Raw genomic sequence first — 57671 nt, 5'->3', positions numbered from 1 at the left:
TTTCAAGGTTGAAGATACGAAGTGAACCACCACCGATTTCAGTACCGTTCAATACCATATCGTAAGCAACAGAAAGTGCAGCACCTGGGTTGTTCTTCACTTCTTCAACGCTTGATTTTGGCAGCGTGAATGGGTGGTGAACAGACGTCCATTTACCGTCATCAGTTTCTTCGAACATTGGGAAGTCAACAACCCAAAGTGGCGCCCACTCGCAAGTTGCAAGTTTCATGTCGTGACCGACTTTAATACGTAAAGCACCCATCGCATCATTTACGATTTTTGCTTTGTCCGCACCAAAGAATACGATGTCGCCATTTTCAGCACCAACACGTTTCAATAGATCAAGTACGATAGGCTCGATAAATTTAACGATTGGAGATTGAAGACCTTCAATACCTTTTTCAAGCTCGTTGACTTTGATGTAAGCCAAACCTTTCGCGCCATAAATGCCAACGAATTTAGTATATTCGTCGATTTGGCTACGTGGAAGCGCGCCAGCACCGGGTACGCGAAGCGCAACAATACGGCCTTTAGGATCTTTAGCAGGACCTGCGAATACTTTGAACTCAACGTCTTGCATCATGTCTGCAACGTCAACCAATTTCAAAGGAATACGCATATCTGGTTTGTCAGATGCATAGTCACGCATTGCGTCTGCATAAGTCATGCGAGGGAATTTGTCGAATTCAACGTTTAGAAGTTCTTTGAACATCTTCACCGTTAAACGTTCCATTAAATCCATAATGTCATCGTCACTCATGAACGATGTTTCAACGTCGATTTGTGTGAATTCAGGCTGACGGTCAGCACGTAAGTCTTCATCACGGAAACATTTAGCAATTTGGTAGTAACGATCAATACCGCCAACCATCAACAACTGTTTGAACAATTGCGGAGATTGTGGAAGCGCGTAGAAGCTACCGTTAGAAACACGACTTGGTACTAAATAGTCACGCGCACCTTCAGGAGTAGCACGAGTCAAAATCGGTGTTTCAACGTCTAGGAAACCATTTTCTTCGAAGTAGTTACGAATCAGGTTGGTTAATTTAGAACGGAAACGTAAACGATCTAACATTTCTGGACGACGAATATCGAGGAAACGATATTTCAAACGTACTTCTTCAGAAATATTGGTATTTTCGTCATTCAATGGGAATGGAGGAGTTTCAGACGCAGCAAGAACTTCAATTTCTTTGCCTAAAACTTCGATTTGACCACTCACGATATTCGCGTTTTCAGTACCTTCGTAACGACGACGCACACGGCCTGTAATTTTTAATACGAATTCTGAACGTGATTTATCAGCAGTCGCGAAAGCTTCAGGAGTATCAGGGTCAATCACTACTTGAACAAGGCCATCACGGTCGCGCATGTCAAGGAAGATTACACCACCGTGGTCACGGCGACGGTGAACCCAACCGCATAATGTAACGGTTTGGTCGATTTGGGCTTCAGTAAGTGAGCCGCAGTAATGAGTTCGCATCATAGCGTTAGAAATCCAACTATATGGGTTAAGGTCAGCGAATGCGTAAACAGCGCACCGCTTTTATTCGAATAGGGGATTATGCCTCTTTTTGGCTGTTTTGTCACAAGGACTTATTGCTAAAACTGCCAAATTTACAGCAAATTTTCGGTCAATGATGGGCTTAAGCCGATGACGTTGAAAAAATATTGGTGCTCTTGTTTAAGATCAGAAATATCAGACTACCGAAGCTAAACGTGGCTAAAAATGCACGGAAAAAATAATTAATGGCTTTGCCGACATAGGCATACAAGTCATGCACAAATGCATCTGAATAAATACTGTCAGCAAAATAAAAATAACTTGCGATGCCCGCAGCTAAAGACAGGGCCGCTAAACCATATACATAGACTTTGATGGATGTGGGGACGTTTGCAGTACTTCGATAGTGAAGATGATGACGATAAATCATCCATGCCAAAACGGGGAGTGCCAAGCCAGATAATCCAATTTGCAACACGCGATGTAGGGGATATGAATGACCAAAAAATTGAATCGGCAGACTTAACAGATCCTTAAAAGCAAAGGTACGAAAGTCAACATGGGTCAAGCCATCCCAAACAATATGCGTCGATGTTCCAACGATGAGTGCGAGGATAAGGCTGAGGATAAACCCACAACATTGATTAAGACTCTGTAGATTCAGCGGCTTATTTAAACCAAAAAAAGCAAATAACATCGGGCGATAGAGCACATACCACAGCACACAAAACAGCAAACCTAGGATTAAGTTTGGAAAAATTAACCCCGACCATTGATGGGATCCATTGTAGTCAGCATTAGTAAATAAACGGAATAAATCCGGCACCATGCTACCAATTGCGAGTGCTGCAATAGGCAGGCGGTTTCCGCTTAACTTGGAAATAGGCGGTGCGAGTACAGCATGGGATATGGTAAAAGGCATTGAACTAAAATAAATATATGAATAAATACAATGTAGTATCGGTGAGTGTATATGATTTGGGCAGATTAGAATGTTTTTTATTGCAAAACGAATGAAATGTTATATTATAACATTATTCAAAAATATCCTGATTTGAGTCTCTTCAACATGTCTTTTCATAAGAATTTAATAACTGTTTCGATTTTTGCAGTGATTGCACCCAACCTTTATGCCGATGACCCAGAACAACAGGTACAAAAGCTCGAAGCCATTAATGTTCAGGTCCATCCCTTAAACCAAAGTGCGGCAGATTTTGCTGTTGCCGATAATGTCATTCAACATAAAGCCCTTGCACAAGGTGGCGTCACAATTGGTGATGCGTTAGCCGGACAGCCCGGTGTATATTCAAATCAGTTTGGTGCAGGTTCAAGTCGTCCTGTGCTGCGTGGTCAAGATGGGCCACGTGTCAAAGTGTTGGAGCATGCATCTGAAACAGCAGATGTTTCAACTTTATCCCCTGACCATGCAGTGACGGTAGATCCGATTTTGGCCAAACAAATTGAAGTGATCCGTGGACCATCAACACTGTTATATGCTGCAGGAACAGTCGGCGGTTTGGTCAACGTGACGGATCAAAAGATTCCTACCTCTATTCCTGATAAAGGTTATGAAGGGCAAGTTGGGGTTCGTTATAACTCAGGCAGTGATGAAAAATTGGCGAGTGCCGGTGTGACGGCTGCTTTAGGTGATCAATTTGCGATTCGTGTAGAAGGCTCAAAACGTAAAGCCAATAATTATATCGCGCCAGATTATGTACATGAGCACAGCCATGAACATGATTTGGGCAATGGTCAGCATGAAACCCACACTGAGTTTGTAAAAGAACGCCGTGTTGATAACACTTTTGCCGAAGGCCAAACCGTAAATATTGGCGGATCATGGATTCATGATCGCGGTTTTGTCGGGCTGTCTTATAGTAATCGTGAAGATCAGTATGGTTTGCCTGGGCATAGTCATGAATATGAAAACTGCCATCCGCATGGTGATGCGTTGGACTGTGACGCACATGGTGCAGGTGGTCATACGCATGACCACGATGAAGAAGAGCACGGTGGGCCTTGGGGTGACTTAAAATCTGAGCGTTATGATTTACGTACGGAATTGTCTGAACCATTTGTAGGCTTTCAAAAGCTTCGTGCACATGCGAGTTATACCGACTATAAGCATGATGAGTTAGAAGAAAGTGAAGTATTAACCACCTTTAAAAGTAAAGGTTATGATGCACGCTTAGAGTTGGTACATAACCCAATTGCCGATTGGGAAGGGGTTATTGGCACTCAATATAACCGCCAAAAGCTGAATATTTCAGGCGAAGAATCCTTGATGAATCCGAGTACCACAGAGAAGTGGAGTATATTTGGTTTAGAGCATAAACAGTTTGGTGATTTCCACGTGGAACTGGGTTTACGTGCCGATCAGCAAAAAATTGATATTGATTCGACACAAAAAGACTTTAGCGATTATGCAATTTCGTATTCAGGTGCAGTCAACTGGGAATTTGCACCAGACTATAAACTATCCTTTGTGGCATCACATCAAGAACGTTTGCCTTTGGCGCAAGAGCTGTATGCCAATGGCAAACACTTTGCAACTAATACCTATGAACGCGGAAATGAAAATCTGGATGTGGAAAAATCCAATAATCTAGAACTGGGTTTCCATTACGAAAAAGACCAATTGGACTACCATGTACATGTGTATCACAATTGGTATGACAACTACATTTATGCGGCAACCAAAGATAATTTTGAAAACTTCCGCCTAGTTGATTACACGCAAGATAAAGCTAAATTCTATGGTACTGAAGCGCAAGTGGGTTATGCCATTAATGATATGTATAAACTCAGTGTCTTTGGTGATTATGTACGCGGCAAAATTGATGGTGAAAATGCGCCACGTGTGCCTGCAGGGCGCTTAGGAACCAAGGTCGATGTTGACTTTGCCGATGGTTGGTCAGGTCTTGCAGAATATTCACATGTATTCAAACAAGACAAAATCACTGCATTTGAGCGTGAAACAGATGGCTACAACATGGTGAATTTGGGTGTGGCCTATAGTGGTCAATTGAAAGATCAAAATGATTATCGAGTCTATTTCAAAGCCAATAATTTATTGGATGAAGATGTTTACTCTCACACGTCATTCCTTGCCAATATTCCTCAAGTTGGTCGTAATTTTACGGTTGGTCTTGAATTTGGTTTCTAATTGAATTTACACAGACTTCTCTAAGTAAGTCTAGGTAAAGTCACAGAAATCCTCTTGAAAAATCAATGAATAAAACCTAGTCTGAGCGCATTAGACTAGGTTTTTTCTTATGCGCATCATTCAACGAATACATCACAAGCTCAATTGGTCACGTCGTCGCTATGTGGGCGTGGTCATTGGTTTATTGGTTTTAGGTTATTTGGCATCGGCAACCTATCATACGCTAAAGCTACTCCCAGAAGGGTTGAACTACACGGGAAAACTTCGCCATGCTGAAGTGAACTTTTTAGTGGATGAAACCTATATCGATGCGCAAGGAAAGCAGCAACAGGAACATCGCATTTTTAAAGAAATGCTGAAAATGATCGAAGAAGCACAGTCGACCATTGTGTTGGATATGTTTCTCTTTAATCCGCAAGTTGGTGACTCTCAATTAAAACATGAACAATTAACACAGGAGTTGACCGATGCGCTGATTTTGAAGCGTCGACTATCTCCTCAAGTGGAAATTTTTGTGATTACTGACCCTGTCAATTCGGTCTATGGCGGCATTCAACCCGAGCATTATCGTCAATTACGACAAGGGGGCATTGAGTTGATGGAAACCAATTTGGTACCGCTTCGTGCTTCCAATCCTGCATGGTCAGGCTTTTGGTATATCTGCTGTCAAGATATTGGCAATAATCCTGAACAAGGCTGGTTACCGAACCCATTGGGAACCGAAAAGGTGACGATCCGCAGTTATATGGATCTTTTCAACTTTAAAGCCAATCATCGTAAAACCTTGGTGGTAGATACCGTTGAAGGTTGGAAAGGTTTGGTCACCTCTATGAATCCGCATGATGGTAGCTCACGACATTCTAATGTGGCCTTAACCGTCAAAGGCATGACCGCGATTGATCTGTTAAAGACCGAGCAAGCCGTAGGCATGATGTCTAAAGCCAATATTCCATTTGTAGTGATTAAAGATGTTGAAGCCGCGAAAACTCAGCCACAGGTTCAAGTGCTGACTGAAAAAACCATTTATGATGCCACACTCGACTTAATTGATAGCGCGAAGAAAGCTGGAACTGAAATTGATATCGCGATGTTCTACTTGTCAGAACGTAAAATTATCAAAGCACTCATTGCTGCACATGAACGTGGCGTGAAAGTGCGGGTATTACTCGATCCGAATAAAGATGCTTTTGGTCGTACCAAAAATGGTATTCCAAACCGTCCTGTTGCTTCTGAATTGCATGATGCTGGTATTGATGTGCGTTGGTGTAATACCCAAGGTGAGCAGTGCCATAGCAAGATGATTTTAAAACGAACAGCCTATCAGGCAGATATGATTTTAGGTTCTGCCAATTTCACAGCGCGTAACCTGAAAAATTATAATTTAGAAACGGATTTAAGAGTGATCGGTTTGAAAGACGCTCAAGTCTTTAAAGAGGCAAATCAGTATTTTAATACGGCTTGGTCAAACCGTGATGGTAAGCAGATGAGTGTGGATTACGATACGTATGCCGATGAATCTAAGTTGAAATATGTGTTGTATCGCTTTATGGAATGGAGCGGATTATCTACTTTTTAGAATTGTCTTAATCTCCCTAAATCCCTCTTTTGAAAAGAGGGACTTTCCTCCCTTTTTTAAAGGGAGGTTAGGAGGGATTTAATCAGTTTTAATTCCTCGGTTCCGGATTTGGCGGAACGATTTGGTCTAAATCCTTATCTGTCATTTGATCCAATTCATGCAAATCAGTTTTGATTTTCCATTTATCGGCATCATCTACCGGTTGCGGTAACCGTGCTTCTAACCAGTCACAGATAACATCTGGTGGAAAATCGGCATGGTTACATTGAATCACCCATGATAAAAATTGTTTGGCTTCACCATTCATATATGGTGGTGGAGAAACAGGTAAAAACTGTGTCGGTAAACGTTCATTCTTAGAAATATAATTTAAAACGTGACCCAACTCTTGAACAGTTTGCCATGCCAAAGGATGGTCGACATTGATTTGAAATTTAAACCACCAAGCAGTTTTACCATCGGTTCCGTACGAGTCAATGAGTTGTTCTTGAATACTTGGAACTTTAGAAAAAAATTGATGAAGTCGGTCAAAACTTAATTCAGACACAGCGTTGATCCACTACGAAATAAAAGGCATCTTAGCATATTCCGTCGAAAATCGAGTGCATCATCTGCTGATCCGAATCACGTGGATGATTTAACAAATTATTGCATTTGATGGATTTTTATCCATTTTTTCTCCTACAATGGAATTTATACTGAGCGTATAAACCGTCGAGGAGAGCTTAAGTGAAAACCACATTATTCTATGCGATTGCAGGTGTGATGCTGATCAGTGCTTCAGCCAGTACTTTTGCGGATAACAAATGGGCAAATTACCAAGGTGTAGATACATCAAAACCACAACACCGTCCACCGTCGATGAATCGGCCTGGCTATCCGCAGCATGCGCCGAATTATCCTCAACATTATCCTCATTATCCAAGTCGTCCGCCGGTTTATCCGCAATATCCAAATCGACCTTATCCGCAGTATCCACAGAGTGGCATTAGCATACAATACAATGCACCGACCACGATTACTCAAAATTCGCAAAGCTATAGTTGGGTCAATGGCGATCCTGCCAGTGCCAGTATTTCCAGTTCGACCTATACTTTTATCAGTGATTGGAAACGGATCGGTTTACCGGCACCTCCAAGTGGCATGTATTGGATCTTTGAAAATGGTCGCTATGTGCTGGTGCCTAATAGATAAGATTTATAACCTCTCCCTTGCGTAGCAGTGCTACTCTTCTCCTAAAAGGAGAGGGAACGATTTAGTGTTTAAGCCAATTCATCATCTTGTGGGCGAGGGGTTTTTCCTTCAGGCAGTGGCTTCTCGGAATGCTTATCTCGAATAACCGAAGGGTAAGTCCAAGAGGCATAGCGCACAATCAAAATGGCCACAGCAAGAATGAGGATCGAACCTGTGGTAATGACCAAGCCCATATCTGCTTTATGGTCATGTTGAATATCCGCAATGAGCAAGCGGGTTAGGGCAGTAATGGCAATATAAATTAAAAAGCGTACAGGCATATGGTTGGTCTTGAAGTAAATTCCGACCATGGCCCCCAGTTCAAGATAGATAAATAACAGCAAAATATCATCAATTGTGGCGAACTGTTTGATGGTAATAATTTCAAAAATAGTATGGCCTGCAGACCAAAGGATCATACAGCCAATCACAAATAAAGCGATGTAGTGGAAACCTTCCACTGCAAGATTGCCAAAACGGTCAAGGAGGGCTTCAACTTTTTCTACTTTGGGATCACGGTGTGTCATATATATTCCTCCTGTGTAAATTGCGTGAATATTCAATGATGAACTAGTCATTAAATACCAAGCAAATTTCATGCACATGAAGCGCATATGACAAAAATATTTTTTAGGTTTAATAAAGGTTTTAATGTTAAGTTTGAGCTTAAATTTTGTCCTAGAAGAATGAAGCGACGATGTATCAACCAACGCATTTTAAACATGATGAACTGCCTGATCTGATTGATCTTATGCGTAAGTATGCTTTGGGGACAGTAATACTGACTGCACCCAATGGTGAGTTGGAAGTGAATCATTTACCACTAGAATATGACGCTGAGTCAGGCGAATTGGGCATATTGCGCGGTCATATTGCCAAGGCCAATCCAATGTTTGAATTGCTAAATCAGTCAGCACAAGCCTATGTGATTTTTCAGGCTGAAGATGCTTATATTTCGCCAAATTGGTATGACGGCAAGCAGGAACATCATCGCGTTGTGCCGACATGGAACTATCGCGTGGTACATGTCAAAGGCACAATTCGTAAAGTTGACGATGAAAAATATTTACGAGGGGTTCTGGCTCGGTTGACTCGACAACATGAAGCGAGCCAACCCATGCCGTGGAAAATGAGCGATGCGCCTCATGATTTTATTGCGGAACAACTGAAAAAAATTGTGGCGATTGAAGTCGATATCCAGTCGATGATCGGGAAATTTAAAGTCAGTCAAAACCGAAGTGCTGTAGATGCGATGAATGTGGCAAAAGCTTTGGAAAATGCGAATTCTGAAATGGCTAGGTCAGTCAGGAAATATTATCACTACAATGAATAAAAAAATGCCCGATAAATCGGGCATTTTTGATTTTGTGTATTTAATTAAGCTTGGTTGGTAAAGTAATCTTCAGAGAAGTTCATGATCACTTCAGAACCTGCTTTTACTTTAGCAATGCGTAATGCCAATTCAGGTAAAATACGCTGCGTGAAGTAAAGAGTCAGTGCAAGTTTGTTTTGGTAGAACTCGCCATCTTTGTCTTTTGCTGCATCTGCAATGCGGGCAAACATATAGGCAAAGCTGAGTAGGCCTACAGCATGTAGGTAATCAACTGCTGCTGAGTTCGGGAACTCAATGTTTTCACGAGCAGCTTCAAGTACATATTGAGTCACCGCTTCAACTTCAGCTGCTGCATCTAAAGTGGCATCTTTGATGTAGTTCAAGCTGGCATCTAAGTTATTGGCAAAATCACGGATTTCTTGAATATATTCAGCAATGAATTCACCATTGCACTTAATGGTTTTACGACCAATTAAGTCTTGAGACTGAACACCGTTGGTCCCTTCGTAAATCTGTGCAATACGCAGGTCACGGATACATTGTTCCATACCCCATTCACGAATAAAGCCATGACCACCGAAGACCATTTGAGCATCGAGTGTTGCTTGGAAAGCTGTATCTGTTAAATACGCTTTCGCAATAGGTGTTAACAGCGCAACACGGTTATTGGCTGCTTTGACTGCTTCTGGGTCAGTAGAGAACTTGGTAATGTCCAGTTGTTGACCAACATAAACCGCAAATGCACGAGACGCTTCATTGTTGGCACGTGCGTTCAGCAACATACGACGTACATCACCATGAACTAAGATGCTGTCTGCAGGTTTTGCAGGCGATTGAACGCCAGAAGCGCTACGGCCTTGTAAACGATCAGTCGCATATTGCGCTGCATTTTGATAAGCAAATTCAGAAGCACCTAGGCCTTGAATACCCATAGACAGACGTTCGTAATTCATCATGACGAACATCGCTGCAAGGCCTTCATTTTCTTTACCAACCAGGTAGCCTTTCGCGCCATCAAAGTTCATTACACATGTTGCAGACGCTTTGATCCCCATTTTATGTTCAATAGAACCAGGGCCTACAGCATTACGCTCTCCCAATGAACCATCTGCATTCACCAAGAATTTAGGTACGATGAATAGTGAAATTCCGCGTGAGCCCGCAGGCGCATCAGGCGTTTTCGCTAAAACTAAGTGGATGATATTTTCAGAAAGGTCGTGGTCACCGCCAGTGATGAAAATCTTCGTACCTGTAATGTTATAAGTACCGTCTTCATTACGTTCGGCTTTAGTTTTGATAATACCTAAATCTGTACCTGCATGCGGTTCAGTTAAGCACATGGTGCCTGACCATTCGCCTGTATACATTTTTGGTAAATAAGTTTCTTTTTGCTCTTGTGATGCATAGCTGTTTAATGCCATGCCTGCACCTACAGAAAGAAGCGGGTAGAGCATGAATGATGGGTTGGTTGCAAACAGCATTTCGTCAGACAGAACAGTCAGCATTTTTGGCATGCCTTGACCGCCCCATTCTTCATCTGCGCCTAGACCAATCCAACCGCCTTCTGCATATTGTTTAAATGCTTCTTTGAAACCAGCAGGAGTCGTGACATTGCCATTGCTATAGGTTGCGCCTTCTTCATCACCTGTGCGGTTTAAAGGATGAGTGACGTTTTGCGCAAATTTTGCCATTTCTTCAAGAATGGCTTCTGCAGTAGCAGCATCAAGGTGAGCAAGATTTTCGTTGTTTTGCCAGAATTGTTCTGCTTTAAAAACATCATTTAAGATGAATTTCATATCTGCAAGCGGCGCATTATAAATTGGCATGTTCGTTCACCTGTTTATTGTTTGAATCTGTGGACTTGGGGCAATTTGTATCGACATAAAGCGTGGAGAAAATTGACCAAAGTAAAATTATGAGACTATTTATAAAGAAAAAGGACTGCCAATGCTATGACCGTCCTTTCTCTATTTCTGCACTCAAGAGTACAATTTTTTGAATATGTTTTAGATATTCACATTAGAATGCAAAGTGTTCTGCATCCAATGCCATAAGAGGATCTAGGCCACCTGCGATCACTTCTACATGAGAGCGAACGCGCGGTAAGATTTTCTTGAAGTAGAAGCGAGCAGTCGTTACTTTTGCATTGTAGAAATCAACATCTGTTGTTCCTGCAGCTAAAGTTTCTTGTGCAACTAAGGCCATGCGAGCCCATAAATAAGCAAGCGTTACATAACCAGAGAAGTAGAGGTAATCGACTGCAGCAGCACCTACTTCTTCAGGGTTTTGCATTGCTTTCATACCAATCTGCATGGTTAAGTCGCCCCATTCTTTGTTTAGCGCAGCAAGCGGCTCAACAAATTCTTTCATGGCAGCGTTGTCTTTGTTAGCTTCAACAAATTTATGGATGATCTTGGTGAAGTCTTTCAACATTGAACCTTGAGTACCCAATACTTTACGGCCTAACAAGTCAATTGCTTGAATTTCAGTCGTACCTTCGTACAAGCATGAAATACGTGTATCACGTACAATTTGTTCCATACCATGTTCAGAAATGAAGCCGTGGCCACCAAATACTTGAACACCGTGTTTTGCAGATTCAGAACCTGTTTCAGTCAAGAATGCTTTAGCAATTGGAGTTAGTAGAGACAAAATGTTGTCAGAGAACTTACGTTCTTCTTCCGTTGCACCTTGTTCCACGATATCGGCATGGAAAGACAATAAGTAAACCAGAGCACGACCAGCTTCAGCAAATGATTTTTGCGTAAGCAGCATGTTGCGTACTGCAGGGTGAACGATAATTGGATCTGCTTCTTTTTCAGGTGCTTTAGGGCCTGAAAGTGAACGCATTGCCAAACGGTCTTTTGCGTAAGCAAGTGCACCTTGGAAAGCGCCTTCAGAAGCTGAAAGACCTTGTACAGCAGTACCGATACGTGCAGTGTTCATGAATGTGAACATGCAGTTTAGACCGCGGTTTTCAGGGCCAATCAAGAAGCCTTTTGCGTTATCAAAGTTGATGACACAAGTCGCGTTACCATGGATACCCATTTTGTGTTCAATCGAACCACAACGTACCGCATTGCGCTCACCAATTGAGCCATCAGCATTTACATTGAATTTAGGTACGATGAATAATGAAATACCTTTCGTGCCTTTTGGTGCACCTGGAAGACGAGCAAGTACGATATGGATGATGTTTTCAGCCATGTCGTGTTCACCAGCAGAGATAAAGATTTTCTCGCCAGAAATTGCATAGCTACCGTCTGCTTGTGGTTCAGCTTTAGAGCGGATAATACCTAAGTCAGAACCTGCATGAGATTCTGTTAAGCACATCGTACCAGTCCATTCACCTGAAACAAGTTTAGGAAGGTAAGTGTCTTTTTGCTCTTGAGAACCGTGATGTTCTAATGTACGGACAGCACCATGAGATAGACCAGGATACATACCCCAAGCCCAGTTCGAGGTACCCACCATTTCTGAAATGATGTTACCTAGTGAAACAGGTAGACCTTGACCGCCATACTGTTCTTCAGCAGATAAAGACGGGAAACCGAGTTCGATATATTTTTGATACGCTTCTTTAAAACCAGTTGGTGTTGTTACAACGCCATCATTCCAAGTACAACCTTCACGGTCGCCGACTTGGTTAAGAGGAGAAAGTTCATTTTCACAGAAGTCAGCAGCAGCTTCTAGATATTGGTCAACCAACTCACGGCTTACGGTGTCTGAAAATGCAGGCAGTTGTGCATAGTGATCTTCTGCTTTTAAAAGTTCATGCAGAACAAATTGCATATCACGTAAGGGCGCTTTGTATTGTGGCATATCGTTTTCCTCAATACTGGTTTCTACCAGCGTTAGTAATCCTAAATAAACATTTGAACGTGTCTTCAATGACACGTATTGGAATGGTTCTAATCGTGCAACATCTTCTTATTGGGTACAAGCATTTCAGGGCGATTTGTTGGTGACTGTAAAGTCAAAGAAATATCCCTTGAAAATGCTAAGTGCATTGAGTGTAAACACTTTTGGCTGAAAATGAATGACACAAATAGTCAAAAAGCGTAAAAAGATATGTCCAATAAAAAAGGCACTCCTGGGAGTGCCTTTTTTTACGCAATGATATTGCGATCTAAGTTTGGATTATTTCACTGGGGCTGGCGTCGGGGCAACAGGAGCTTTAGGTTGGAAGCGAACTTCACATTTACCATTGATTTGCTGTTCGCCAACTTTAATGGCAACCGCGCTACCATCAGTCTTACCTTGGCATGCTTTCATAATCGCTTGTTGCTTCGTTTGGCGTTCTGCTAAACGTTGATCAAATTGTTTAGTCAGTTCTGCACGTTTTGCATCAGTCAGTGGCTCACCGCGTTGCATCTGACCACGCATGTCGCCACGCATTGGATGATGTTCACCGCGCATTGGTTTGTGTTCACCACGTGCTTTTTTCATGTCTTGACGGTCTGCTTTGAACACCATGGTACATGTACCATCAATATTTTTATCGCCAGCTTTTACTTGAACTGTTGAACCTGTAGCCTTACCATCGCAGGCTTTTTGCATATCAGCAAACACTTGACGTTGCTCGGCACGCATTTGTTTAAAATGTTCACGTTGCTCAGGTGACATACGACGATCGTGATCACCATGATGTTGTTTCATTATACGGCCATGATCGTTATCTTTTGGTGCGGTTGTCGATTGACAGGCAGTTAATGCACCCATGCTCAGTACGCTTGCACCGATTAAAGCCATTTTGGTCATTTGTTTCATAGTCTTTACCCCACCAGATTAGATATTTTTCCGATGGTTAAAGATTAAATAATAAAGATGTAGAAACAATGGAGAGTTTTTTAGTTGCGTGTTCGCTACAATAATGAATATAGAAGAAAAATGAGAGTTCTCTTTTGAAAATACGTCGTATCCCGATTGCCCTACGCTTGTTTCTGACTGTGCTGTTGACGACGCTCGTCATCACAACGGTAAGTCTTGGCGTTTTGCATTGGAATATGCAGCGTAATTTCACCAAATATGTGGCCGATGTCGAGATGCAAAAGCTTGACCATGTCATTGAAAATTTAGCCGATGTGTATACGGTCTATCATGATTGGGGCAATGCGATTCAGGCACAGATTCTGCAAATTGAAGGGCAGGCAGCGCCAGATGACTATGATCGTCTCTCTCGGTGGTGGCTACGTCGTCAATATGACATTGCATTGCAGCAGCGCTATTTCCAAGATCATAGTTTAAATGCAGCATCGATGCTGGCAACACCACAGCATACGGCAGAGCAAAAAATTGAAGAGCTGAAATGGCTGGAACAAAACTTACCATCTGAGTTCCAACCCTTTGAAGGTTTAAAATTTCCTTTAAGTGCGAATCAAAATGTGTTCCGCCCCAAAGAAGCAAACGCGGATGAAAAAGATAAAGATGCGGGTCAATCCTCTCAAAACAACACCAATAATGGTGGTAAAAAACAGTTTATCCAAATGCCTGACCGCTTGGGCTTGAGTTCGCGTTTATCTTTATATGATGCACAGCGCCAATTTGTCGTGGGTGAACCGACAGATGAACAGATTTCTTATCGTCCGATTATGGTGAATAATCAAATCGTGGGGTATCTAGGACTCAAACCTGTCCTCGAGCAAGATGATGCAATCAGTATTAACTTCTTTAGTAAGCAAAAACGTTATTTATTATTGGTTTATGTGCTTACGTTTATTGCAAGTTTGATTGCAGCATTGTTATTGGCAACATACTTTAAAAAACCGATTCAGCGTTTGTTAATGGGAACACGTGAGTTAACCAAGGGCAATTATCAACATCAAGTCGCGGTGAACCGTAATGATGAGCTTGGTGATTTATCGAATGAATTGAATCAGTTGGCTGTGATTCTCGATCAGCATGAAACGTCACGTCGTCAATGGGTGGCTGATACTTCACATGAATTGAAAACGCCATTGGCCGTGTTACAGGCTCAAATTGAGGCGATGCAGGACGGTATTCGTAAGCCAACGCCAGAGCATTTTGCCTCAATGCTCAATCAAGTGAGTAGTTTGAAAAAATTGACCAAAGATTTGGCGGATTTGGCGCAAGCCGATGCACAACAACTGAATTGTTATTTGACCACGCTCAATCCGTGGGATGTAGTGATGCAAGAAGTTGAAAGCTTTAAGCCGAAGTTTGAGCAAGCAGATTTGAAAATTACCGCAACGGGCGAAGGGACTTCATTACAATTAGATATAGACCGTTTTAAACAGATTATGGTCAACTTATTGGGCAACAGTATTCGTTATACGGAAGCTGGTGGTGAAGTGCATGTACATACTGAGCAGGATGAAACCCAGTGGACCGTGTATGTCGATGACAGCCCATTTGGTTTAACTGATGAACAGTTGGCACGTTTAGGTGAGCGTTTCTATCGCGTGGATGATTCGCGCACGCGTGCAACCGGTGGTACAGGATTAGGATTGGCGTTATCCGTAAAAATAGCTAGAGCATTGGGCGGAGAATTGAGTTTTGATCATTCTCCATTGGGCGGTTTGCGTTGCAAATTGACATTTCCCAAACAGATGAAACATTAAAAGGAAGCATGCATGAAACATATCATGTTGGTTGAAGATGAAGTGGAACTTGCACAGCTAGTGCGTGATTATCTAGAGGCTGCAGGCTTTGAAGTCAGCATGTTTCATGATGGGCAAGAAGCCTATGAAAGCTTCACACAACGTAAACCGAGTCTGATGATTTTAGACCTGATGGTGCCTCGTATGGATGGCTTAACCATTTGCCGTAAAGTCCGTGAGCAGTCTGATTTGCCGATTATTATGGTGACTGCACGCACTGAAGAAATTGACCGTGTATTGGGGCTTAATATGGGTGCTGACGATTATGTCTGCAAACCGTTTAGTCCGAAAGAGTTGGTGGCACGTGTGCAAGCGGTATTACGTCGTTTAGAGCGTAAAGCCGAACCAGAGGTGAATGATTTATTCCGTATGGACAAAGCACAGCAGCGCATTTGGTATCAACAAAAAGCGTTGAGCTTAACGCCAACAGAGTTTCGTTTACTTGAGTTGTTTTTAGAGCATGTAGGGCAGGTGTATTCACGTGCGCAATTGCTTGATCATATTAACCCAGACAGTTTTGAAGTGGCTGACCGTGTGATTGATAGTCATATTAAAAATTTACGTCGTAAGATTTCAGATGCAGCGGAAACTGGCAACCGTCATGAGTGGATTCAAGCCGTGTATGGCGTTGGCTACCGTTTTGAATATCCAGAAGATTAAAACATAGATTGTAAATTCTAAAAGACAGGCTTTGGCCTGTTTTTTTGTACATACCTAGCTAAATTAATTTTAAAAACAAGAAAAACAAAGCAATAAAAACATAAAATGTGAAATTTGCGCATTTAGTGGAAATTGGGTATTATTTTGCTTGAATATTGACCAGTATGTTTGGGCTGGCAGAGTTCAATGTAGACATAACAATTTTTAAAAATGGAACAGCCAGAGGGCAGAACAGATGAAAAATATAGCATTTGCAAAAATAATAATGGTCACGGGTGTCTTGGGTTTAACGGCATGTGGTGGTAGTGATCGTGATGAGACAGGAAGCGTACCGTCAGAGCCAGTTGCCGATGCCATGGTACAAAAAAGTGTAGAAGAGCTGACGCTGTTGGATGTAAATAATCTTGCATTAAATGCTGCGTCGATTCAGATTTTAAGTGATGAAGAATGGCAAAAAGTACAAGCAGGCAGTCTGAAAATAGCAACGAATACAATTATAGCGGATGATTCTGAGCAGTTCTTTCCACCGATTAATAGTTTACCGACAGCGGCACATTTTAAAGGTCAAAGTTATCTTGCCAATGCTCAAGGCATCGTTAAACTGCCTAAATTGGCTGCAGGCACATATTATGTTTTGGTCACTAAAAATGGACAGTCTGCAGTTTCGGCATTCTTGATCCATCCTAAAAATACCAATAAGAGCATTGTGTTGAATGTGGTTCTCAACTGCTTAGACCAAGACTGTCAGACACTAAGTGATGCACCAGTCAATGATGCAGTGGTCGGAACATTCTCTGGTCAAGTGATTTTTAAAGGGAAACCTTTGGCGAATGCGCAAGTGTCATTGTCTGGCGGTACAGCGACCAATGGCGCATTTGTTAGTGCTTTGACTGATGCCAATGGATATTTCACGCTTTCATTTAATGTGAGCAATGATCTGCTTGAAGCATTGAAAAATGCCACGCTCACCATTAACGGTGCAGGAATTAATACTATTACGAAAAAAGTTACGGTCATTGCTTCTTCTGCATCGGGCTATCAATTTGAAGTGCTACCTGAAACAGTGTCTGCAGATGCAGTTTGGCGTGAAACTTTTGAAGCGGATTCTGCTACTCGCAATGCATGGACAAGGTCGCAGCCAAGTGTGGCCAATGTTGATTGGCAGTTGCTAAACAAAGGTCACAACATCCGTAATAATCAAGTGAATCAGCGTGTACGCTTAGCGCCGAATGACCAAAGTCAAGGCAAGGTGCCTGAGCCACTGCAAGGTAATACGGCATATTGGTATGGCGACAAAGTAAATGGCAACTTTATTGGTGCTTTAAGTGATTCATCTACGGCTCCAGAGTTTGATGGCGGCACCTCGCAGTATGACAATAGGGGTGAATTGATTTCACCTGCCATTAATCTAAGCCAGTATCAGGCGCCTTTGAGTTTAAGCTTTAAAACATGGTGGGAAATTGAGTCGGTCAATCCAAATAATCAGGGATTCGATTTGATGAATATTTTAGTTTCTACCGACGGCGGCAATAGCTTCAAGACTTTGGCTCGATTAAACCCGCTGGCAGATCCATCCTCGGCATATGAGCGCGCGCCGATTCCATACAGTAATTTAGGCTTTAACCTTGCACCGGCTGCTGTTCAGCAAGAAGCAATTTCATTAGATGAATATGCAGGCAAGGCCAATGTTCAGCTGAAATTCCAATTCAGAACAGTCGATCAACTTTATAACGGTTTCCGCGGTTGGATGATTGATGATGTGGTGATACAGAAAAAAGCCGGAACTTTCCCATTATTTGATGGTGCGAGTTTTGATGAAAATTCGGATAGTTTCTCTCAGGACTATAGTGGCGTCGCTGCAAAACAAGCGGGCGTTTTGTTGAAAAGCACGAAGAGTTATGCACGGTGGGCTGACGAGCCACAGCGTAAATAAGCACTTATAGATGTTAATTATCTAAGTTACTGATGTTACGCACGTAAAAGTACTTATGCACTTTTAAAATGATTTTTAAGTCTATTCGACGGAGTCTTACATCTAAGGATTGAATAAAGGGATTAGCCTTCGGCTGGAGGTACTTTTGTTTCGGCAAAAGTACCCAAAACCATTGTCATCCGCAAAACTCGTTCACTACCGTCAAATTATTCAAAGCATCGCAAAAACATTTTTGATTAGAAGTAGTCCTGTCTCAAACACTTGTGGATGACGTTACCGCGTATCGCTGTTTTATTTGAATCAAATTGCACTTCTGGTGTTACTGCGTAACATCAGTAAGTTACATATAAGTGATCAATCACTGCGGATTCGCTTTTAAAACAGCGCTCAATTGGGCGCTGTTTTTATGATGTAGGGCATATTGCTGTGTGATGAAGCCTCAAAAATATTCAATAAAAGTATAAATTTGAAAAAAATAGGCAAAAGATTGTCTTGACCTAAGTTATTTAAACCAATCAATAAAACTTTACATTTGATGCTCATCTGATCTGTAAAAATACCTTTAAGTTAAAATTGTTGGATATCAAGATGTAGTTCTTAGCGGATGCACAGGCTACAATCCACTTTTTTATAAGATGAGAACGTGTTGTGAGCAGCGAAATGCCTCAACTGCAGCGCCGATTAAAGAACCGCCATATTCAGCTGATTGCAATGGGTGGTGCAATAGGCACAGGGCTTTTTTTAGGCTCTGCACATATTATTGAGTCGGCTGGGCCATCGATTATTTTGGGCTATTTGATTGGTGGCTTGATTGCTTTTCTGATTATGCGCCAGTTGGGTGAGATGATTGTACAAGAGCCAGTCACAGGTTCATTCAGTCATTTTGCTTTTAAATATTGGGGCAAGTTTTCGGGCTTTTTAACGGGCTGGAACTACTGGATTCTGTATATTTTAGTGGTGATGACCGAGCTGACCGCGATAGGCAAATATGTCAATTATTGGTGGCCACATGTGCCTGCTTGGGTTTCAGTTCTGGTGTTTTTTATGGTGATTACCCTTGCCAATTTAGCCAATGTCAAACTGTATGCAGAATCTGAATTTTGGCTGTCGATGATTAAGGTTGTGGCGATTGTTGCTATGATTGTTTTTGGTGTATATCTGCTACTTACAGCAGGCGCAGACTCTACGGCTTCGATTAGTAATTTATGGGTACATGGCGGCTTTTTTCCGCATGGCTTTGATGGCCTATTTTATATGCTGGCCTTTATGATGTTTGCTTTTGGTGGCATTGAGCTGATCAGCATGGCGGCGGCTGAAACTGAAAATCCAGATCAAAACATTCCCAAAGCCGTAAATCAAACGGTGATCCGCGTGTTCTTATTTTATATCTGTTCTTTGGCGGTACTGCTGTCGCTAGTGCCGTGGAATCAGTTGAAACTTGGTGGTTTGGATCATAGTCCTTTTGTGATGATTTTTAATCAGATGGGGATTGATTGGGCAGCGCATTTGCTGAATTTTATTATTTTGACGGCATCCGTTTCGGTCTGTAATAGCGGTATGTATGCCAATAGCCGCATGCTGCTCGGTTTGGCAGAACAGGGCAATGCGCCAAAAACGTTTAAACAGGTAAATAAACACGGCACGCCGATTGCCGCGGTTTTATTTTCTGCTTTGCTGATTTTTGGTTGCGTGCTGCTGAATTATTTCTTGCCTGAAAAAGCCTTAAGTTACCTGATTTATATCGTGGTGAGTGCTGCGGTGCTGAATTGGATGTTAATCAGCTTGATTCATTTGAAGTTTAGAAAAGCGATGCAGCAGCAGGGTATACAGACCAAGTTTCCTGCTTTATTTGCACCGTTTACCAACTACTTTGTCTTAGTGTTCATGCTGATGATTTTGTACATCATGTGGAATCAGGGCTTTATGCTATCGGTGTTGATGCAGCCGCTATGGATTTTACTGCTGTATGTGCTGTTTAAAGTGATGCAAGCAAAGAAGGTTTAATACCATGAAGGCTTAGGGAAGAGCCTTTTGAAGTTTTAAATTCTTGGTTTAAAGTTGTTTAACAACGATTTTGAAAGAGTTTTATTAAATTGCTTGAATTAATAATTTGGTTTATTTAAGTAATTAAAATGTAAGTTAAAATATGTGATTTGTGTTGATTTTAGAATCAATAAATTTCATTTATTTTCTTGAATGATAAGTAAAATGAATAATTTATCAATTAACTCTCCTAATTCTCGCTGGGTTAAATCTTAGTTTTACTTTGGTTGCTTTAAGTTTCTTTGGGCTATCAAAGGAGCTTGCTTTAGCAGGAGTTTCAAGTACTTTAGGATTCTTATGTTTTTGGTGTCTGTGGAGTCAAATGACGGGGGGAATCTATCAAGAATTTTTTAAAGTGGATGATCAAGTGGCGAGTAAGTCTTATACCTATTTAACACTCATTGCTACTCATGAATTTCATGATGATCGATTTATTACCTAATGGATGGTAATAAAAATGAAGCATACTACATTAAGTCTATTTATTTATTTGAATTATATTAAAATATTTAATAATGGAAGCAGAAAAGATTTTAAATTTTAGTTTTAAATTCACCTAAATGACTTCAAAAAATTAAAGTCATTTAGGCGTACTTTCACTTTTTATGGATTGAGGGCTTCTTTAAACATTGGAACTAAAAGCTTATTTCCATATTCACTTAAGTGATTACCATCACGATAAATCGGGCGTCCTTTATACTCAGAAATACATTCATTTCCTTTACATAGATGTAATGCAGGGTCTAAGACTTTGGCCTGACATTGCTCTGCACTTTCTTGAATAATTTTGCGAATCTCTCCTGATCTTTTTAAATATGTGTCGTGTGAAATAAATATTTTTTCATTACGCTTGTAGAATACATTCTTAATGATTCTTTGCGGTAAATTGAAACCAACTTCTGGAATGGGTTGCACGATATAAACAGGATTGGTCTTAGAGGTCTGACACAAAACTTCAGTTAGATTCTTTTGAAATGAAATCATTCGATTCTTTTGAGTGATGTTTGGATTATCATCAAAATAAACAATAGGTTTAGAACTCTTAGCATCCATGATATCAGGGTCATTTTCTCCAATTAAATAGCTTGGGTACCTTGCAATGAAAACCATTGGAATATTTTCATATTTTTTGGATGCAATTAAGTTTAAGCGTTTCTGATTAATTTCTGGGCAAGGACTTTTATCTTTGTAAAACTGTAGATTGGGAATAAATGGGCAGGCAGAAGTTGTAAATGAAATGATACCGTCAGCTTTCAAATTAAAAGTGGTTGCCACAGAGGTGGTCATTGCATCAGCATGGCTATCTCCAATAACAATGGCTTTAATTTTAGTTGGGTTTCCTATAATACATTCATGCAACTCTTGTTGGTCACAATCATAAGGATTGGTATTATTGATTTCTTCATTTGCGATTTTAGCTACTTCTGGAAGTCGAGAATCGACACCATCATTAGATTTGATGAAATGGCCGACGCCTAAAAGGAATAAAGCGAGATAAATTGCTTTCACTTTATAAAGCTTTTTCCAAGATGAATAGCGTGGGAAATGAATCTTTTCAATAGCGTGATAACTTAAGACGCCACATAAAATTGACAGAGGGATTCCGTATATCCACCAATTTTCGAGGCCAAGATAGAAACCCAAAACAACCAAGGGCCAATGCCAGACATAAATTGAATATGACCATTTTCCAACGTGGTTAAAAATTGGATTATTAATCAATATATTTTGCTGATGATTACTCACAATAATTAAATAAGCACCAAATACAGGAATAAGGGCCATATAACCCGGCCAAAGTGTTTCACTAGATATAAAGATATACGATGCTAGAATCAGAACGAGTCCTAAGCATTGTGTCATGAGCTGTGATTTTTTGTTTTTTAGTGACCAAGGATAGAGGAATGCTAAACCACCTATGAGCATTTCCCATGCGCGACTTGTTAGTAGAAAATAGGCAGTTTTGCTGTCTTTATAGGTTGCAAAAATACAATAAATAAAGCTGACTAAAAAGAGCAAAAACACCACGCGTTTTAAATTATGAAGGTTTAAATATTTTTTTAAAAACAAAATGATAAGTGGAAAAACAATATAAAATTGCCATTCAACAGACAAAGACCATGTGTGTAATAACCATTTTGTGTGTTCAGCAGTATCAAAATAGCCACTGCCTTTTGAAAAAAGAATATTGGAAATAAAGAAAGAGCTTTTTTCGACTTGTCGTCCTAAATCCTTGTAATCAACTGGTGCTAAATAGAACCAGCCAAATATGACTAAAATGATAGACATTGTGGCTAAAACAGGAATAATTCGGTTTGCACGCGCTGTATAAAATTTAAATAGATTAAATGTGTTTTTTTCTATGCCATTAAAAATAATGGCGGTCATCAAGAAGCCTGAGATGACAAAGAAAACATCGACGCCTGCGAAGCCGCCGGTTAGCCATTGTGGATTAAAGTGAAATAGTACAACGGCCAATACGGCTATGGCCCGTAATCCATTGATATCGTGTCTGAATTGCATAAATAAAATAGCTAATCATTTAATTTTGGATGATTCTAACTTTAATTGGAGAGTGATCGATTAAAATTTCCATTTTTTTAATTTTTTGTTCAAAACAGGCAGACTGTTTTCCAATTTGATTTGAAATGATTTTAGATCAGTGAGGTGCTGTTTTTATTTTGAGTTTTGAATTAGAAAATAATAGTTAAAAATTAAGCTATAGACGTTGGAGGAGCTCAATCCTCTGCCGCTGTCCTTTGTTTAACTTCGATACCACCAATTCATAAGAGTTCAGCACCAAATCTTGCAGAAGTTCTTCTTCTAATTCTTCATCTGTAAAAACAGAAATCCAATGCTGCTTATTCATATGCCAGCCCGCACGAATAAAGGGATAAATATCTCTGAGCATTGAGCCATTGTCTGGCAGCACCTTTAAGTTGATGGCCGCTTTGCCTTCCAAATGAAAACTCAGCATAAAGACCTTCTCCATCACTTTAAACACATCACAGCCTTCACCAAAAGGCTGGCTACAGGTGGTTTCAGGCAGGGCTAAGGCCGACTTAGCAGCTACAGTGTGTAATGCAATCATAGGGGATAACCTAAAAATAAGCCTGAGTTTTAAAGCCTAGGGACGAATATGTATAACGGTATCATTATTCACCAATTGCCAAATTTCATCCATATCAATATTACGCACAGCAATGCAGCCCCAAGTCCAATCTTTTTGTGGGAAATAAGTCATCAGTTGTGGTGCAGCTTTCATTTGTAAACTGGTTGCCGAACCATGAATCATAATGTCACCACCTGCAGAAACACCTAAATCTTTAGCCTTTTGTTTATCGGTCGCATTGGGGTAAGAGATATGCAAAGACTTATAAAATGAACTTCGCGGATTGCGCCAATCAATCATATAGCTGCCTTCAGGCGTTTTGCCATCACCTTCTTGAACTTTATGTCCAAGCGGTTGAAAACCCAGACGCATCGGGTAACGCCGAATGACTTGATCCTGATGTTTTAATTCCAAATAACGCTGAGCCTTATGTACCTGAATATTGTCGATCGGCGTTTCTGTGCGAATTTTTTGAATTTGTAAATCGCTTAATTCAGGTGGAAAGGCCAGTGCATTGGTAGGTGTAGGTAAATATTTTTCAAATTTTTGATAGGCAAAGCAGGCAGCAACAATGCAGACGAGGATAGCGAAACTAAAGATCGTGATATTTTTTCTTGTCATTGTAATGTAGAGAATGAGCTGCCTTCACAGCTCATCCATTTCGGCATTGTGGATAATGTCTAAATTATCCACAATTTTGATCCGAGTGAAATGTGGATTTGTGGATAAATGTTTATGAAGAACAGCTGACCATTACTTCAGGCACATCACTTGGCAAGGGGCCTAAATCTTCAGTTTTTTCTAGGTCAGGCTGTTTAGTAAATGGCTGACTGAGCAATGTAAATAAACGTTCTACCTCTGAAAAATCATTGCGTTCAGCTAGCTCAATCGCCTTTTGCGCCATATGGTTGCGCAAAATATATTGCGGATTAGCTTGTGCCATTTCAGCATCTAAAGCATCGGTGTCCTGATGCGCACGGATGCTTTCATACTGTGCCAAGAAACTTTCAAAGGCGCGGCGGTCAAGGGAGTCATCTTTAATGGCTTCATATTCATGATTTTGCAGACGGATAAAGCTTTGCGTGTAATCTAGCTGTTCAGTTTGCAGAATGCGTAAAAAGGCCATGGCGCAGTCAAAGCTGTCTTTATGGAAACTTGGCAAACCCATTTTCTGAGCTAAGCCCAATTTATAATGTTCCAAGAAGGTCAGTTCAAAATGCTCTAAGCATTTGGCTAGATCGTCTTTCCATTGCTCTTTGTCATAATCTACAGGGCAGAGCGGCACTAAGTTATTCAGCCATTGCCATAGATTCCAATGTCCGATACTTGGCTGCTGCTGATAGGTATAGCGGCCTTGGTAATCCGAATGGTTGTTAATCCAATTTGGACGGAAACGTTCCATAAAGCCATAAGGGCCAAAGTCCAAAGTTGAACCGGTAATATTCAGATTGTCAGTATTCATCACGCCATGTGCAAAACCAATCAGCTGCCATTTGGCAATCATCACTGCGGTACGCTGAATAACTTGAGTGGCAAAAGCCAAAATGGGCTGTTCAGCATCCAAGCATTCAGGGTAGTGCCACTCAATACATTTTTGCGTGAATTCAGGTAGTAAATCACCCTGATATTGATTGATCCATTCAAAATGTCCCAATCGGATATGACAGTCAGATGTACGCAGCATCATCGCGCCGAGCTCGAGTTTTTCGCGCTTTACACCTTGCTCAGAACTGGTAAAACCCACCGCATTGCTGGATGCAACGCCTAGGTTGTTCAGCGCATGTCCTGCCAAATATTCACGAATGGTCGAGCGCAGCACTGCACGTCCATCGCCCATGCGTGAATAAGGCGTAGAGCCGGCGCCTTTAAGGTGCAGGTCAATGGTTTGCCCATGTTTATCGATGATTTGCCCAATCAATAAGCCGCGTCCATCGCCCAATTGGCCGGCCCATTGTCCAAACTGGTGACCTGCATAGACCATCGCTAGCGGCTCAAATTCCTCAAAGGTTTTTTGCCCACTGCAAATCTCTACCCATTGAGCTTTATCTTCATCCGACCATTGTAACTGTTCAGCCAAAGCAGCATTAAAATGCCCAGCTTTTGCGCCTTTTAGAGGAACAGGTTGCTGATGATGGTACAGGCGAGGTGGCAGGGTGTTATAGCGGGCATTGAACAGCATAATGATCTTTAAAAATTCAAATTATGTTGGAACTATAGCAAAGACCAGATAGAAAAACTGTAGCTTAAAATCAATAAAGCCTCCACAAGGGAGGCTTTATCATTTGAGAGGCTTAAAAGAATTAAGCGGTTTTCTTTTTCAAGTTACGCATCAATTGATTCAGTGTTTCACGGTGCTGTGACAAACGCTGTTCAACTTGTAGGAATTCAAGTTTGAGTTTGTCATCCATTTGATGAATTTTTTCAGCAACTGCTGTTTTCTTCGCTTGAATTTCCTGTTCTTTTAATTTTGCCCAGTCATTCAAAGTTTGCGAAAACGCATCATATTCTTGAGAAATACGTTGTTTTGCTGTTGCAATGTCATCGGTCATGTTGAGACCATAGATCGCAAGGTCTTGTTCCGCATACTTGAACTTCATAGCCAACTCAGCTTTTTTAATATTAAAGCTAGGAATACGGCGTAAATTTTTGGCAAGGCCTAATTTAGAGCAGCTCCAAATTAACCATTTTGTTGGATCGTATTGCCACCATTTCACACCATTACGGTAGTCGTATTGGAAAATGTGGTGATAGTTATGATAACCCTCACCCCAAGTAGCAATAGCGAGCCAGAAGTTATCACGAGCGGTATTTTCGTCAGTATACGGACGTTTACCCCACATGTGGCACAGTGAGTTAATAAAGAACGTCACATGATGGCTTAAGATTAGACGCATTAAACCGCCCAATAATAGAACGCCCCACATGTCGCCAACAGCCCAACCAATTGGCACTAAAATCGCTGCATGCACAGCAATCACCAGTGGAATGTAGTATTTATCTTGGAACAAAACGACTTTATCTTTTAAAAGATCTGGCGCGTTTTTGTAGTTCGGTTCTGCTGCTGGATAATCACGAAGCATCCACCCGATATGGGCATACCAGAAACCACGATTAATCGAGTATGGATCTTGGTCAATATCGTCTACATGACGGTGATGTGTACGGTGACCTGAAGCCCAGAACAAAATACTGTTCTGAACAGCAAAAGTACCCATGAGCATTAAAATGATTTTTAAAGGCAAGGTTGCTTCATAAGCACGGTGTGCCCATAAGCGGTGATAACCTGCGGTAATACCTAAACTGCTGACACCCAGTAAAACAAACATACTGATCCAAGCAGCGGCACTAAAATCATGATTAATGGCATATAACGGAATTGCAATAACTGCGACAATAGGTAAAAACACCAATGCAAAAATAGCAATCCAGTTCATTGGGGCTTTGGGTAGGGGAGCATTCATCTCCAACAGCACTCCTGAAACCTTGGGAGGTATAGATAGGACGAATCCCATTAATTTTTTAAGGGATTTTAAACGTACAGAATAGTAGCACGGGAAAACCCGTTTTCACCACTGTTATTGTACAGTTGTATTGTTCTAAACAGTAACATAATACGACTGAAGTTATTTGACTTTTTGTGGGGTAAAAAAGATGCTAAAAAAACAGCAAAATCGTCAAAATAATCCGCAATTTTTTGTCAAACACTGTATCTGTGGCGGCTTTCTGATCAGTTGTCTAGGACTCATGGCCTGTCAAAGTTCTCCAACGCAGAAGGTGACTACAAAGTCACAAGGGAAGTCACATGGCAACAGTGTTGAACAGCCATTAAAAGTCATTCGCATGAATGATGGGATACAAGATATTCCATGGACGATTGTGCAAATTGCAGGGCAAAAAGCCAAGTTCTTTCATCATCAACCTTATTTGCAGTTCAGTTCACAATTTCGCCAAATTCAAGGCAATACGGGATGTAATAACATCAGTGGCACTTATGTGATTGATACCTTAAAACACAGCATTGATTTGAATGCGCGAGCAGGCTATTTCAGTTGTGATTCGGCTTTGGCTCAAGAGGCTGAACTTTCAGATGCATTGCAAGCCGCAACACAGTTTCAAATTCAAGCGAAACAGATGACAATGCAAAACAGTCGGGGTCAAACCGTGTTGGTTTTAGAACGAAAATAGGCCAGTTGAAAAAGCCACGTGTTGATCGAAGACTGAATTACATAAAACTAGGGGAATAAAGCAGCATTAAAAATGCTGCATCATTAATTTAGGATAGTCGGTAATTAAGCCGTTAATGCCCCAATCTTTAAGTTGTTTAGCACGATCAACGTCGTTGACAGTCCATACGCTCACATTTAATTTTGCCTGCTGCGTGGCCTGAATAATGTCTGAATTGGCGAGTTGGTTCATCCAACCGATTTGGATACAACCTAATTCAAGTGCTTGTTCAATCGCTTTAAATTTTACGTCCGTTTCAACCAGTAGCCCGCGTTTGAAACCGGATTTTTTTTGTTGCAAAGCAAGATGAATTTTAGGGTCAAAACTGGTGATCACCGCGGAATGTTCGAAACCTTGGAGCTGTTGTTCCAAGGTTTCAGTCAGCGCTTCTGCTTCAGTCTGTGTCTTCACTGCTTTCACTTCGACTTCAATATGATCGAAGTTATGAATAATTTTGAGCGTTTGTTCGAGCAGTGGCGTCGGCTCAACTTTATTCCATTCTGACCATGTCACTGCATGGTTATACGGTTCTAGTTCAGAACTTTCGCATTCATAAAGATACTTATCTTGGCCGGTGGTACGGATGAATTGATCGTCATGCATCACAATTAAGGCGCGATCTTTTAGCTGTCGCACATCAAATTCAACTGAGCGTATGCCTAAATCTTGAATATATTGGAAACCACCTAGGGTATTTTCAGGTGCTTCACCACGAGCGCCACGGTGACCGATTATGCGCATACGAGGCCTACAAAAAAGGATGTTAAGAACATAATGTCCTGTAAGAATGACAGGGAGATGACACTGTTATTTTGATCCGATCATCCTGAAATACAAGAATGATCGGACGAAATGTTTCGATTTATTTCAATGTAAAATAGACTTTTAATTGGTCAAAGGATTTGAGCAATTTTTGAATCCAAAAATTATTGATCAATCGTGTCGTTAATATTTTTCTGCCACAGCACCTCAGAACCACCTTCAGCGCGTTGTAATGTACGCGATGCGACAAATAACCAGTCAGAGAGTCGGTTAAGTAGCTGCAATGACGGTGCTTGAATGTTCTGGTCACGGTTATGTACAGCCATTAAACGACGTTCTGCACGGCGGCAAACTGCACGCGCTTGATGGGCAAAGCTGCACACCAATGTTCCTGATGGCAGGATAAAGTCTTTGAGCATTGGCAGTGCTTCATTCATACGGTCAATGTCATTTTCCAAAAACTCAATTGACACAGGTTGTACCAAGTTGAAGTTTGGAATGCAAACTTCACCGCCAAGGTCGAATAACCAATGCTGAATCAGGCTGAGCGATTTATCCCAAGCCGCTTTGTCTTCAATACTGCTTAGTGCGATGTGCGAACGCAGAATACCAATGCTTGAATTGAGTTCATCGACATCTCCTAAGGCTTCAATACGTAAATCATCTTTGGCTACGCGTGATCCGTCGCCAAGACCTGTCGTACCTGAATCGCCTGTGCGGGTATAAATTTTACTTAAGCGGTGGCCCATTTTAATTGTCCATTTTTTGATTAAAAGTTGAATAAATCAGTGTGAAATTAATATCTAACTGTGATGCCAAAGGAAGCCAAACGGCCGCCATTTAAATAGAATTTGCCGTCGAAATTGCCAGCAGAAGCCGTTTTATATTGAACATCGCCGACATTTTGAATATTGGCAAAGAAGCGCAGTTGCTCGTTGGGTTGGTAATAACTATTGAAATCAATCTGAGCATGTCCAGGGATCACATCCTCATCATAATTACTGCTGTCTGAATGGCTGTTCGCACTCAGTGTTGTTGACAGCCCATAATGTTCATCAGCCCAACCAGCTGACAATGCCAGTTTTTGACGTGGGCGGCGGCTCAAATCCAAACCTGTTTTATCATTTTTTGCTTGATTGTAGCTATAACTGGCCTTTGTAAAAAATGCCTCATTGCTCCAATTCACATAGACTTCTGAACCTTGAATGGTCACTGCATCAATATTGGCAAACTTCCAGTTATTGTTGGGATCAGAATCAATAAGGTTATCAATTTCAGTTCTGTAGATAGACAAACCAGTTTTTAGTTGTGGTGTCATTTGTAGGTCTAGCCCAATTTCATAGGATTGACTTTCTTCGGGTTTTAAGTCAGGGTTTGCATAGTCGCCATAATATAAGTCGTTCATGGTTGGCGCTTTAAATGCTGTACCAATATTGGCATAGCTACTAAACAACGGCGTGAAAAAATAACGCGCAGCAACTTGTCCGACCGTGTGTTGACCATATTTTTCATGGTATTCACGACGAATACCCGCTTGAGTTTTTAATTTATCAGTTTGATATTGGTGCTGTAGATAATAACCCGTACTGTTTAAGTCTTGATGAAAAGACTCTGCAGTTTTTAGCGTTGATGTTTCTAGCTGCCGATGGGTGATGCCTGCAATGATGTTCTGAGACGGCGTCATTTGCTGTTTTGCGGTCAGTTCATATTCAGTGGATTCATAATGGGTCTGTTCAAAGATTTTGAGCTGTTCCAACTCATCTTTAAAATAAGACACGCGAGCATTCAGGGTCAGCTGATCTGTGGGGTTGAAGTGTGACTTCAGGGTTGCAATTTGATTTTTAAAATCTTGCGACTTTTGCTCATATTGCAGTGAATTCCAGCTGTATTGCTCATATTGAGCATTACCTTGGTTTTCAGAATAATCCAATGAAGTGCCAAAGCGTGTTTCTTCATAGCCAAATTTGGTAGACACGCCTTTTTGATTAAAGCTAGAAGCTCTGGCATTTTCATGTTCATGAATCAATGTGCCGTCGGTTTCTAAACGCTGTCCACGAATTTGCGCATAAAAACCTTGCTTGGCTAGGTCTACCCCGACAGTACTTTTATAGGTTTGATTTCCACCTATTTCAGCGCTGATAAAAGCTGCATTTTTTTCAGGGGTTTTGCTAATGATTTGTACCACACCACCAATGGCATTGGTGCCATAAAGGACAGATGCTGGGCCTTTTAAAACCTCAATCTGCTTAATGTCTGTGGTATCTATAAAATTATTTGGCGCTAAACCGCTGGCATCATTATTTAAACGGACACCGTCACGCAATACCAAAGTGTGGTCTGACTCTGTGCCACGTAAAAAAAATGAAGCTTGTTGTCCATAGCCACCCAGCTGCACCATATTGATAGAAGCATCACTCATTAATAAATGTGGAAATGATGCAATTGGTGATTGATCTATGAGCGACTCATCAATAATGGAAATACGTGCTGGCACATTTTCTAATTTTTCTTGTGAGCGTGTTGCAGTCACCACAATGGTATCCATTGTTGGTTGAGCAATGCGCGATTCATTTGCAAAACAAGATGTAGAAAAAGCCCAAGCGGCAGCAATGCCTGTAGCGAGTGCTGTAGGGCGAGCTAAAGTTGACATGCGATGCTCCATACATTTACCCCACGTAAATGATTGAGTGATAGAACACAGTGAGCAGGTATCGGACTGGCAAATTTACTTTTGCGCACCGTTGCGGGGGCAGTGTTGTGGAAACTTCCCATGCCAACTGTTGTGAATGGCTTAAGTATAGTGAACTCCGATTATTCGAACAATCGAAACTATGGGGTATTTGAAGATAGGTACATATACAGCTTGACTTGCTGTGGAGCAGAAATTAATCTGCCTGCGCTTCAGGTGCTTTCTTAATTGAGAAGTGAAACTGGGAAGTCAGTCCAGCAGTATAGAGCTGTTGTTATCTGACACTGCCCCCGCAACGGTGAATCGTTATTCATAACGTAAGTCCGGAGACCGGCCTGATGCAGACCTATTCATAATGCGGCGGGCGTTATAGCGGGATTGCATGCTTTTGTCTGAAAAATGGCAAGCCTTGTCTTACCCCAAAACCGCCTCGCGTTATCCAACTTTTATTTCGCACGGGCGGTGCGATCGGGGAATACAGCATGCATTCTTTCTCTAAGACTCTTATCGGGTCGCTTTTTGTTTTATCTCCACTTTCTGCGGCCATGGCAGAAGACCAAGTTCATCAACTTCCAGTCATTACCAACACCGTTGCCAATATTGTTGAGCAAGACTCACAAAAAACTTTGGCAGCAGTGACCGTGATTAGCCGTGAAGAAATTGAACGTAAGCAATTTAATTCATTACAAGACTTATTACGTACTGTGCCGGGCGTCACGTATAGCAATACTGGCGGTTTAGGTAAAGTTACCAGTGTTTCAATTCGCGGTACGGGTAATCGCCATGCATTGGTCTTGGTGGATGGTCAAAAGGTAGGTTCAGCAACGCTTGGTGAAACGGCTTTTGAACACTTCCCAATTGATCAGATTGAGCGTGTCGAAGTTCTGCGTGGTCCGCGTTCTAGCTTGTATGGTTCAGAAGCGATTGGCGGTGTAATTCAAATCTTTACCCGTAAAGGCACGCAAAACGGCATAAAACCATTTGCATCTTTTACCTATGGTTCGCATGAAACGTATCAAGGGAATGTTGGTTTAAATATTCGCCAAAATGATACTTGGGCAACACTGAATGTTGCAGGAACAAAAACTCAAGGCATTGATGCGACAAATATTGCGGAGCCTTATGACCTTGATAAAGATGGCTATGAAAACAAGTCAGCATCTTTACGTATGGGGCATAAATTCAATGATCAGTTTGATATTGATGCAAGTGTTTTAGTTGTTGATGGTGAAAATGAATATGATAATAGGGATGACTGGGGTTCTCCTTATATTGATGCAAAAAATGTGCATAGTAAAATCGAGCAAAATGTTTACAGCATTGGTGCTACCTACAAGCCATTTGATGTGTGGACTACAGGATTAAAGTTAGGTCGCTCTGAAGACAAGTTAGATAGCCGAGATGGCTATCCATCAGTGATCAACACTCAGCGGGACAGCTTATCTTGGCTGAATACATTGAACTTTAATCAGCAAAATACATTGATGCTTGGCTTTGATTATCAGAATGATGAAGTCTCAGGTACTAAAGCTTATGCTGTTAAAGAGCGTGATAACAAAGCTTATTTTGCGCAATATCTAGGTTCATTTGGTAACTTCGATGTGCAAGGTGCAGTCCGTCAGGAAGATAACGAGCAGTTTGGTAATCATACGACTGGAAGCGCAACTTTAGGATATCGCTTCAATGATGCCATACAAACTTATGTCAGCTATGGCACCGCATTCAAAGCCCCAACATTCAACGATTTGTATTGGCCAGGAAGTGAAAGCCCGACATTGGTTCCAGAGGAATCTGAAAACTATGAAGTTGGTTTCAAGGGCGTGGTCAGCAATGTTCAATGGGAGCTAAACGCTTTCCATAATGAAATTGAAAACATGATCGCATGGGCACCAAATGCATCGGGGAACTATGTTCCAAGCAATATAGATAAAGCCAAAATTAAAGGCGCTGAACTATCACTTACTCAGCAGTTGAATAATTTTCTTTGGAATATCAATTATACCTATCAAGAGCCTGAAAACGAGACAGCAGGACTTCATGGCAAGCAGTTGTTTTTAAAACCAAAGCAAATCTTTAATGCTTCAGCAGATTATACAATGGATAAGTGGACTGTCGGTGCTTCAGTTCATGCCGAAGATAAGCGTTATACCAATGCTGCAAATACTGCTGAATTGGGCTCTTTTGCCACAGTGGATACGCGAGTAACTTATCAAGCCACGCCTGAATTCAGTGTTCAAGCCAAGCTTGCCAATATGTTTGATAAAGAATATTCGACAAACTACAGCAATAGCACTTTATATAACCAAGATGGCCGTACTGCTTGGCTAACCTTACGTTATGCAATGAAATAATTGATTCAATTATTTAAAAAGCCCTGATCATTCAGGGCTTTTTATTTTTGCGTAGTAATCATGCTGAAAATCCACGCAATGCATGAAAATTGCATTACAATGATTCGCCTTCATATTCATAGATAGGCTATGAATAGGGTGGAGTCAGAGCCAAAAGAACATGCGAACCCGTGCCAAAATCTGCGGAATTACACGTACTCAAGATATCCAATCTGTCGTCCAAGCTGGTGCAGATGCGATAGGATTTGTATTCTTTGCGCCCAGCCCACGCAGTGTAACGGCAGAGCAGGCCGCTGAGCTGATTCAGCATGTGCCGCCCTATGTGCAGACCGTGGGTTTATTCGTGAATGCATCGGCTACAGACATACAGGATATTTTAAAAATTTCACCTGTAGATATCCTGCAGTTTCATGGCGATGAAAGCCCTGAACAGTGCAAAACGATTGCGCAGTCCGTTGGGCGCCGCTGGTATAAAGCCATTCAGGTCAAACCCGATTTGGACGTGATTAGAGAGATTCAAGCCTTTCAACAGGCTGGGGCAAGCGCCGTACTGTTAGATGCATGGCATCCTGAACTGAAAGGCGGTACAGGGCATAGTTTTGACTGGACACAGTTCCCAAAACTCGATATTCCTTTAATTTTGGCGGGCGGTTTAAAGCCTGACAATATTGAAGATGCGATTCAAACCACAGGCGCTTATGCCGTAGATGTGAGCGGTGGTGTAGAATCAAGTAAAGGTATTAAAGACCAACAACTCATAGAACGCTTTATGCAAGGAGTCCTTCGTGGATCAGCAAAATAAAATCGACTATACCCAATTCCCAGACGCACAAGGGCATTTTGGTATTCATGGCGGGCGTTTTGTGTCAGAAACTCTAATGGCAGCACTTGAGGACTTAGAAAAGCTCTATTTCCGCATGAAAGATGATGCACAGTTTTTGGCAGAATTCGACCGTGACTTGGCGCATTACGTCGGTCGTCCTAGTCCATTGTATTATGCTGAGCGATGGTCGAAAGAGTTGGGTGGTGCGCAAATTTACTTAAAACGTGAAGACCTGAACCATACAGGTTCACATAAAGTGAATAACACCATTGGTCAGGCTTTACTGGCTAAGCTGTCAGGTAAAAAACGTATTATTGCCGAAACAGGTGCGGGTCAGCACGGTGTAGCAACGGCAACGATTGCAGCGCGTTTAGGCCTTGAGTGTGTGGTGTTTATGGGTGCAGAAGACGTAAAACGTCAAGCCATGAACGTGTACCGTATGCGTTTGCTTGGCGCGACAGTTGTACCTGTAGAAAGCGGTTCAAAAACATTGAAGGATGCTATGAACGAAGCGATGCGTGACTGGGTAACCAATGTTGATTCAACTTATTATGTGATTGGTACCGTTGCAGGTCCGCATCCATATCCGCAATTGGTTCGTGATTTCCAATCGATCATTGGCCGTGAAGCGCGTAAACAAATTCAAGAACAAGCAGGCCGTTTACCAGATGCCTTGGTTGCATGTGTGGGCGGCGGTTCAAATGCGATGGGCTTGTTCTATCCATTCTTAAATGATGAAGATGTGAAAATGTACGGTGTCGAAGCTGCAGGCTATGGCATTGAAACAGGCAAACACTCTGCACCACTCAATGCAGGTCATGTGGGTGTACTTCACGGTAACCGTACTTACCTGATGTCGGATGATCAAGGTCAAATCATTGAAACCCACTCAATTTCTGCAGGTCTGGACTACCCAGGTGTAGGCCCTGAGCATAGCTTCCTCAAAGATATGCACCGTGTGAACTATGTGCCAATCAATGACACTGAAGCGCTGCAAGGTTTCCGTGATTTAACCCAAGTTGAAGGTATTATCCCTGCGCTAGAAAGCTCACATGCAATGGCTTATGTGACGAAACTTGCGCCGACGATGGATAAAGACCAAATCATTATTGCGACGGTTTCAGGCCGTGGTGATAAAGACTTAATGACCGTTGCCCGCATTGATGGTGTGGAAATGGTTGAGATGTAAATTCCTTTAAGCCCTCTCCTTTAAGGAGAGGGTTTGGGAGAGGTTATATATTCTGAAATATCAAATCGCGCAGAAGTCATTCCGCGCGATTTTTTTGGCTGAAAATTTTATTGAGGCAAATCACTATAAAATAGATGCAGAATAAAAGTGTGAAATAAATCACAATACTGTGGAAATTTTATTGCTTTAGAAAGACTTTATAACAATGACATTTACCCAATTGGTTCGTGCAGAATCCTTTCCAACCCATATTTCTTGGCAATGGCGTGATACTTTTGCGCTGTGTATTCTTCCGCTGATCTTGCTCAACAGTTATGTCTTAGACCAATTTTTTGGTGTTTCAGCTCAGGTTGCTTTGGGTGATTCGATCTTTCGCGGTATTTTATTTATTGCCGTGTGTTGGCTCTATAAAACGATGCTATATACGCACTGGCAAAAGTATAAGCAGGCCTTTTGGCGCTCAAGTCTGTTGGTGGTTGTTGGTGCAGTCGCTTTACAAGTAGTGATTTCTTTTACACGCAGTCTGTTGCCCGTTGGTGAGAACATTGAAAAAGAATCGACCATTGATCCCAATACGATTGCGTTTTTTAGCTTGCTGATCATCAGCCTTGGGCCATTATTTACCGCATTGCTCGAAGATATTATTTTCCGCTATACCTTGCTACAAAAGCTATTTATACAGCCTTGGCTGTGGCGAGTGATTTTGGTCTTACTGAACTCAATCTTATTCGGCTTGATTCATTATCATAATTTTGATGGCGATTTGATTGCGACCATCAGTTTTATGGCGGCAGGCCTATTTCTCAACCTGATCTATTTGTGGACGCGTAACATTTGGCATGTTTTACTCATTCATTTCGTCAACAATGCAGTACTATCGTTAGGCGGCGTGATTTTATTGAAATTGCTTCAGCCCTATGTGGGCAGTTGAAGTCAAAAATAGGGGGGAAGATTGTGTCTAGTTTATTTATGGTGATGCTCGGCGGACGCCATTCAAGAGCAAATATCGAAGTGCATGATGTCATTCTTGCAGTGGGTAACGCATTAGAAGAGGTTTATCCACAACTGAGAACGGCATGGTTTGGTGAGCAAAAAGGCTTACATATTGATGCTTGGGCACAAGTACATACAGTCAGCACTGAAAATCGGCATTATCGCATCCAATTTTGTGATTCCGCGCCCCGAGCTGAAGATGAAAAATTATGGCTGATTAATCTCGGTGGATATGATGCCCGCGAATTTGGTGAATTACATCGTTATGTTTTGGTGACAGGACAAAACGCTAGTGTCGCGAAACAACGGGGCAAGGCTTTTTTTGAGTCACATTGGCAAAAACAACATACCGACCGAACCCTAGATGTCGATGATTGTATTGCGATTGATCATGTGTATGGGCGCTATATCGAATTGGTTGAAACCCCGCATAGCCAGCAAAATTCATGGGAAAATGATTACATCTTAATAAATGAACATTTGTGATGATTAAGAGCTGAAATGTCAGCTTTTATATTTTTTTGTGATATTCGCCTGAAATCAGATGGATTGTCTTTTCAGGCGTTAAATAATAGGCATAATAACATTCAGGATTTAGACCTTAAACCTCAATGGAATGGCGTATATGGATTTAATACGGCCGAATGGACAGCCGCATTATGGGCGTTTTAGTGAACTTCCCAATCGCATCGATTTAAGTAAGTATGAATATAAGACACCGTATGGAAAACGACTTGAAGGTTGGCGTAAGCGTTTAAAATATAAAAAATTTAAATTTTGTTGTATTCAGCATGAACATTATACGATTGGTCTAGCGATCGCCGATATCGCGTGGGCGGGGCACGGTTTTGTCTATGTGTATGATCATATTTCGAATGAAGTATTGGAATGGAATTCGATTAATTTCCTGTCACGTAATACCGTTTTAGATGAACAACCTTTATTTAATCAAAGTCATTTTATCAAGTCAGGGATTCAACTGGATATTCAGCATGCCAATGGTGTGCGATACATTCAAATGTCGAAACATGGCGAACTCAAACTGAGCGCTCGAGTGTTTTGTGCGGGGACTGATCCGCTGAGTATGTGTAGCCCCACAGGGATTAATGGTTGGACCTATACTCAAAAATTGACGACGTTAGGCTGTGAAGGTTTCTTTATCAATAAGCAAGGCAAAACCATTCAATTCCACGACCGGACATTGGTGTCTTTAGATGATACCTGTGGTTTTCTTCGTCCTGAAACCGCATGGTTTTGGCTGTCGTGTAACTTTTGGGATAGTCAAAATCGACGCGTTGGGATCAATCTTGCCTCTGGGGTAAATGAAAGCTTTGGTAATGAAAATTGCCTATGGGTCAATGGACATTTGTATGCCATGTCTGATGTGCTGTTTCAGCAACAAGGCGATAATCAATGGAATATTAGCTCATTAGATAACAGCTTAAATTTGATCGTCACCACAGGTTGGCGGCGCTATGAAAACCTGAATTTAAGATTGGTCGGTAGTCAGTTCAGTCAATGGCAGGCAAAAATTAGCGGTACAATTCAACGTGATGGCGAAGAAATAGTATTCTTAAATGAATATGGTTTACTTGAGCAGCACTATGCAAAATGGTAAGTCTAAGCCTATAAAAAAAGCCGCAATCGATGCGGCTTTTTTTATTCAGTTTTTATTTTGCAGCTTGCCAAAACACTTCCGCAGCTTGAATTGGATCATTGGTTTCTTCATAAGTTTTTAACCAGAGATCATAATTTTGCACAATGGGATGCTGACTCGGATGGAAGTCTTTTTTAAACCAATCTCGATATGGTTTGCTCATACGGGTGAGGGTGCCATTTTTACCAAAGAACCACGGTAAGCCTTTCATATTTAATTTTAAACGTTCAGTGAAACTGAAGCCGTCATGTTTCAGCATCACATTGGCACGGTATAAGGTAAAGCCGAGCATCAATCCACTGGTCCAGACCAGAGTGAATTTCTTTAAATTTTCATCGACCTTCGCCACATCTTTCATCACATCAAAAGCCACATCGCGATGTTCCATTTCTTCTATCGCATGCCAAATAAATAATGCACGGACATAAGGATGCGCAGATTCTAGTACGGACTTTTGGCTACAGAACGTTTCAGCCATCAGCGCGGTCAAATGCTCGGCAGAAGCCGTCATGGCAATGTTGTATTCAGGTGAGCGCTTGCTCAGTTCAAATTTAAAAATTTTATTTAAGCGTTTAATGAACGCATCGACAGGCATGCCTTGTTGTTTCATCAACATATTCATTTTGTCATGCGCCATACCGTGCTGCGCTTCTTGACGAATAAAGTCAGCGACACGTTGCTGTAAATCAGGGTCTTGAATTTGACTGCGGAACAGACGTACAGATTCAATAAAATAGCGCTCGCCATCAGGAAAGGTCAGGCTCAAGGCATCAAACATACGTGTTAAAAAGGGGTCCCCGCCAAACCAATAGCGCGGGATTTCTTCTAACTTAAAATTAAGCTTTGTGCGAACAATAGGTTCGACTTGATATTTGACGATAGCATTCATGATATTTTTTCTGTGCGAGTCGTATTGATTGCAGTATGTCGGAGAAATTGCACTTTGTTTTGACAGATATTGCCAATTTTTATACATTTTACGCCATGATGAAAATATAAAATGTCAGAATTGGCAGGTCAGAAAGAGGGGCGTGATGGCTGAAATTCAGATCCCAAATGGTTACTTCCAATTGTGGAATATGGTCTTAATTGAGCGTGAATTAAACTATACACAGCTCGAATGGATTGCGCCGTATGCTGCGCAAATTCAGCATGTGCTGTCTTTGCCGATCGACTCTCAATCGCCGAATTCTTTTTTTAACAGCATCATGCAACTAACTCAGCAGCATCTGGATTGTCCGCAATTGGTCTTTGAAATGGCCAAGTATATTCGTGCGGAGCATTTTGGGGTGTTAGGTTATATGGCGACACTGAGTAATAGTGTTGCAGATGCTTTGCAATATGTGATGCGGTTTAGTCGTTTGGTGATTGATGGGGCGCAAATTGTGCCGATGAATATGAGCCATCAAGATCATCAAATTATACTTTCTTGGCCACAGCATGATGATGAATATGCTTTGGTGAATGAATTGACGATGGCCTGTATGGCACATTTGGCCAAGCAAATTTTTCCAGATTCTTTAAAGTTACTCCGCATTCATTTTGCCCATGCAGCGCGGATGGCTCATTATCACTATGAAAAATTTTATGGCTGCCAAATGGAATTTTCGACCCTTAAATATTCATTTGTGATTCATGCCGATAGTTTGGATTTAAAGTCAGAACTTGCTGATCCGTCACTGATGCAATTGTTATTACGCCAAGCCGAAGAAGCGATCGCCGCTCGTCCGCAACATGCCGATCCAATTCAACAGATGCAACAATGCATCGCTGATCATCTCAAACTAAAACAGCAAGCCCCTAAAATAGAGTGGTTAGCAGAGGAGTTACATCTGTCAGTCAGAACCTTGCAACGACAGTTAAAGGAGAAAGACACCTCGTTTAAACGGCTTTTAGAGCTTGAACGGATGAAACGCTGTGAATATCTACTTATACAACAAACCCATTTGACAGATATCGCGTTGCAGTTAGGATATTCAGATCAGTCTGCTTTGGCACGTGCTTTTAAGGCATATAGCGGAGAGACATTATTGGCGCGGAAAAAAGCCTTGAGATTAGAATAAAACGTGCAGATTGCTCGTCAAGAAAAGCCTTTCAAACAACATTAAAAAAAGCGGTCAAACGACCGCTTTTCTTTTAAGCCAAGCTTATGCCGCAGCTTTTAATTTTGGATAACGAAGTAAAATGGCAAGGATGGCAAAGATCGCCAAGACCCAACAGTAATACACACTACCAATCAGTTCCACAGGCGAAAGTTTTGCGATCGAACAAGCCAGTAACAGCTGTGCGCCATAAGGAATGAGACCTTGGACTACGCAAGAGAAAATATCCAAGAGCGCAGCAGCACGTTTAGGGTCTACACCATATTCTTTCGCGACTTCACGTGCCATGTCACCAGATAAAATAATTGCGACAGTGTTGTTTGCCACAAATAGGTTGGAGAAAATCACCAAGAAACTGATACCAATTTCACCCGCGCGTTCGGCACCAACTTTAAAGCAGCGTGTCATGCTGTAAATACGTTGAATCAGCCATTCTAAACCGCCTTCTTTTTGCATAATCGCAGAAATGCCACCCAAGAAAATAGAAAGCAGGGCAACTTCAAACATGCCGGTAAAGCCGTCATAAATAGAATTATTTAAGCTTAAGAAGTTAAATTCAGGTTGAATGACCAACCCAATCAAACCAGATAACAAGACACCAATGGTCAGTACAGCAAGCACGTGCAAACGTGAAAAGGCCAAAATAAATACGGCTAAATACGGCAAGATCAGCCAAGCATTATAAGCTTTGTATTCAATCGCTTGTGAGCCTTGACTCATGAATAAATAGATACAGATACTGACGATCGATGCAGGTACAGCAATCCAAACATTGACCTTAAATTTATCGCGAAGCTGAACTTTTTGACTGTTCGTTGCAGCAATGGTGGTATCTGAAATCATCGACAGATTATCACCAAACATGGCACCGCCGACCACAGCACCAATGGCATACACCACTTCAATTTCGGTGACTTGTGTAAAACCAAAGGCAATTGGCGCGCAGGCTGCAATGGTGCCCATAGAGGTTCCCATCGCTGTGGCAATAAAGGCCGCAATAATAAACAGCATGGGCAGCACGAACTCAGGCGCAATCATCGATAGTCCCAACTGCACTGTTGCATCGACACTACCGATGGCACTGCTGACACTGGCAAAAGCACCAGCGAGCATAAAGACCATGAACATTAAGATCAAATTCGGGTGGCTGGCACCTTTCATAAATGTATCAATCGCGTCATTTATCTTGCCGCGATAGAGCAAAATTGCCAATACAATTGCAGGAAGAGCAGCGACTGGGGCTTTCACTTGATAGAACGCAAACTCAGTTCCAATGATGGAATGGTAAATACCACTGCCCAAAAAAATGGTCAGAAAAACAATAAGCGGGAGCAGTGCAAATGCCCGAGCAGGCACTTTCACTTGTGAATCGGAGGACATAGGAGATAAAAAAATAAAAGTATGCGGCTAGTATAAAGCAGGTTTTGCAATTTAAGGAAAATTAAAATGTAAATGCTAAGCCTGTTATTTTTAACATTTTTTTGATGATAAAATTAAGTTAGTCTAAAACCTTATAATTTTGCCAGATCCTAAAATTAGGCATCTTTGATCATTGTGAAAAAAACTGAAATATCGGTAAATGATGCTTTCGGGTTGTTCTGGAAAATTATGTTTGCATGAGAAATGCCGACTGAGGATTGTATACCCTGTTCAATGGGTAAAAAATAGCGTTACAATGCGATGTCTTGTATTTCGACAAAACCCACATCATAGTTTTGATTCATTCAAGGAAAGTATAACCCTATGTCACGTTTAGCCACTCGATTTGGAACGCTTAAATCTCAACAGCGTAAGGCCTTGGTTTCTTATGTTATGGCTGGTGACCCTCATCCACAAGTAACGGTACCTTTGTTACATCAAATGGTTGAGGCAGGTGTAGATGTGATCGAATTGGGTCTTCCATTTTCAGACCCAATGGCGGATGGTCCTGTTATTGCACTTGCCGCTGAGCGTGCGCTTGCTGCAGGAACCAATACTCTAGATGCCTTGAACATGGTGAAAGAGTTCCGTAAAAACGATACAGAAACACCCGTGGTACTGATGGGCTATTTAAACCCTGTTGAAGTAATCGGCTATGAAAAGTTTGTTGCCTATGCACATGAATGCGGTGTAGATGGCGTGCTCTTGGTGGACCTTCCACCAGAAGAAGCAAAAGATCTAGATGCAGTATTGAAAAAATACGACATGGATCAAATCTTCTTACTTGCGCCAACATCCACTGATGAACGTATTCAGCATGTGGTGAAACAAGCCAGTGGATTTATCTACTATGTTTCTTTGAAAGGTGTGACAGGTGCAGCGACTTTAGACGTTGCTGAAGCTGCGGCACGTATTCAAAAAATCAAATCGTATACTCAGGTACCAGTTGGTGTTGGCTTTGGTATCAGTGATGCAGCATCGGCGAAAGCCATGGGTGTGGCTGCAGATGCGGTGATTGTAGGTAGTGCTTTTGTTAAACAATTTGCAAACTTAGCGCCAGAACAAGCTGTAATCGAAACAGTGAATAAAGTGAAGGAGCTTCGAGCTGCGCTCGATGAGTTAGTATGAGTCAAGACGCAAAAACAGGCAAAATTCTGAGCGCATCTACGCCATGGACAGAGCGTGCGGTACCAGGTATTCATGTACCTGATGAACAGCAAGCATTAAAGGCGACATTTACTGAGCCGACGATTGAATGTCCTGAGTGTCATGCACTTGTGACTCGTACTGCAATGTCATTTAATGCCTACGTTTGTCCGCAGTGTGATGAACACTTGCGAATGAAAGCGCGTGATCGTTTGAACTGGTTCTTTGACCAAGTACAAAAAGAATTGGGTCAAGAATTTAAAGCCAAAGATCCACTTAAATTTGTAGATAGCAAAGCGTATCCAGACCGTATGTCTGAAGCGCAGAAGAAAACCGGTGAAACAGAAGCTTTAGTGGTGATGCAAGGAACGCTGAAAGGCATTCCAATGATTGCGACTGCTTTCGAATTTGATTTCATGGGCGGTTCAATGGGCACTGTGGTTGGTGACCGTTTTGTTCAAGCGGCTGAACTTGCGATTAAAGCAAAACAACCGCTTATTTGCTTCGCTGCCTCTGGCGGTGCACGTATGCAAGAAGGCATGTTGTCACTCATGCAAATGGCGCGTACTTCTGCTGCCATCCAAAAAATGAAAGATGCTGGCTTGCCTTATCTAGTGGTGCTGACACATCCAGTCTATGGTGGTGTGACTGCATCATTGGCAATGCTCGGTGATGTTCACTTGGCTGAACCGAAAGCCATGATTGGTTTTGCTGGTAAGCGTGTGATTGAGCAAACTGTACGTGAAAAATTGGAAGAACCGTTCCAACGTGCAGAATACTTGCTTGATCATGGTGTAGTCGATCAAATTGTTCACCGTCATGCATTACGTGATACAGTTTATCGTATTGTAGCGAAATTGATGAACTTGCCTTGAACACAGCACCACTTGCAACTGATTCTTTAAGTACATGGCTCGATTATTGGAGCCATGTTCATGTTACGGGTATTGATTTAGGTCTGGAACGGGTGATTCCTGTTGCGGAACGACTCGGTGTAACCCAGCCTGATGCGAAAGTGCTGACGGTCGCGGGAACAAACGGTAAAGGTTCAACCACGACCACTTTGGCTGCGATTTTAAATGCGCAAGGTTATAATGTGGGTTTATACCAATCACCGCATATCTATCGATTCAATGAACGTGTAAAGCTTCAAGGTGTTGAAGTGGCCGACCAAACCCTGATTGATGCTTTTGTGGCCGTTGATCAGGCGCGTCGTGAATGTGAATTAAGTTTATCTTTTTTTGAAGCGACCACTTTGGCCGCTTTTGTTATTTTTAAACAGCAACATTGCGATGTATGGGTACTTGAAGTCGGCCTCGGTGGCCGACTTGATGTAGTCAATGTCGTCGATCCAGATGTTGCAGTGATTACTAATATTGGTTTAGACCATACCGATTGGTTGGGTGACACCATTGAAAAAATTGCTTTTGAGAAAGCAGGGATTATTCGTCCAAATATTCCTGTGATTTTTGGTGGGCAGCAAGTTTTGCCTGAAGCCATTCGTCAAAAAGTAGAAGATTGCCAAGCCGCTTTACATGTACTCAATCGTGATTATTTTTATCAGTACAGTGATGACGGACAATCTTGGATGTTTGCTTCATCAGGTACAACTTTAAAACTGCCAGTGGGTTCTTTGGCACTCGAAAATATCTCTACGGCTGTAGCGGCAATATTGGCCAGTGGTTTGGTGGTCTCTCAGCAGTCGATCGCTCAGGGGATTATCAATGCCAAGTTACAAGGCCGTTTTGAAGTTAGAGAAATTGCAGGAAAAACGGTGATTTTCGATGCGGGACATAACCCGCATGGTGTTGAATTTTTGTTAAAGCAATTGCGAAATTTCCTCCAGTACAATAAACAATACACAGAAGTGATCAGCGTTTTCTCCATGCTGACTGATAAAGACATAAATTCTGTCGTTAACTTATTGAAAGATACGGTAAGAATGTGGAAAATTGCACAATTAAATGTGCCACGTGCGGCATCTATCACACAATTGGATAGCGCACTGCAGCATCAAGTCGTAGAACATTATGACAATGTGCAATTAGCTTTTAAGTCCGCGCTGGAAGAAACAAAGAATAATCAGCTGATTCTGGTATGTGGTTCATTTCATACCTTAGAAGCGGTATGGGAGTATCTGGAAGAATGTCAATGAATAACAAACAACGCTGGATGGGTGGTGTTGTTTTATTAGGTGGTGGTGTACTGCTGGCCGCACTTTTACTTAAAGGCAAAGAAGAAATACATCAAAATCAAAGCCAAACCCCTGAAATGGCTCAAGTTGAGCAACAAGGTCAGGGTGCGGGTAAAATGTCATCATTGACTGTTGATGTTGAAACTGAAAAGCGTTTGCTCGAAGAACAACGACGTACCCGTGAAAAATCGGTTGCGGAGCAAGAAGCACGTGCAGCAGAATTTTTAGCGATGCAACAACAAGCGGAGGCTGATGCAGCACGTAAAGCAGCAGAAGAATATGCAGCTTTAAACGCACATCGTTCAGCTCAACAAAGTTCGGATAATATTCCTCCCGAATTGGTTGAAGATGAAAAAGCAAAGCAAAAGCGTTTAGCTGAGGATAAGTTGGCGGCTCAAAAAAAGTTAGAGACTCAGTCGGCGCAGCAAAAGGCTGATCAGGCACGTATCGCAGCAGATAAACAAAAAGCCGAAGCAAAACGTAAAGCGGATGCTCAAAAAGAAGCTGAACGTAAAGCACATGCTGAAGCTGAGAAAAAAGCAGCAGATAAGAAAGCAGCCGAAGCGAAGCAACAAGCTGAAGAAAAGCGTAAAGCCGAAGAAAAACACAAGGCAGAAGAAAAGCGTAAAGCCGAAGAAAAACACAAGGCAGAAGAAAAGCGTAAAGCCGAAGCCAAGAAAAAAGCTGAAGCTGAAAAAGCACGTGATCTGTTGGAAAATGGCGATAAGCAATGGATGGTACAAGTTGCTCTAGCTGCCAATGAAGCCAATGCAGATGCCGTCGCTGCAAAATTACGTGCAAAAGGCTATAAAGTGACGAAGAGTCCTACATCTAAAGGCATTCGTATTATGGTCGGCCCTTCGAAGGACCGTGATGCTGCGGACGCAACACGTAAAAAGATCAATTCAGATGCAAGTTTGAATATGAAATCGGCGTGGGTGATTGATTGGGTACCACTCGATAAACGCTAAGTTTATTTGAGGAATGACCTTTAATAAGATGGATTCAGTAGTTGCTGCTGAATCCATTTTACATTTTCAGGGCTGAATAATCGGTCGATATTTTTCCAAATAGGGTGGAAGCCATAACCACCTTGTTTCATTTCACGTTTTGCTTCCTCAATGGACCAATGCTGAAAAATAATACGGTACATGGCCACACTCGCTCCTGTACGGTCTGAGCCGTGGTAGCAATGGATTAATACTTTTTGCTGCTGTTGTTCAGCTTCTTTTATGGTTTTCATCACCGCCAGTAAATCTTCACGATCGATTTGCCACGTGTGTATCGGAATATGTGCAAATTTAATCTTTTGTGTATCAATAGTATTTTTTAAGCGTTCTGGGTTATGGTGCCGTGAACGTAAATTTATGATCACATCGATGTGCTGTTCTCGTAGAACAGGGGCGAGATCTGCATCAGGTTGTTCACTGCGAAATACTGTTGGGCTGATTTGATAAAAATTATGCTGTTGATGAACGACTTTGCCCCAATGCTGAGGACGTTCATTTAACGGTAATGGATTTGATGTCATGCAACCCGTGAAGCTGAAGCTAACACTGAGTAGGATCATTGGTAGGATTTTAGCGGTCATAGCTTGTATTCTGATAGCGAGCGAATTCGAATGGGTCATGTGCACAGATGAGATCGATGTCCGGATGCTGCGCTAACTGCTGAATCTTATGAAGTGTGTGCAGTCGCTGTGTATTGTCGGTGGCAAATAAACGTTCAAGCTGATTTAAGGCCCGCGAATGAAAATTTGGATTTAATTGATGATGTGAGTAATAAGCATCGCCACAATATAACAACCAGCGATGGTTATTTTTTATTGCAATACCGGCATGACCCGCGGTATGTCCCAAAAGCGGGAGCATTAAAATGTCATCTTGAAAAATAGATAGACCGGCAGTGTGCTCTAAGTTAAACCATGCTTGCGTCCCGATGCTTTCGATAAAATTCCAATAACGATGCAGTTGGAATTGCTGTGGTCGATAGCGCAGTCGTGATTTTAAGCTATGAAGGTTTTGAGTGGCATTATATTCACTGGCTAAGACATGCACGGTCGCCTGCGGAAAATCAGAGATCCCGCCAGCATGATCAAAATCTAAGTGTGACAACAAAATGTGTTGAACATCTTGAGCCTTAAAGCCTAATTTTTGAATTTGATGAGTCGCACTCAGTTGCGGATTAAATTTGATCTGCGCTGTGCGTGAAATAAACCGACCTAAACGATTTTGTGGATGTAAATAATCTTGTAAGCCCAGTCCTGTATCGACTAAGACGAGCCCTTTATCGGTTTCAATGAGCAGGCAATGACAGACCAAATGTGCGCGAAAGCCTTTCTGTCCAAATAAAGGGGCACACGTTGGACAAAAACTACCACAATGTAAATGATGAATTTGATGAATCACGGTTTGTTATTTTCAAGTTTTTATTAGTTATAACGGAATTGTGATGTTTAACCAATCTAATCCCTGAGAGGAATTTGTAATCAAAAAAAGCTCATCCGGAGATGAGCAGGTTGGAGAATGCCAGAACGGGCTCGTCATTCGTTCTGAAGGGGGAAAACTATATTAACTATGGTTATGACACTTAGTTTGCTTAGGTGCTGCGCTTAAAAATAGTTAAATTTGTACCTTCGCTTTGGTCACTCACAGCAGAGCTTCTTATCTTGCGCTCGGACAGCGTAATGCTCCGTTTTATCCTCACTTAGGTTGAGGCGTTAAACGAAGGTAAGGCGTAACTGCGTTATATCCTTGAGGAAAGCGTTGTTTGATTTCCTCTTCATCTTTTAATGACGGCACAATCACAACATCTTCACCTTGTTGCCAGTTGGCCGGTGTTGCAACTTTATGGTTGTCTGTCAGTTGCAAAGAGTCAATGACACGTAAAATTTCATGGAAGTTACGCCCTGTAGATGCAGGATAAGTAATGATTAAACGGACTTTTTTATTTGGATCGATGATCACCAAAGAGCGAACAGTTAATGTTTCGCTGGCATTGGGGTGAATGAAATCATAAAGGGTGGACACTTTACGGTCTTTGTCTGCAATGATCGGGAAGTTGACCGTGGTATTTTGAGTATTATTAATGTCGTTAATCCAACCATGATGCGACTCAACATCATCAACAGACAGGGCAATGGCCTTGACACCACGTTTGCTAAATTCATCTTTTAGTTTTGCGGTAAATCCAAGTTCTGTGGTGCAGACTGGGGTGTAATCGGCAGGATGCGAAAATAAAATGCCCCAACTGTCACCTAAAAAGTCATAAAAATGAATGCTGCCTTCGCTTGAGTCTTGAGTAAAGTCTGGTGCAGTATCACCTAAACGAATCGTCATGGAATATCCCCGTATTTATTGAATTTGTTTAACTTGAAAATAAATATGAAGGATTTTTTTTATGATTAAAAATAGTGTTTTTTCATTTCTTTATGAATATATTTCATATAAAACAGTTTTATTGGGGGATAAATGCGAAATATCTCACGACAGAGTCACTATGTTGTCTGCAGAAAATTTGTTACATTAGCTTGCCTTAAGTCTCCGGGGCTAGAACCCGAGCGCAGAATATTTAAGGGGATTTTTGTGCAAAACCCTTGTACTTCGAATTTCTAGCACCATAATAACGACTAAGAAAATATATTCATTTGACAAGCAAGATTTAGAGAGTCTATTCATGTTGGCAAGTCTGATCGGAGGAATCTTCGGTACCAAAAATGAGCGCGAACTCAAACGCATGCGTAAAATCGTAGAGAAGATTAATGCGCTCGAGCCGACGATATCTGTTCTAAGCGATGCAGACTTATCTGCAAAAACTGAAGAATTCAAAGAACGTTATAAAAAAGGCGACAGCCTTGATAAATTATTACCTGAAGCGTTTGCTGTTTGTCGTGAAGCTGCGAAGCGTGTCATGGGCATGCGTCATTATGACGTACAGCTGATTGGTGGTATTACCTTGCATGAAGGTAAGATCGCAGAGATGCGTACCGGTGAAGGTAAAACCCTCATGGGAACGCTTGCTTGTTACCTCAATGCGATTAGTGGTGAAGGTGTTCACGTGATTACGGTGAACGACTATCTCGCACAGCGTGATGCTGAATTAAACCGTCCATTATTCGAATTTTTAGGTTTAAGCATTGGGATTATTTACTCAATGCAAGACTCAACTGAAAAAGCTCAAGCGTATCGAGCTGACATTACTTACGGTACCAACAACGAATTCGGTTTCGATTACTTGCGTGACAACATGGTGTTTTCTGCTGCTGAGAAAAAACAGCGCAGCTTAACCTATGCCATCATCGATGAGGTCGATTCGATCCTGATTGATGAAGCGCGTACACCGTTGATCATTTCTGGTCAATCAGAAGATTCATCTCAGTTGTATGCTGCCATTAACAGCATTCCACCAAAACTTCATGCACAAAAAGAAGAGAAGGTACCAGATGGTGGTCACTTCTGGATTGACGAAAAACAGCGCTCTGTAGAAATGACCGAAGTCGGTTATGAAACTGTTGAAGCTGAATTGATTCAAATGGGCTTGCTTGCTGAAGGTGAAAGTCTATATTCATCTGCTAATTTAAACTTGGTGCACCATGTTTCTGCGGCCATTCGTGCGCATTACCTATACCAACGCAACGTGCATTACATCATCCACGAAGGTGAAGTGATCATTGTCGATGAAAACACTGGTCGTACCATGCCGGGTCGCCGTTGGTCAGAAGGTTTGCATCAAGCAGTGGAAGCAAAAGAAGGTTTGGAAATTCAACCTGAAAACCAAACTTTAGCAACTACAACATTCCAGAACTATTTCCGTCTATACAAAAAATTATCAGGGATGACGGGTACTGCAGATACTGAAGCTGCAGAGATGAAAGAAATTTATGGCTTGGATGTTGTACTTATTCCAACCCATCGCCCGATGATTCGTAATGACCAAAACGATTTAATCTATTTAAACCGTGAAGGTAAATACAACGCCATCATTCAAGAAATTCAACGTGTTCATGAAGCGGGTGTTGCACCGATCCTGATTGGTACAGCAACCATTGAAGCCTCTGAAATTTTATCAGATAAGCTGAAAGAAGCTGGTATTCAACATGAAGTACTTAATGCGAAACAACATGAGCGCGAAGCGGATATTATTGCGCAAGCGGGTTCACCTCGTGCAGTAACCATTGCGACTAACATGGCTGGTCGTGGTACTGATATTCTGTTAGGTGGTAACTGGAAAGCGTTGCTGGCGAAGATTGAAGAGCCGACTGAAGCAGATGAAGCACGTTTGAAAGCAGAGTGGGAACAAAATCATGAAATGGTGCTGAACTCTGGTGGTTTACACATCATTGGTTCAGAACGTCATGAATCTCGTCGTATCGATAACCAGTTACGTGGTCGTGCGGGCCGTCAAGGTGACCCAGGTGTGTCACGTTTCTACTTGTCGCTTGAAGATGACTTGATGCGTATCTTCGCAGGTGATCGCGTAGTTGCAATGATGCGTGCCATGGGTCTGAAAGAAGATGAAGCCATTGAGCATAAAATGGTGTCACGCTCGATTGAAAATGCACAACGTAAAGTTGAAGCACGTAACTTCGATATTCGTAAAAATTTATTGAAATACGATGACGTAAACAACGAACAACGTAAGATTATTTACTCTCAGCGTGATGAAATTCTTGTTGAACCGTCTTTACAAGATTACATCGAAACGATGATTCAGGATGTGACTAAAGGCATGATCGAAGTATATATTCCACCTGAGTCTATTCACGATCAGTGGGATATAGAAGGTCTTGAAAAGGCGCTACGTGAAGATCTATCGATTGAACTGCCAATTTCGCAGTGGCTAGAGCAAGATCGTCGTTTGGATGAAGAAGCTTTGGTTGAACGTATTACTGATGAAGTTCTTCAGCACTACCGTTCACGTCGTACGCAAATGGGTGACGAAACGGCTGCAATGCTCGAACGTCACTTTATGTTGAATTCATTGGACCGCCATTGGAAAGAGCATTTGGCAGCAATGGATTACTTACGTCAAGGGATTCATTTACGTGGTTATGCGCAGAAAAATCCTGAGCAAGAATACAAAAAAGAAGCCTTTAATTTATTTGTAAACATGCTTGCTGTGATTAAGTCAGATGTCGTGACAGATTTATCTCGTATTCATGTGCCTACAGCCGAAGAGCTTGCAGAAATGGAAGCTCAAAAACAGGCTCAAGCTGAATCAATGAATCTTCAATTGTCACACAATGACTTTGATAATTTGTTGGCTGAAGCCAACGGTAATGATGTTATCGATGCGCAATATACACCTGCAGAGCAAGTGATTGTTCCGCCAGAAAGTCGTAACTCACCGTGCCCATGTGGTTCAGGTCTAAAATATAAACAATGTCACGGTAAAATTTAAACAGCATTGTTTAATTTCAAATAAATCAGAGCCATCGCGCTCTGATTTTTTTATTTACTCAGCTGATCTGACCTGAATAGTATTTGCAGTGCAGCGGATTAAATGTTATTTAGTTTCTATCAATAACCGTAAGACGGAAAAGACAATGAAAAAAGTACTAAAACCGTTCATGATTGCTGCTTTGGCTTTGCCAACTTTTACCTTTGCAAACGCTCCTCAGACGACTTCTGTAGAGAAAGTTCAACAAGCAGTTGGTCCAACAACAACTCAAGTACAGATTGGTACTGACGGTCAAGTGACTGTAGCAAGCCCGCGTACGGGTATTCGTTATACCTTTGCCAATCCAAATCGTCCAATCGTATTGCAAACTGCAAAAATTGCAGCAGCCAATGCGGCGAATGCTGACCGTATTGTGGCTGAAAACCCAGCCCTTTCTGCTGCGAGTCAACAAAAAGCGAAACAAGTGCTTCTTGATGAAGCAACTCAGCTTGCACGTAACTAATTTACGACGAACATCGATAAAGACCAGTCGAAAGACTGGTTTTTTTATGTGCAAAAGAAATCCACAATAAAATTACAGCAAAACCGTGCTTCTGCTCGATTTTTTATAGATTTTGCACTAAGCTGTATTTTTTATAACTCATATAGTTGGACGTTGAAAAATGGCAGTTGGTGACGTATCTATGCCACAGATGCATGTGGTGAAAGGTGTAAAAATCGGTTCGGCTGAAGCATATGTGCGCTATCAGAACCGACGTGACCTTGTCATTTTTGAATTTGCTGAAGGTTCTAATGTCGCAGGCGTTTTTACTCAAAATGCATTTTGTGCAGCACCGGTGCATATTTCTAAAGCGCACTTATTAGCAGGTAATCCACGTTATTTAGTGATTAACACCGGAAATGCCAATGCAGGTACTGGCAAAATTGGCATGGCAAATGCTGAAGCGACATGTGTGAAACTGGCAGAACTGGCAGGTGTTCAAAATACAGAAGTTCTTCCATTTTCAACAGGTGTAATTGGTGAGCAATTACCTATTGATCGTTTGGTTCAAGGCTTGCAACCCGCATTAGATAGTTTGCAGGAAGATGCATGGTTGGATGCGGCAACGGGCATTATGACCACAGATACAACACCTAAAGGTGCATCTGAACAGTTCGAACTAGATGGCGTTCTGTATACCATGACAGGTATTTCTAAAGGCGCAGGCATGATTCGTCCAAATATGGCGACCATGTTGAGCTATGTGGCAACTGATGCACCCATTAGCCGTGAGCTGGTGCAACAGCTTTTGAAAACCACAGTTAACCTGTCGTTTAACCGTATTACGGTGGATGGTGATACCTCAACGAATGACTCATGTATTTTGATTGCAACGGGCCAAGCTGGTGGTGTAGAAATTACTTCAGAATCAGATTCACGTTATGCTGCTGTTTTAGACGTGTTAACACGTGTAATGAAGCGTCTTGCACAGCTCATTGTCCGTGATGGTGAAGGTGCGACGAAGTTTATTACTGTGGCGGTAGAAGGCGGCGCAGATACTCAAGAATGTTGTGATATTGCTTATAGCATTGCACATTCACCGTTGGTTAAAACTGCAATCTTCGCATCAGATCCAAACTGGGGCCGTATTTTGGCAGCTATTGGTTATGCAGGTGTGCCAAACTTAGATGTTGAAAAAATTCAGGTCTGGTTAGGTGATGTTCAAATCTGTAAAGACGGTGGTGCCGCAGCAGATTATACCGAAGCAGCAGGGGCTGCAGAGATGGAGAAATCTGAGATCACGATCCGTGTAGATTTAGGACGTGGCAGTGCTCGAGATACTGTGTATACCTGTGACCTGTCGTATGATTATGTCAAGATTAACGCAGATTACCGTTCATAAGATATTTGATGTTTTTGAAAAGCCTCCGTTGTGAGGCTTTTTTATAAGTGGAACTTTTTAATGACCGGTAAAAAATAGCCAAGTGCCATATTTATGGGTCAGTTGTGAAGCACCTGTGTAGTAGCAGGCATTAAGGATAGAGAAGACGTTGTGATGAATAATGCAAACAACTTAATTGCAAATGAAGCAAAATCAATTGTACAAGCGCATTTGGATCGTTTGGGTGATGTTAAAGAGCATCACTTAACGGAAGCTGCAAAGCTTGAAAAGTTTGAATTAATTAAAGCGGAACTCAAAAAACGTAACGCTGTCCTTGTTGCACACTATTACTGTGATCCTGAAGTGCAGGAACTAGCAGAACTGACCGGTGGATGCGTTTCGGATTCACTTGAAATGGCACGTTTTGGTCGGGATCATGAAGCAACGACGTTGGTGGTTGCAGGGGTGAAATTCATGGGGGAGACCTCGAAGATTTTATCTCCTGAAAAAACTGTATTGATGCCAACCCTAGAAGCAACATGCTCACTTGATTTGGGTTGTCCTGTCGATGAATTTACCAAATTTTGCGATGCACATCCGGATCATACGGTTGTGGTATATGCCAATACCTCGGCGGCAGTGAAAGCGCGTGCAGATTGGGTGGTAACCTCGAGCTGTGCTGTTGAAATTGTTGAGCATTTAGATAGTTTAGGTGAAAAAATTATTTGGGCACCCGATCAGCATCTCGGTCGCTATATTCAAAAGAAAACCGGTGCAGACATGTTGCTATGGGATGGGGCATGTATTGTCCATGAAGAGTTCCGTGCACGTGGTATTGCCAATATGAAAGCGCTGTATCCTGATGCAGCAGTTTTGGTACATCCAGAGTCACCAGAATCTGTGGTGGATATTGCAGATGCCGTCGGTAGCACCTCGCAATTGATCAAGGCTGCACAAACCTTGCCATACGAACGTTTAATCGTGGCAACAGATCGCGGTATTTTTTATAAAATGCAGCAAGCTGTGCCGAATAAAATTCTCATCGAAGCACCGACGGCAGGTGAGGGAGCGACTTGTCGTTCATGTGCGCATTGCCCTTGGATGGCCATGAATGAATTAGATGGCATTCTCGAAGTTTTACAAAAAGGCGATCAGGAAATTTTCGTAGATCCAGTGCTCGCTGAGCGTGCTAAATTGCCTTTAGATCGGATGTTGAATTTCAGTGCCAGTTTAAAACGTTAATTTTTGCTTGAAAAATGATTAAAGTGCTTGATAAATAATCGCTTGAAATGATTTTTTATGTTTTTTTGAAGATAGGTGTTGACGTTAATCAACGTCACGCCTAGAATGCACACCGTACCGCACGATATGCGATACAGCGAAAGCTGAGATGAAACGGAGCATAGCACAGCCTGGTAGTGCACCTGGTTTGGGACCAGGGGGTCGTAGGTTCGAATCCTACTGCTCCGACCAATTTCTCAAGGCAAAAATCGCGTGATAGTCTATGTCATCGGTAATGCGCCTGTAGCTCAGTTGGATAGAGCATCCGCCTTCTAAGCGGATGGTCACAGGTTCGAATCCTGTCAGGCGCGCCATTTTAATGGTGTTCTGATAATAGAATCTGAAACTTGTTGTGATGGTGGATGTAGCTCAGTTGGTAGAGCCCCGGATTGTGATTCCGGTTGTCGTGGGTTCGAATCCCATCATTCACCCCAATTCGGAGCATAGCACAGCCTGGTAGTGCACCTGGTTTGGGACCAGGGGGTCGTAGGTTCGAATCCTACTGCTCCGACCATTTTCTCAAAGAAAACGGTCGATAAAAGATACCGCATACAGCGGTTTTTTTATGCCTGTAATTTAAAATGCGTTATATTGGTTATTCACAAGCAAGAACATGATGGTGGATGTAGCTCAGTTGGTAGAGCCCCGGATTGTGATTCCGGTTGTCGTGGGTTCGAATCCCATCATTCACCCCAACTTTTAAAGTTGAAAGCGGAGCATAGCACAGCCTGGTAGTGCACCTGGTTTGGGACCAGGGGGTCGTAGGTTCGAATCCTACTGCTCCGACCATTTATCTCAAAAGTAATACTATGAAAAAGATGCCGCATATAGCGGTTTTTTTATGCCTGAAATTTATAAAAAATAGAAAAGCCACCATAAGGTGGCTTTTCTAAATTCCGCTATTTAGGGAATGATCGTGACATTTACACGACGGTTGATGGCACGATTGGTTTCGGTGTCATTAGAGACCATCGGCTGTTCAGCACCACGGCCAATAATTTGAATATTTGAACTGTTATAACCTTGCTTTAAAAAGACGTTTGCGACGCTTTGCGCACGTTTTTCTGACAGTTGTTGGTTGTAATTGGCTTGTCCAACATTATCCGTATGACCAATAAACTTAATTTTATTCAGGTCATATTTAATCAGTTGAGTGGCAAGTGTATTTAACTTGCCTTGTTGGTGAGGTTGAATTTGATAATCATCAAAACCAAATAAAAGACTTTCTGGTAGGGCAAGTGTCCAACCATCGTTGGTCAAGACAAACCCTTCTTTTTTAAGCATGCGTGCTTGTTTGTAGCTTAAGTTGCCTAAACTCATGCAGGCTGTCATAGTGGCCGTGAATGCAAGTATAAATAAAACTTTAAATGCGTTCTTTAACATAGCAAATCCTATGAGTTGGGGCGTTGTGGTGCAATGCACCAATGATTATTCGAAAGTTTAGCATCATACATGGCGCGATCCGCATCTGCGATTAGATCTTCTGGCGATTTCGCATTTTGGATCAGTGCTACACCAATATTAGCTTGTAATGCAATATTATGTTGCTCATAAACAAATGTGGAACCATAGCATTCATGTATTTTGTGACAAAAGACTTCGAGTTCTGTCAGGAAATTTAAATGATTGATAATAATTGCAAATTCGTCACCACCGAGTCGCGCAACGAAAGCATTATCTGGTAGTGCTTGTTTTAAACAATGTGATGAGGCGCGTAGTACTGCATCACCAGCTAAGTGTCCATATTGGTCATTCACATGTTTAAAGTTTTCAATATCGACAAAGAACACAGCAGTGTTCGCTTTTAAGTCAAATAGCTCAAACAGCTTTTCATAAAAATAATTACGATTTGGCAATTGGGTTAATGCATCATGACGTGCTAGATGAATTAGCTTGTCATTTTCTGAAATCAAGTTTTTATTTGACTGTTCAATTTCACTAAGTAAACCATTAAAGGCGGTACTGAGTGCGTGTAATTCTTGAATATCAGAGTTTGAAACCCGCATTTTATAATCTTTCTTAATGCTAATGGTTTGGGCTGATTCAACAATAGAGCGAACAGATTGCATTAAGTATTGATAAACAGAATTCACCGACCAAAACACAGTAGCCAATAAAAGAATAAAACCTAAAAACAAGCCCAGCAAAATTTTATGGAAGAAACTAACTAAATCTGAAGAGTTTCCATATACGACCAGTTCGCCGTAACTTTTCTGATCATGATGAATATCTAAACGAATCGGTTGGCTAAAAAACAAATAATCTAAAATCGCTTGGCTAGAGAATGTTGAAATTTCTTGTTGCTCAGCATGTGCCAGCGACGCATTTTGATGGTTGGTAGTTTCAATCGATCGAATGGGATACAGTTGAGTGTATTCATTTAAAATTTGACGCATCGTTGTTTGGTCATTAAACACCACAGCGGGTTGAACACGTTCGTTTATCGCATTTGATAAAATCGTTAAGCTGTTTTTTGCATAGGTATGCATAGTATAAGTGGAAATAACCAAAAAAATCGCAGAACAAATCGTAAAAGTTAAAGCGAAGATAGTGAGCTGCGAACGCGTAAATAATTGGTGTAATGTAATTGGGTTATAGAGTTGTTTCATTCAGCTGACTCCGATGACTTCGCCAGTAATAAAACGCGTGGATCAATATGTATTTGTGACTGCGTTAAGCTTTCCATATTAATTTTAAACGAATAACTCTGATTTTTTTTATACAAACAAAATGCACTGCCAGACTCACACTCACTATTGTTACTACTTAGAGAGAGGGCGGGGAAATTAACATGGTTGTTTAAAATACTTTGTTCTTCTTTTGCTGATAGATTGGAAAAAAATAAAACTTGGCAATGACTAGATTTGATGTCATTCACATTGATGGCTGTAATTTTATAAGTGCTGTGGGTTGGCGCAAGTTTTTTAAAATCATTGACTAAACTTGAATTATTAATCACACAAAATTTGGGTGAAGTGGTTTCCCACTTGGCATAACTCAATATAGAGAAAGTGGTTGTGAAAATATTTGCTGTGGGAGCTGCATATAATATGGGTGAAATGGAGCACGCCATTATTAAATAGGCAGTTTTTTTAAAAACAACCATACGAAATCAATAATTCTTAAATTAAATGGAATGAAAATTGGGTTTATATACGTTTTATTATATGAAATAGGGTGTATATAGCCCAATAATAATACAAAAGAATGTTTATGTGTTTAAAAAAGCGACATGCGTAAAATAAATCATAAAAAAGGTGTTGCGTTGGATCAGAAATGCTGTAGAATGCACATCCATCGGCGGTGATGAAGATTAAAACTTCTGATAAAACAATGACTTGGTTGAATTGATTAAGTTTGGTTTTATTTGATAAGTTTAAAAATAATTTGAATTACTGGT

General features: G+C 41.5%; 47 protein-coding genes, 6 tRNA genes and 1 riboswitch (1 of these 54 running past the window's edge). Of the genes, 30 read left to right on the top strand and 23 right to left on the bottom strand.

The window, feature by feature from the left end; genetic code table 11:
• Positions 1 to 1486 carry the 5' portion of an aspartate--tRNA ligase gene (gene aspS / locus FTU06_RS13890; RefSeq protein WP_180147235.1) on the bottom strand. Its footprint begins 299 nt before the window's first position, so the window shows 1486 of its 1785 coding nt (coding positions 1-1486); its start codon is at positions 1484 to 1486; its stop codon lies off the left edge, out of view.
• A gap of 160 nt (positions 1487 to 1646) precedes the next feature.
• Positions 1647 to 2426 carry a DUF4184 family protein gene (locus FTU06_RS13885; RefSeq protein ID WP_180147233.1) on the bottom strand — a complete coding sequence of 260 codons (780 nt, stop codon included), beginning with the start codon at positions 2424 to 2426 and terminating at the stop codon, positions 1647 to 1649.
• A gap of 147 nt (positions 2427 to 2573) precedes the next feature.
• Here FTU06_RS13885 and znuD point away from each other — a divergent pair, with 147 nt between their 5' ends.
• Together znuD and FTU06_RS13875 are read left to right on the top strand one after the other, a co-directional pair.
• The gene (znuD, locus tag FTU06_RS13880) at positions 2574 to 4670 is read left to right on the top strand and encodes a zinc piracy TonB-dependent receptor ZnuD (protein WP_180147231.1); all 2097 of its coding nucleotides are present in this window, start codon (positions 2574 to 2576) and stop codon (positions 4668 to 4670) included.
• Between the two features lie 109 nt (positions 4671 to 4779).
• On the top strand, positions 4780 to 6246 hold the full coding sequence (locus FTU06_RS13875) for a phospholipase D family protein (RefSeq protein WP_180147229.1): 1467 nt from the start codon (positions 4780 to 4782) through the stop codon (positions 6244 to 6246).
• A gap of 88 nt (positions 6247 to 6334) precedes the next feature.
• Here FTU06_RS13875 and FTU06_RS13870 read toward each other — a convergent pair whose 3' ends face one another.
• Positions 6335 to 6793, bottom strand: coding sequence for a hypothetical protein (locus FTU06_RS13870; protein WP_180147226.1), 459 nt, complete (start codon positions 6791 to 6793; stop codon positions 6335 to 6337).
• A 182-nt stretch (positions 6794 to 6975) separates the two neighbouring features.
• On the opposite strand from FTU06_RS13870, the gene FTU06_RS13865 reads away from it, so the two are divergent.
• On the top strand, positions 6976 to 7440 hold the full coding sequence (locus FTU06_RS13865; protein ID WP_373684708.1) for an RcnB family protein: 465 nt from the start codon (positions 6976 to 6978) through the stop codon (positions 7438 to 7440).
• Between the two features lie 68 nt (positions 7441 to 7508).
• On the opposite strand, the gene FTU06_RS13860 is transcribed toward FTU06_RS13865, so the two are convergent.
• Complete coding sequence (locus FTU06_RS13860) at positions 7509 to 8006, bottom strand: phosphate-starvation-inducible protein PsiE (protein WP_180080786.1); 498 nt, start codon at positions 8004 to 8006, stop codon at positions 7509 to 7511.
• A 170-nt stretch (positions 8007 to 8176) separates the two neighbouring features.
• Between FTU06_RS13860 and FTU06_RS13855 the strand changes: the two genes are divergently transcribed.
• The gene (locus FTU06_RS13855) at positions 8177 to 8812 is read left to right on the top strand and encodes an FMN-binding negative transcriptional regulator (RefSeq protein WP_180147223.1); all 636 of its coding nucleotides are present in this window, start codon (positions 8177 to 8179) and stop codon (positions 8810 to 8812) included.
• Positions 8813 to 8856: 44 nt separating this feature from the next.
• Here the strand turns inward: FTU06_RS13855 and FTU06_RS13850 are convergent, their stop codons facing one another.
• The 3 genes from FTU06_RS13850 to FTU06_RS13840 form a co-directional block, all read right to left on the bottom strand.
• Positions 8857 to 10638: an acyl-CoA dehydrogenase C-terminal domain-containing protein gene (locus FTU06_RS13850; RefSeq protein WP_180026736.1), complete on the bottom strand. Its 1782-nt coding sequence runs from the start codon at positions 10636 to 10638 to the stop codon at positions 8857 to 8859.
• Between the two features lie 193 nt (positions 10639 to 10831).
• Positions 10832 to 12634, bottom strand: coding sequence for an acyl-CoA dehydrogenase C-terminal domain-containing protein (locus FTU06_RS13845; protein WP_180026735.1), 1803 nt, complete (start codon positions 12632 to 12634; stop codon positions 10832 to 10834).
• 318 nt (positions 12635 to 12952) lie between these two features.
• On the bottom strand, positions 12953 to 13582 hold the full coding sequence (locus FTU06_RS13840) for a hypothetical protein (RefSeq protein ID WP_180073927.1): 630 nt from the start codon (positions 13580 to 13582) through the stop codon (positions 12953 to 12955).
• 134 nt (positions 13583 to 13716) lie between these two features.
• Here FTU06_RS13840 and baeS point away from each other — a divergent pair, with 134 nt between their 5' ends.
• The 4 genes from baeS to FTU06_RS13820 all read left to right on the top strand — a co-directional run bounded on the left by baeS (position 13717) and on the right by FTU06_RS13820 (position 20029).
• Positions 13717 to 15393, top strand: a complete 1677-nt coding sequence (gene baeS / locus FTU06_RS13835) for a sensor histidine kinase efflux regulator BaeS (protein WP_180147220.1) — start codon at positions 13717 to 13719, stop codon at positions 15391 to 15393.
• Between the two features lie 12 nt (positions 15394 to 15405).
• Positions 15406 to 16092: a response regulator gene (locus tag FTU06_RS13830; protein ID WP_111885370.1), complete on the top strand. Its 687-nt coding sequence runs from the start codon at positions 15406 to 15408 to the stop codon at positions 16090 to 16092.
• Positions 16093 to 16327: 235 nt separating this feature from the next.
• Positions 16328 to 18025 carry a carboxypeptidase regulatory-like domain-containing protein gene (locus FTU06_RS13825; RefSeq protein WP_180147217.1) on the top strand — a complete coding sequence of 566 codons (1698 nt, stop codon included), beginning with the start codon at positions 16328 to 16330 and terminating at the stop codon, positions 18023 to 18025.
• 648 nt (positions 18026 to 18673) lie between these two features.
• Positions 18674 to 20029: an amino acid permease gene (locus FTU06_RS13820; protein WP_180063993.1), complete on the top strand. Its 1356-nt coding sequence runs from the start codon at positions 18674 to 18676 to the stop codon at positions 20027 to 20029.
• Between the two features lie 642 nt (positions 20030 to 20671).
• On the opposite strand, the gene FTU06_RS13810 is transcribed toward FTU06_RS13820, so the two are convergent.
• From FTU06_RS13810 to FTU06_RS13790, 5 genes are all read right to left on the bottom strand, one after another.
• Entirely contained in the window at positions 20672 to 22591 is a 1920-nt protein-coding gene (locus tag FTU06_RS13810) for an acyltransferase family protein (protein WP_168378762.1), read from the bottom strand.
• A gap of 196 nt (positions 22592 to 22787) precedes the next feature.
• Positions 22788 to 23159, bottom strand: coding sequence for an MmcQ/YjbR family DNA-binding protein (locus FTU06_RS13805; RefSeq protein ID WP_168378763.1), 372 nt, complete (start codon positions 23157 to 23159; stop codon positions 22788 to 22790).
• Positions 23160 to 23195: 36 nt separating this feature from the next.
• On the bottom strand, positions 23196 to 23801 hold the full coding sequence (locus FTU06_RS13800) for a murein L,D-transpeptidase family protein (protein WP_180089818.1): 606 nt from the start codon (positions 23799 to 23801) through the stop codon (positions 23196 to 23198).
• Between the two features lie 112 nt (positions 23802 to 23913).
• Positions 23914 to 25359, bottom strand: a complete 1446-nt coding sequence (locus FTU06_RS13795; protein ID WP_180147214.1) for a YdiU family protein — start codon at positions 25357 to 25359, stop codon at positions 23914 to 23916.
• Between the two features lie 121 nt (positions 25360 to 25480).
• On the bottom strand, positions 25481 to 26641 hold the full coding sequence (locus FTU06_RS13790; protein WP_078191233.1) for an acyl-CoA desaturase: 1161 nt from the start codon (positions 26639 to 26641) through the stop codon (positions 25481 to 25483).
• 190 nt (positions 26642 to 26831) lie between these two features.
• Here FTU06_RS13790 and FTU06_RS13785 point away from each other — a divergent pair, with 190 nt between their 5' ends.
• Entirely contained in the window at positions 26832 to 27365 is a 534-nt protein-coding gene (locus FTU06_RS13785; RefSeq protein WP_180063996.1) for an META domain-containing protein, read from the top strand.
• Between the two features lie 66 nt (positions 27366 to 27431).
• Here the strand turns inward: FTU06_RS13785 and FTU06_RS13780 are convergent, their stop codons facing one another.
• The 3 genes from FTU06_RS13780 to FTU06_RS13770 form a co-directional block, all read right to left on the bottom strand.
• Complete coding sequence (locus FTU06_RS13780) at positions 27432 to 28145, bottom strand: glycerophosphodiester phosphodiesterase (RefSeq protein ID WP_180005543.1); 714 nt, start codon at positions 28143 to 28145, stop codon at positions 27432 to 27434.
• Positions 28146 to 28330: 185 nt separating this feature from the next.
• Complete coding sequence (locus tag FTU06_RS13775) at positions 28331 to 28915, bottom strand: cob(I)yrinic acid a,c-diamide adenosyltransferase (RefSeq protein ID WP_111885379.1); 585 nt, start codon at positions 28913 to 28915, stop codon at positions 28331 to 28333.
• Between the two features lie 47 nt (positions 28916 to 28962).
• Positions 28963 to 30816, bottom strand: a complete 1854-nt coding sequence (locus tag FTU06_RS13770) for a TonB-dependent siderophore receptor (RefSeq protein WP_180147211.1) — start codon at positions 30814 to 30816, stop codon at positions 28963 to 28965.
• Between the two features lie 236 nt (positions 30817 to 31052).
• Positions 31053 to 31209: riboswitch (cobalamin riboswitch) on the top strand.
• 128 nt (positions 31210 to 31337) lie between these two features.
• Between FTU06_RS13770 and FTU06_RS13765 the strand changes: the two genes are divergently transcribed.
• The 6 genes from FTU06_RS13765 (at position 31338) to FTU06_RS13740 (ending at position 37829) form a co-directional block, all read left to right on the top strand.
• A complete protein-coding gene (locus tag FTU06_RS13765) occupies positions 31338 to 33206 on the top strand; it encodes a TonB-dependent receptor domain-containing protein (protein WP_180147208.1) in 1869 nt (622 codons plus the stop codon).
• Positions 33207 to 33366: 160 nt separating this feature from the next.
• The gene (locus FTU06_RS13760; protein ID WP_180147205.1) at positions 33367 to 34008 is read left to right on the top strand and encodes a phosphoribosylanthranilate isomerase; all 642 of its coding nucleotides are present in this window, start codon (positions 33367 to 33369) and stop codon (positions 34006 to 34008) included.
• Positions 33992 to 35218 (top strand): tryptophan synthase subunit beta, encoded by a 1227-nt coding sequence (gene trpB, locus FTU06_RS13755; protein WP_180147201.1) that lies wholly within the window; start codon positions 33992 to 33994, stop codon positions 35216 to 35218. Before FTU06_RS13760 ends, trpB begins: the two co-directional genes overlap by 17 nt.
• Before the next feature lie 205 nt (positions 35219 to 35423).
• Positions 35424 to 36149, top strand: a complete 726-nt coding sequence (locus FTU06_RS13750; RefSeq protein ID WP_180147199.1) for a CPBP family intramembrane glutamic endopeptidase — start codon at positions 35424 to 35426, stop codon at positions 36147 to 36149.
• A 23-nt stretch (positions 36150 to 36172) separates the two neighbouring features.
• On the top strand, positions 36173 to 36697 hold the full coding sequence (locus FTU06_RS13745; RefSeq protein ID WP_180147197.1) for a DUF1543 domain-containing protein: 525 nt from the start codon (positions 36173 to 36175) through the stop codon (positions 36695 to 36697).
• A 139-nt stretch (positions 36698 to 36836) separates the two neighbouring features.
• Complete coding sequence (locus tag FTU06_RS13740; RefSeq protein ID WP_180147194.1) at positions 36837 to 37829, top strand: DUF2804 domain-containing protein; 993 nt, start codon at positions 36837 to 36839, stop codon at positions 37827 to 37829.
• Positions 37830 to 37881: 52 nt separating this feature from the next.
• Here the strand turns inward: FTU06_RS13740 and FTU06_RS13735 are convergent, their stop codons facing one another.
• Complete coding sequence (locus tag FTU06_RS13735; protein ID WP_078191325.1) at positions 37882 to 38757, bottom strand: metal-dependent hydrolase; 876 nt, start codon at positions 38755 to 38757, stop codon at positions 37882 to 37884.
• A 145-nt stretch (positions 38758 to 38902) separates the two neighbouring features.
• On the opposite strand from FTU06_RS13735, the gene FTU06_RS13730 reads away from it, so the two are divergent.
• Entirely contained in the window at positions 38903 to 39931 is a 1029-nt protein-coding gene (locus FTU06_RS13730) for an AraC family transcriptional regulator (protein ID WP_180147191.1), read from the top strand.
• An 84-nt stretch (positions 39932 to 40015) separates the two neighbouring features.
• Here FTU06_RS13730 and FTU06_RS13725 read toward each other — a convergent pair whose 3' ends face one another.
• On the bottom strand, positions 40016 to 41350 hold the full coding sequence (locus FTU06_RS13725; protein WP_180147188.1) for a Na+/H+ antiporter NhaC family protein: 1335 nt from the start codon (positions 41348 to 41350) through the stop codon (positions 40016 to 40018).
• Between the two features lie 363 nt (positions 41351 to 41713).
• Between FTU06_RS13725 and trpA the strand changes: the two genes are divergently transcribed.
• The 4 genes from trpA to FTU06_RS13705 are packed head-to-tail and all read left to right on the top strand — an operon-like array spanning position 41714 to position 45700.
• Complete coding sequence (gene trpA, locus FTU06_RS13720) at positions 41714 to 42517, top strand: tryptophan synthase subunit alpha (RefSeq protein ID WP_078191221.1); 804 nt, start codon at positions 41714 to 41716, stop codon at positions 42515 to 42517.
• The gene (accD, locus tag FTU06_RS13715) at positions 42514 to 43410 is read left to right on the top strand and encodes an acetyl-CoA carboxylase, carboxyltransferase subunit beta (RefSeq protein WP_180005414.1); all 897 of its coding nucleotides are present in this window, start codon (positions 42514 to 42516) and stop codon (positions 43408 to 43410) included. The genes trpA and accD overlap by 4 nt, the downstream gene beginning before the upstream one ends.
• Complete coding sequence (gene folC, locus FTU06_RS13710) at positions 43407 to 44690, top strand: bifunctional tetrahydrofolate synthase/dihydrofolate synthase (RefSeq protein ID WP_180147185.1); 1284 nt, start codon at positions 43407 to 43409, stop codon at positions 44688 to 44690. The genes accD and folC overlap by 4 nt, the downstream gene beginning before the upstream one ends.
• Positions 44681 to 45700, top strand: coding sequence for an SPOR domain-containing protein (locus tag FTU06_RS13705; protein ID WP_373683938.1), 1020 nt, complete (start codon positions 44681 to 44683; stop codon positions 45698 to 45700). Before folC ends, FTU06_RS13705 begins: the two co-directional genes overlap by 10 nt.
• A 20-nt stretch (positions 45701 to 45720) precedes the next feature.
• Here the strand turns inward: FTU06_RS13705 and FTU06_RS13700 are convergent, their stop codons facing one another.
• From FTU06_RS13700 to FTU06_RS13690, 3 genes are all read right to left on the bottom strand, one after another.
• Positions 45721 to 46320 carry a dual specificity protein phosphatase family protein gene (locus FTU06_RS13700; protein ID WP_180074286.1) on the bottom strand — a complete coding sequence of 200 codons (600 nt, stop codon included), beginning with the start codon at positions 46318 to 46320 and terminating at the stop codon, positions 45721 to 45723.
• Positions 46310 to 47137, bottom strand: a complete 828-nt coding sequence (locus FTU06_RS13695; protein ID WP_180074288.1) for an MBL fold metallo-hydrolase — start codon at positions 47135 to 47137, stop codon at positions 46310 to 46312. Before FTU06_RS13695 ends, FTU06_RS13700 begins: the two co-directional genes overlap by 11 nt.
• Positions 47138 to 47431: 294 nt before the next feature.
• Entirely contained in the window at positions 47432 to 48067 is a 636-nt protein-coding gene (locus FTU06_RS13690) for a peroxiredoxin (protein ID WP_078194127.1), read from the bottom strand.
• A gap of 337 nt (positions 48068 to 48404) precedes the next feature.
• Between FTU06_RS13690 and secA the strand changes: the two genes are divergently transcribed.
• The 10 genes from secA (at position 48405) to FTU06_RS13640 (ending at position 55060) form a co-directional block, all read left to right on the top strand.
• Complete coding sequence (secA, locus tag FTU06_RS13685; protein ID WP_180114472.1) at positions 48405 to 51128, top strand: preprotein translocase subunit SecA; 2724 nt, start codon at positions 48405 to 48407, stop codon at positions 51126 to 51128.
• A gap of 145 nt (positions 51129 to 51273) precedes the next feature.
• Positions 51274 to 51630, top strand: coding sequence for a hypothetical protein (locus tag FTU06_RS13680; RefSeq protein ID WP_180055834.1), 357 nt, complete (start codon positions 51274 to 51276; stop codon positions 51628 to 51630).
• Positions 51631 to 51790: 160 nt separating this feature from the next.
• A complete protein-coding gene (gene argJ, locus FTU06_RS13675) occupies positions 51791 to 53011 on the top strand; it encodes a bifunctional glutamate N-acetyltransferase/amino-acid acetyltransferase ArgJ (RefSeq protein ID WP_180147182.1) in 1221 nt (406 codons plus the stop codon).
• A 153-nt stretch (positions 53012 to 53164) separates the two neighbouring features.
• On the top strand, positions 53165 to 54232 hold the full coding sequence (nadA, locus tag FTU06_RS13670) for a quinolinate synthase NadA (protein WP_180089784.1): 1068 nt from the start codon (positions 53165 to 53167) through the stop codon (positions 54230 to 54232).
• A 154-nt stretch (positions 54233 to 54386) separates the two neighbouring features.
• Positions 54387 to 54463, top strand: a tRNA-Pro gene (locus FTU06_RS13665).
• 45 nt (positions 54464 to 54508) lie between these two features.
• Positions 54509 to 54585 (top strand) — tRNA-Arg (locus FTU06_RS13660).
• Positions 54586 to 54629: 44 nt separating this feature from the next.
• Positions 54630 to 54705: transfer RNA gene (locus tag FTU06_RS13655), tRNA-His, on the top strand.
• Between the two features lie 3 nt (positions 54706 to 54708).
• A tRNA-Pro gene (locus tag FTU06_RS13650) sits at positions 54709 to 54785 on the top strand.
• A 105-nt stretch (positions 54786 to 54890) separates the two neighbouring features.
• Positions 54891 to 54966 (top strand) — tRNA-His (locus tag FTU06_RS13645).
• 17 nt (positions 54967 to 54983) lie between these two features.
• Positions 54984 to 55060: transfer RNA gene (locus FTU06_RS13640), tRNA-Pro, on the top strand.
• Between the two features lie 114 nt (positions 55061 to 55174).
• On the opposite strand, the gene FTU06_RS13635 is transcribed toward FTU06_RS13640, so the two are convergent.
• The 3 genes from FTU06_RS13635 to FTU06_RS13625 are packed head-to-tail and all read right to left on the bottom strand — an operon-like array spanning position 55175 to position 57377.
• The gene (locus FTU06_RS13635; protein ID WP_180147179.1) at positions 55175 to 55654 is read right to left on the bottom strand and encodes an OmpA family protein; all 480 of its coding nucleotides are present in this window, start codon (positions 55652 to 55654) and stop codon (positions 55175 to 55177) included.
• Positions 55655 to 55662: 8 nt separating this feature from the next.
• Positions 55663 to 56880, bottom strand: a complete 1218-nt coding sequence (locus FTU06_RS13630; protein ID WP_180147176.1) for a diguanylate cyclase domain-containing protein — start codon at positions 56878 to 56880, stop codon at positions 55663 to 55665.
• Positions 56877 to 57377 (bottom strand): YfiR family protein, encoded by a 501-nt coding sequence (locus FTU06_RS13625; RefSeq protein ID WP_180035852.1) that lies wholly within the window; start codon positions 57375 to 57377, stop codon positions 56877 to 56879. Before FTU06_RS13625 ends, FTU06_RS13630 begins: the two co-directional genes overlap by 4 nt.
• Positions 57378 to 57671 lie beyond the last annotated feature (294 nt).

It is taken from the genome of Acinetobacter sp. YH12052, assembly GCF_013419835.1.
GTDB classification, from domain to species: Bacteria; Pseudomonadota; Gammaproteobacteria; order Pseudomonadales; family Moraxellaceae; genus Acinetobacter; species Acinetobacter amyesii.
Note: the sequence above shows the minus strand (reverse complement) of the source record. Positions and strands in the feature narration are given on the sequence as shown.

Bases quoted from the DNA above. Each gene is read 5' to 3' on its own strand.
- FTU06_RS13850 (WP_180026736.1), bottom strand. From the start codon at position 10,638: ATGCCAATTTATAATGCGCCGCTTGCAGATATGAAATTCATCTTAAAT.
- FTU06_RS13690 (WP_078194127.1), bottom strand. From the start codon at position 48,067: ATGACGATTCGTTTAGGTGATACTGCACCAGACTTTACTCAAGACTCA.
- FTU06_RS13740 (WP_180147194.1), top strand. From the start codon at position 36,837: ATGGATTTAATACGGCCGAATGGACAGCCGCATTATGGGCGTTTTAGT.
- accD (WP_180005414.1), top strand. From the start codon at position 42,514: ATGAGTCAAGACGCAAAAACAGGCAAAATTCTGAGCGCATCTACGCCA.
- FTU06_RS13795 (WP_180147214.1), bottom strand. From the start codon at position 25,359: ATGCTGTTCAATGCCCGCTATAACACCCTGCCACCTCGCCTGTACCAT.
- FTU06_RS13810 (WP_168378762.1), bottom strand. From the start codon at position 22,591: ATGCAATTCAGACACGATATCAATGGATTACGGGCCATAGCCGTATTG.
- FTU06_RS13830 (WP_111885370.1), top strand. From the start codon at position 15,406: ATGAAACATATCATGTTGGTTGAAGATGAAGTGGAACTTGCACAGCTA.
- FTU06_RS13705 (WP_373683938.1), top strand. From the start codon at position 44,681: ATGTCAATGAATAACAAACAACGCTGGATGGGTGGTGTTGTTTTATTA.
- FTU06_RS13750 (WP_180147199.1), top strand. From the start codon at position 35,424: ATGACATTTACCCAATTGGTTCGTGCAGAATCCTTTCCAACCCATATT.
- FTU06_RS13770 (WP_180147211.1), bottom strand. From the start codon at position 30,816: ATGTCAACTTTAGCTCGCCCTACAGCACTCGCTACAGGCATTGCTGCC.
- FTU06_RS13760 (WP_180147205.1), top strand. From the start codon at position 33,367: ATGCGAACCCGTGCCAAAATCTGCGGAATTACACGTACTCAAGATATC.
- FTU06_RS13800 (WP_180089818.1), bottom strand. From the start codon at position 23,801: ATGACAAGAAAAAATATCACGATCTTTAGTTTCGCTATCCTCGTCTGC.
- nadA (WP_180089784.1), top strand. From the start codon at position 53,165: ATGAATAATGCAAACAACTTAATTGCAAATGAAGCAAAATCAATTGTA.
- FTU06_RS13635 (WP_180147179.1), bottom strand. From the start codon at position 55,654: ATGTTAAAGAACGCATTTAAAGTTTTATTTATACTTGCATTCACGGCC.
- FTU06_RS13790 (WP_078191233.1), bottom strand. From the start codon at position 26,641: ATGAATGCTCCCCTACCCAAAGCCCCAATGAACTGGATTGCTATTTTT.
- argJ (WP_180147182.1), top strand. From the start codon at position 51,791: ATGGCAGTTGGTGACGTATCTATGCCACAGATGCATGTGGTGAAAGGT.
- FTU06_RS13735 (WP_078191325.1), bottom strand. From the start codon at position 38,757: ATGAATGCTATCGTCAAATATCAAGTCGAACCTATTGTTCGCACAAAG.
- FTU06_RS13730 (WP_180147191.1), top strand. From the start codon at position 38,903: ATGGCTGAAATTCAGATCCCAAATGGTTACTTCCAATTGTGGAATATG.
- FTU06_RS13805 (WP_168378763.1), bottom strand. From the start codon at position 23,159: ATGATTGCATTACACACTGTAGCTGCTAAGTCGGCCTTAGCCCTGCCT.
- trpA (WP_078191221.1), top strand. From the start codon at position 41,714: ATGTCACGTTTAGCCACTCGATTTGGAACGCTTAAATCTCAACAGCGT.
- znuD (WP_180147231.1), top strand. From the start codon at position 2,574: ATGTCTTTTCATAAGAATTTAATAACTGTTTCGATTTTTGCAGTGATT.
- FTU06_RS13775 (WP_111885379.1), bottom strand. From the start codon at position 28,915: ATGGGCCACCGCTTAAGTAAAATTTATACCCGCACAGGCGATTCAGGT.
- FTU06_RS13725 (WP_180147188.1), bottom strand. From the start codon at position 41,350: ATGTCCTCCGATTCACAAGTGAAAGTGCCTGCTCGGGCATTTGCACTG.
- FTU06_RS13840 (WP_180073927.1), bottom strand. From the start codon at position 13,582: ATGAAACAAATGACCAAAATGGCTTTAATCGGTGCAAGCGTACTGAGC.
- FTU06_RS13885 (WP_180147233.1), bottom strand. From the start codon at position 2,426: ATGCCTTTTACCATATCCCATGCTGTACTCGCACCGCCTATTTCCAAG.
- FTU06_RS13680 (WP_180055834.1), top strand. From the start codon at position 51,274: ATGAAAAAAGTACTAAAACCGTTCATGATTGCTGCTTTGGCTTTGCCA.
- FTU06_RS13625 (WP_180035852.1), bottom strand. From the start codon at position 57,377: ATGGTTGTTTTTAAAAAAACTGCCTATTTAATAATGGCGTGCTCCATT.
- FTU06_RS13875 (WP_180147229.1), top strand. From the start codon at position 4,780: ATGCGCATCATTCAACGAATACATCACAAGCTCAATTGGTCACGTCGT.
- FTU06_RS13630 (WP_180147176.1), bottom strand. From the start codon at position 56,880: ATGAAACAACTCTATAACCCAATTACATTACACCAATTATTTACGCGT.
- FTU06_RS13765 (WP_180147208.1), top strand. From the start codon at position 31,338: ATGCATTCTTTCTCTAAGACTCTTATCGGGTCGCTTTTTGTTTTATCT.
- FTU06_RS13845 (WP_180026735.1), bottom strand. From the start codon at position 12,634: ATGCCACAATACAAAGCGCCCTTACGTGATATGCAATTTGTTCTGCAT.
- FTU06_RS13855 (WP_180147223.1), top strand. From the start codon at position 8,177: ATGTATCAACCAACGCATTTTAAACATGATGAACTGCCTGATCTGATT.
- FTU06_RS13825 (WP_180147217.1), top strand. From the start codon at position 16,328: ATGAAAAATATAGCATTTGCAAAAATAATAATGGTCACGGGTGTCTTG.
- FTU06_RS13785 (WP_180063996.1), top strand. From the start codon at position 26,832: ATGCTAAAAAAACAGCAAAATCGTCAAAATAATCCGCAATTTTTTGTC.
- secA (WP_180114472.1), top strand. From the start codon at position 48,405: ATGTTGGCAAGTCTGATCGGAGGAATCTTCGGTACCAAAAATGAGCGC.
- FTU06_RS13860 (WP_180080786.1), bottom strand. From the start codon at position 8,006: ATGACACACCGTGATCCCAAAGTAGAAAAAGTTGAAGCCCTCCTTGAC.
- FTU06_RS13780 (WP_180005543.1), bottom strand. From the start codon at position 28,145: ATGCGCATAATCGGTCACCGTGGCGCTCGTGGTGAAGCACCTGAAAAT.
- FTU06_RS13700 (WP_180074286.1), bottom strand. From the start codon at position 46,320: ATGACCGCTAAAATCCTACCAATGATCCTACTCAGTGTTAGCTTCAGC.